This is a genomic window from Paenibacillus sp. 2TAF8 (assembly GCF_052114825.1).
In the GTDB taxonomy this organism is placed as follows: Bacteria; Bacillota; Bacilli; order Paenibacillales; family Paenibacillaceae; genus Paenibacillus.
Map to the genome: position 1 here is coordinate 1 of NZ_JBFRFN010000018.1, position 57,671 is coordinate 57,671.

The window sequence follows — 57,671 nt, forward strand, 5'->3', positions numbered from 1 at the left end:
GATACATACGTTACTACAATAACCACAGATATCAATGGGGACGTAAAAAGATGACTCCTGTGCAATACAGAAATCATCTTTTGTCTGTGGCTTAATATGAACTTCAAGTCCTTTTTTTCAAGTGTCCTTGACAAGGGGTACAGATTAGTTCTCACAGCACCTTTAAACCCACTATTATTTTCCCAGCTGACTTTGCTTAAGCTTTTCGTCCATAAACATGAGTTTCTTGCCCTTTAACACCAGCCTTAACGACAAATAGTGCACCTGCTTGAGGCGTTTCCTGTAAACGCTCTTCCTTAATTCCGATACGTGCGGTAGTGATATATAGGTCTTCAAGGTTTGGTCCGCCAAAACAACATGAAGTGACCTGATCTGCCGGTACCTCGATCTGTAGCAACAGTTCCGCTGTCTCAGGATTCCAACGGGTAATTCTTCCTCCACCCCAGTGGGCAACCCATAACATACCTTCTGCATCCACAGTCATGCCATCTGGAAATCCCATATCTTCCGGCACTGAAATGATACTCGTTCGATTGGAGATCGTGCCCGAAGCCAGATCAAAATCAAAACGATCCACGGAACGTGTTGGCGTATCAATGTAATACATGTACTCACGATTCGGGCTCCAGCCGAGACCGTTGGAAGTGGATACGTGCTGCACCATATTGCGCACAGATTTCCCTTCCTCCAAGCAGTACAATGATCCGGCCTTTTGCTCGTTGTTCAGACTCATCGTGCCAGCCCAAAAACGTCCGTATGCATCACATTTCCCATCGTTGAAACGATTGGTGGATTTGTCTTGCTCGGGGTCTGCAATAGCCTGCTTCTCACCCGAAAGCAGATGATATGTATAGAAACCGCTACGAAGTGCAACGATCACTTCATCACCGCGATAAGGAACCACCGCTCCGACATGTTCACCCACGTCATAAGCCTGATCCTCACCAGTCACTGGATCGTACGCATGCACCTTGAAGCCTTCAATATCTACCCATAACAAACGGTTATTTTCCGCATCCCAACTTGGTCCCTCTCCTAATTGCGCTGGCGTATCTACAACAACAGTTACATTACTCATATCATCGCTCCTCCTTAGGATTTCGTATTCCCTGTCCATTCAAATCCGACTGCATCCAGAAAAGCCCTGCTCAACACCATGTGACCTGTAGCATCCGGGTGTACTCGATCATGTGTGAGAACCGATGTATAGAAATGATCCCACAGCGGCGTAAATGCTGCCTGTGTATCCACAAACAGTGCGTCATACTCTGATGCTACCCTGCGAACCGCATCACCGTAGATATCCATCGTCGCCCGCATCGGATCTTCCGGGTTGGCCTCAAGATAATACGGTGTCATAAGCACAAGCCCTTTCAGATTCGGGCGCACCGATGCAACAAGCTCACGTAATGTCGTCTCGTACTCTTCCAGAAACACCTGTGAGTCAGCCAGCGGATGATCAAACTGACGCCATACATCGTTAATACCGATCATAATGGTTAACCAGTCCGGTTTCAGATCAAGCACATCCTGTTGCCAGCGTTGCTTCAAATCACGAACGGTATTCCCACTATTACCCACATTCTGCACTCTCAGCATCAGCTCGGGATAAATGGACCGCAAAAGTGCATACACTTGTGCCACATATCCATGTCCCAGCCCTGAACTACCTTCGCCTACAGGATGTGTACGTCCACAATCGGTAATAGAATCCCCGATAAAAAGAAGTCTGTCATTCTTTTGCAATTTCATAGCGTGGGTCTCCTTTGCTAGATATTGATCCGTTAGTTCACTGGCAAAATAAAGTGTATGCCAACATCACCAACCTTGATTTTTAAGCCAAGTAAGACATAGATCAGACCATACTCGAACCGTGTCATCATGCTCCGCTAGCCCCAGACCATGTGGACCTTTTTCAAAGATGTGAAGATCATATGGAATCCCATGCGCCCCCAAAGCCAAGGCATATCGCAAACTGTTCTCCACGGGTACAGCCTGGTCATCACTCGTGTGCCAGATAAATGCTTCAGGAGCATCTGCTCGAACCTGTCGCTCTGCACTGAAAGCTTGAATCTGTTCTTCGGTTGCATCCTCGCCTAGCAAGTTGATACGTGAGCCGGCATGTCCATAAGACTCCATTGTAATCACTGGATAACAGAGAATAACACGGTCCGGCCTAGAGCTTACCCGTTCAATCGGATCCGCATGACCCGGTTGTCCACCATCGTACTGTGTACCCAACGTTGCTGTGAGATGGCCACCTGCCGAAGAGCCAAGTACAGCGATTTTGGACGGATTGATCCCGTAGTGTTCCGCATGAGCCCGTACATAACGGATTGCACGCTGCCCATCCGCAAGAGGTGCCGGATGACTGTGGGGTGCTACCCGATATTTTAGGACAAAAGCACTGATGCCAGCCGCGTTTAACATTTCAGCAATAGGTGCTCCCTCGTGATCAGCAAGATGACCGTAACCGCCACCTGGGCAGACAATGATAGCGCTCTCGGAACCCGGTTGAATAAAAGGGATCAAATGTGGYATTTTGTCTTCATGACCTGCAGCTGCGTGCGGGGCCGCTTGCTCCCACAATGGAATAATTGAACTCATGATCGGACTCATCCTCTCTCATGCATATGGAATAGATTCGTATAATCGTTTTCGATTCTAGGATTCGATACCATCATAACGGCAACTGAAAGAAGCATCAATACCCTTCTGCATATCTTTTTGTTCAACCTTGGCGCTATTAGTACAAGTTGCGAAACTGTTCAGGTGTAACCCCTTCAATCCGCCGAAATGTGGCAACAAAATGACTGGCATCCCGAAACCCTGCCCGTGCCGCTGTCTCCTTAATCGTAAGTTCCATACTGCCCGTCAGCATTTCTTTGGCTTTACGTATGCGAAGCAAAATGAAGTAACTGTAAGCTGTTATGCCGAAGGATTGTTTAAACAGCGTGTTCATATGTCTGGATGAGATTCCGATAATGCATGCCATCTGCTCTAGCCCGATGTCCGGGTCGCCGTAATGTTGCTCCATAAAAGCAAGCAGCGGAGCAAGTCTTGTTACAGCTTGCGAGATGGAGGAACGATTGCCGGTCATTCCGTGTTTTTTCAGTAATATTAAAAAGCGGTACATGTCCGCCGAAGCTTCCAGCCCGGATAAATCCTGGTCGCTCCCGATCGAACTTAACACATGCTGACCATAATCGTTAAGCGGACTATCTGTCTCCCACTGGCGAATATCAGCCTCACCCAAGCCGAGTGAATCTACGATGGCAGCACACTGCGAACCGCCAAATGTAATATAGATGGTCTCCCACTCGCTTTGAACACGAGCATATTCATGAGGCAGGTTTGGGGGGAGCAAAATGCCCGATGTTTCGCCCAGAATTGCTGAAGTTCCTGACAGCTTGAATTCTCCTGCTCCCTTGACCGTTTGCAGCCAGTGGTAATACGGATAACCCGCAGGTCTAGAGACTTTTTCCTGATTTCCGTTATAGCCTATACTCTCGATATATAGTGGAAGCGGCCGATCCCGCGGTGTCATAAAAAAGCGTTGATGTCCAGGTGAGATGAGCATGATAACCTCCTCAAATCCAATTAAATAGAGTTCCACATTCTTATATGCCCCATTACTTTTATTATATTTTAAAAGTCATATGTATCATATAGTATAGGATTATTCTTATACAAGAGGTGAGCACGTTGATCAGTAGCAAATTACCCAAAATGTTCTATGGAGGGGATTACAACCCTGAACAATGGGATCATGAAACCCACCTGGACGACCTGCGTATGTTCAAACTGGCCGGTATAGATATGGCCACTATTAACGTTTTTTCCTGGGCACTGATTCAGCCTGATGAAGTGACGTATAACTTTGATTATCTGGACCAATTAATTGAACGGCTATACCAAAACGGGGTATACATCTGCCTTGCCACAAGTACCGCTGCTCATCCAGCCTGGATGGCCAAAAACTACCCCGATGTTCTACGCGTGGACGCAGACGGACGCAAACGAAAATTCGGTGGACGGCATAACTCCTGCCCGAATAGCCCAACCTACCGCAAATACTCCGAGATCATCGCAGACAAACTTGCTGAGCGATACAAGGATCATCCCGCTGTGCTCGTCTGGCATATTTCCAATGAGTATGGGGGCGAATGTTATTGTGATAACTGCGAGAAAGCATTCCGCGTCTACTTGAAGAAACGTTATGAAACTATTGAACAGGTTAACCAAGCCTGGAACACAAACTTCTGGGGTCATACATTCTACGATTGGGACGAGATCGTACTTCCAAGCAACCTGAGCGAACATTGGGGTCACAACAGTTCTTCTTTCCAAGGGATCTCGCTAGACTACTCCCGCTTTAACTCGGACAGCTTGCTCGAATGTTATCTGCTGGAGTATCATGCGATCAAAAAACATATTCCCGATTCCGTCGTCACAACGAATTTAATGGGCTTTTTCAAACAGATTGACTATTTCAAATGGGCTAAGTATATGGATATCGTGTCCTGGGACAGTTATCCCGGTCTTGCGACACCCATTAGCTATACTGCCATGGCTCATGATCTCATGCGCGGTCTCAAAGACGGTCAGCCATTTATGCTGATGGAGCAGACACCCAGCCAGCAGAACTGGCAGCCGTATAACTCACTTAAACGACCTGGTGTCATGCGTCTATGGAGTTATCAGTCCGTCGCGCACGGCGCAGATACCGTGATGTTCTTCCAGCTTCGTCGTTCCATCGGTGCATGCGAGAAGTATCATGGTGCCGTCATTGAACATGCTGGACACGAAAACACCAGGGTGTTCCGGGAGGTCGCACAGCTTGGCAAGGAACTGCAGAACCTCGGCGACATTACACTTGATGCCAGAGTTCAGGCCAGGGTAGCGATCGTATTCGATTGGGATAACTGGTGGGCGATTGAAAAATCAAGCGGGCCAACGGTGGCTCTGAAATACGTCGAGCAAATTCACAAATATTATTCGGCTTTCTTCCACCGCAACATTCAAGTGGACATTGTAAGTGTAGACAGCGATATCAGCTCATATGATCTACTTCTTGCGCCTGTACTTTATATGGTCAAACCAGGTTTTGCTGCAAAATTGGAGCAGTTCGTTGCGGCCGGTGGCACCTTCCTGACCACCTTCTTTAGCGGAATTGTCAACGAGCATGATCTCGTGACCACTGGCGGTTACCCGGGTGAGCTTCGAAACCTGCTAGGCATCTGGGTCGAAGAGATCGATGCCTTGTTACCTGAACAGAAAAACAGCATCGTTCTGAAGGAAACATTGGGCACACTTGAAGGCGTATACGAATGCGGTATGTTATGCGRCCTCCTACACAGTGAAGGTGCCGAAGTGATTGCTGAGTATGGCGAAGATTTCTATCAAGGCATGCCTGCACTTACACGCAATACCTTTAGTCAAGGAGAAGCCTGGTACGTTGCCACCGATCCGGATGACATTTTCCTGGACGGTTTACTTGCAGAGCTTGCCTCGTCCAAAAATATAAAACCGTTGCTGGAAACCCCGCAGGGTGTGGAAGTAAGTGCGCGAACCAAAGACGGGGTGACCTATCTGTTCGTTATGAATCACAATGCTTCCACACAATCTTATTACTTGGGTGATACAGCATTACGTGAGTTGTTAACAGGTCAGGAAGTTACAGGACATATTACGATTGAAGCTCGCGGAGTTCAGATCTTTGCGTGGTGCACCACGTAGCGTGTATCCTCTCCGTAGCGCATATTCTTGCGTAAGGCTTAAAGCCTGAATAAGACAACGATGCTTCTGTCTGCTACAGACAGAAGCATCGTTGTCTAGTTTTACTTTTGCAAATAGATACGTCTGCTTAGAGAATTACTCCGTCTTTGAAAATGGCTATCTCACGGAAACCATGCTGCTCACTAAGTGTTTGCGCCCGTCCTGAAGCAATATCAATAATCTGACTGAATAATTGCTCTTTGACCTGATCCATCGTCTGTCCTTCAAGTAGTTGACCTGCGTTAAAATCAATCCAGTGCTTTTTACGATTCGCCAGATCCGACTGCGTTGCAATTTTGACAGTAGGAACCGGGCCACCAAACGGTGTACCACGCCCTGTTGTAAACAGCACGATATGAGCTCCAGCGGCAGATAAAGCTGTCACGGAAACGAGGTCGTTTCCAGGCGCCTCTACAATGTTCAGACCGGTTTTGGTCACTCGTTTACCGTACCGGAGCACATCGACAACAGACGAGCGTCCTCCCTTTTGCGTACATCCAAGTGATTTTTCTTCGAGAGTTGTAATTCCGCCAGCTTTATTCCCCGGTGAAGGATTTTCATAGATATTCTGACCATGATTCACAAAATATTGCTTGAAGCCATTCACAAGGTCTACCAGATCGTTAAATACATGCTCATCCGTAGCTCGGTTCATCAGAATCGTTTCCGCACCAAACATCTCCGGGACCTCTGTCAGAATTGCTGTTCCACCCGCAGCAACGAGCAGATCGGCTACAGCGCCTACAAGCGGATTCGCTGTAATGCCGGATAAACCGTCTGAACCTCCACACTTTAAGCCAATTTTCAGTTTGCTCAGTGGCAGTGGCTGACGTTTCTCTTGCTCCGCGATTTCAACTAGCTCTTCCATTAAACGTAGCCCTTCTTCAAGCTCGTCATCGGTTTCCTGCGCTTTAAGAAAACGTACCTTATCCCGATATTCTGGTGCGATGCACTCACGGAACTCATCCACCTGGTTATTCTCACAACCCAGACCGATCACAAGTACACCACCAGCGTTGGGATGCTCCACCAGCGAAGCGAGTAGCTGCTGTGTATACTTCAAGTCATCTCCAAGCTGTGAACAACCGAAAGGATGCGGAAAATGATACACGCCGTCAACCCGGCTGCCGAACTGAGACTGTCCCATACGGGCCAGAGCTTCACATACCTTGTTAATACATCCGACTGTATTGACAATCCAGATTTCGTTACGGATCCCCGCTTCCCCATTCGGACGCAGGTAACCATCGAAAGATCGCAAATGTTCAGGAGGCATGTCAACAGTCATGGGTTTTCCCGGCTGATATTCATATTCAAGCAATCCATGCAATCCTGTCTTCAAGTTATGGCTGTGTATCCAGCCCCCCTTGGCAATGGCTTCCTGTGCGATGCCGATAGAAAAGCCATATTTCATGACGTCCGCTCCCGGAGCAATATCCTTTACGGCGATTTTGTGCCCTTTAGGTATATCATCCAGAAGTGCGAACGAGTGCCCCTCCGGCAGATCAATACGCTCTCCCTTGACATAATCTCGAAGTGCTATAATGACATCATCCTGAGGCTGGATCGCAATCCAATCACTCACTGTTTTGGTTGTACTCATTTTCTTTCACCTTCCAGTCTACCGATTTCATGTAAGAGTGCTTCTCGCAATCCTTTTTTTGCATTCAGGTTTTCTCCCCAGATCACTTCATTGGAGAGCACCGAAGCAACTCTTTTATCCAGCTCACCAGCTCCATCGCTCGAATAACTGTAACCATTCCAGTGAGATGCCAGAGCTGCGAGTATATCAGGATCATCTCTTAATGAAATAGATGCCCCGTTTAAAAGTTCTGCCTTATAACCGTCCTGTGTCTGCACTGGACGATATAAATACAGAAATCCTGCAAAACCTTGAATTAACCGCTCAGGCCAGCTTCCCCGACTTTGTTCATAAGCCAGAAGTGTTGGCAGTACACGAACCTTGAATTTCCCAGCTGTATTCAGTGCAATATCCTGTAGCTTATGATCAATATACGGATTCAGGAAACGTTCAAACACTTCTTCCGCATATTGCTCCAGTCCAAGCTCAGGCATATCAAGCGCAGCCACAATCTCTTCAAGCACCGCTTGCCTGATCCATGAACTAAACTGCGGATCCTCCATCGTTTCTCTTACATGTTGTTTACCGCGAAGCAAACCTAGAGAAGACATCAATGTGTGTGAACCGTTCAGGATTCGTACCTTCCGCAATTGATAAGGTTTCAAATCTTTTACCCAGTGCACATTGAGTCCTGCTTGTTTCAATGGAAGACGCTTGTCCAGTGACTCCTCGCCTTGGATCGCCCAGAAATGATAAGGCTCTGCCGTATTGACCAGTTGATCCTCATAACCCCAGCGCTCCGTAAGTGCATCTGCCTCTTCCTGTGTCGGCGCCCCCGTCACAATCCGATCCACCAGATTGTTCAGGAAAAAGTTATGATGTTCGATCCAGGACCGGAAGCCGTCAGAGAATCCGAAATCTTCACTATGACGGAGCACGCATTCTCGCAGCACATCGCCATTGCCCTCCAGCAATTCACATGGCAGATGAATAAGTCCTCTCGATGGATCTCCACCAAAACGTACATACCGTTGGTGCAGGAACACGGTCAGTTTGCCTGGAAAAGATTGAACCGGTTCCCCTGGAATATATTCTGATTGTATATATTTCAAGCCAGATTCTGTCGTATTCGAAATTACAAATTCAAGCGATGGCAGTTCCGCAAGTTCCAGAAACGTCTGCCACTCCTCGTACGGATTAATAAATTGCGAGAATACCGAGACCATTTCTGTACGTTCTACACGTTTCCCTTCAGACAGCCCACGCGTAATCATCGTATATAGTCCGTCCTGATCACGAATCTGCTCAAGCTTGGCCTTACCTCCAGGCCGAGGCTGCGTCACGGCTACTGAGCCATGAAACTTGCCTTGCCGAGCACTCTCATGGAGCATCCAGTCTGCGAATCCTCTTAAAAAATTGCCTTCCCCGATCTGCAAAACTTTGACGGGACGTTCAATCATTTCTTTGCATTTGCGCTGACTATCATTTCCGAGCAGATGCATCTTCAATCTTGGCCGCTTAGTGCTTGCAGACATGGACACTCACCTCACCGATTATTTGCGAATTCAGAATGCGAACATCAAAAGCTGGCATCCTATTATTGTAAACGCTTTAAATTCATTGTATCATCAATAAAAGGAAATAAAATTGCTTATATTGCGTTAAATATACTGTTTTATGATCAGAATTGTCATCTTAACAGAGACATTTGTCTCCAAAGGAGTCCATATGGAACATTTCCCAGTACGCACCACCATCCAGACTGAGTCGGGCATACCGTTTCGTCTTGTCTATAGTGATACGAAATCTCCGCAAAATGAATTACCTGACCATCTGCATGACTGGCATGAAATTATCTATGTCTATCGGGGACAGGGTAGTATTTTTATCGATACAGGTCTCGAAGATATGCAGGAGGGGGATTTATTTCTTATTCCTGGCAGCACCGTGCACCGTGCACTGCCGGATGCGGGCAATCCGGTTACCTCGTCAGCACTATTCTTCAGTCCCGGGCTGCTGGCTTCAACTGCTGGAGGCGTGTCCTCATCCTTGCTACACCCATTCGAGCGCTGCCGCAAACGGCGAGTATACAAAAGACATCTGGACCAGACCGAGCGGGCACAAGTATCAGCCATGATCGACGATATTCATACGGAGTTCCGTTCCGACCATCATCTGGGCTCTCACGCCGCACTGCTCCGACTGCAGCTCTTACTGATATTTCTGGAACGACTGGAATCAGCTGCAGGACCAGCTCATACCACAACGTCACTTCCTGCTCCATCATGGTTATCCCCCATCCTGTCTGACATTGATCATAAACTGCGAAGCGGGTTATCTTTACCTGACCTCGCACAACAAGCTGCGGTGTCTCCTGCACATTTTAGCCGGGCTTTCAAGCGTTACACGGGGATGACTTTAACAGATTATGTCTTGGCTCGCAGAGTTATTATGGCGAAAGAACATCTCGTTCAAGGGGATGAAACGATGGCTGCTGTCGCAGACGCTTGTGGTTTCGATAGTCTTCCCCATTTTTACAGACAGTTCAAGAAACTGACAGGCACTACACCAGCTGCTTACCGTAGAACGATGGTGCGTAATGGTTAAGATGAACATTCAGGGGAGATTCACTCTCCACATCATTATGATTAAACGTATCATCTCTTATAGGTGAATAGGTTCTATTTCCTATGCAGGCACATATTCTTCCAAAGGCTGATATGGTATGATATTCAAGGCGTGCATACGCGATTACAATGTAACTGGAGTTGAATCTGTGATTATTAAATTTCTGATTTTTGGTCTCCTTTGGCAGATCATCGGCAATCCGTTCCTTGCCATTCTGATTTTTCTCGTCATTCTGTACTTTCTGGATCGTCGCTTTGTTGGCGTATTTCCAAGCTTCACCAAACCTTTCAAACGCATGCGTAACATATCCCGGCTGAAACAACAGCTGGCGCTGAATCCTAACGAAGTATCTTCCAAGCTGGAACTGGCCAGACTGCTCATCGAACGTAAACGCTACAGCGAAGCACACGCCTATTTGTTAGAACTGGAACGACCTTACGAACAGTCTGCAGATTACTGGGAAGCTTTAGGCACAACCGAACTATATTTAGGAAATATATCCAAAGGTGAACGTCATATCTTGCAGGCACTTGAGATTAACCCGAGAGTAAAGTACGGGCAGCCATACCTGAATCTTGCTACAGCCTTCAAGGATACAGATCGCGACAAATCCCTTCATTATGTACAGCAGTTCCAAGAGATTCATTCTTCCTCCAGTGAGGCCTTCTATCTGCTTGGCTCGGTGTACCGTTCATTAGGGCGTAATGATGATGCCAAACAGGCTTATGATCAATCCCTGAATGTGTATCGTAGCTTGCCAAAATATAAAAAACGTCAGGAACGACGCTGGGCTGTCCGCAGTTGGTTCCGCAAACGAGCGCTGTAGGCTGGACTGCTTCGTATGTCAGCAAGCATCATTTAGGAAAAATAAAAAGTGCACGGGTTATACTCTCTGTCCGAGAGCAGAACCCGTGCACTTTATATACAATACAAACCTATTATTCCGTTAAAAGCTCGCGTAATTGTTGCTCATTCCTACGCATCCAATCGACTCGCTGCTTCAGCTTCAGGATCTGATCCACAGCGACTTCCGGCTCATCCGTTCCTTCCAGCATTCGGCTGATAAAATGCATCACCACGTCCAGACTGCGGAGCAGAATCAACTGGGGGATCGCTGCGAGTTCGGTAGCACTCAATTCAACATGTTCTCTAAATCCCTGAACCAAATTAGCCTGCGCCCGCCACATCCATTCTTCGCTCTTGTCTATCGTCAGCATGTCAGACATCGGAACGGCCAGCTCCATCACACGCAGATCCCAGGTAGCAAACTCATAATCAAGGATTGCACTCACATTTCCTGCCGGATCTACCAGCACATTGGATGCGTTCACATCGCCATGCACGAGCTGATGCGGAAGCTGCTCCATTCCGCTAAGTGCTTCGAACAAACGTGGCAGTTCATGTTGTAGCTGTCTTAACTCCTCTGTACATGCTGCCAGCGCCACTGGCGGTGAAGCACATAGCTCTAACAAAAAGGCTGGGGTACAGAGTGGATAGGCATTTTCAATACGGTAATATGGAGGATATACCGGTTCAAGTTTCATTTCAAGTCTGGCAAGCGCTGTTGACAACTGTCCTGCTGCCTTGCCCAACAGGAATAACTGATCAGGGTAATCCCATACGGGATTGACACCTTCCAGATAACGAAACAAAGATACTATTTTTGTGGCGCCTGTGTGATAATCCTGAATGACCTGGTAAGTCTTTTTATTTTTTTGAACAATATTATTACTCCCCTTAGATTCCCGCCCCTCATAATCGCTACATAATGAATTGACTGGTTTAGGCGATTCAAGTTCAAAGTCGATATCAGACAGTGCAGTTAGCACGCCATGTTCAAAAGCTATTTTCGCTTGATCATTATGTGTTTCGTATTGTCTCATAACATAAGTTCCATCACCTGTATGCAACACAAAAGTAGAGTTGTTCATGCCACCCTTGCTCCGCTCACCTTGCCACTGTGATGTGAAGCCATATAAGGCTAACACTTCAGAGATCATTTGCTTTTCAGTTGGAAGAAGAGAATTTTGCTGCTTGTTAGACACCGATTTTAACTCCTCTATATACAATAGTTTAAATGAACTCTTTCATCATATCGGAAGTCTTGGGACAGGTCTAGTTTTCTTCAGCTTTCAAGCAAAAGGAAAATACCCCGTTCGATTCAACTGATCAGCGATAACCCGATATCCCCTTGCGTTCGGATGGACTCTGTCCCAAAATAATAATTCCCGTTCCCGTCCTTCAAACTTGTCGTAAACTTGTGCGCATGAATAGTTACCTGATCCGGCACCATTTAAATAAGAATTGTACTGCCGCACCCAGTATGCAGCATCGGTTGATTGTGGATACGGGTTGTACAATCCTATGGAACGGACAAAGTACTTCTGGTCTCCTTTTAACTGCCGAATTTGTCTCATCACCTGAGATACATGTTGACGTGTTTCACCCAGCACCTGTGTCATTTTCCCGGCACTTGGAATACCTCCGCTGGCTTTAAATGTACGGATCAAATCGTTTCCACCAATAGATATCGTAATCATATCCGCTTCACGCAGCGCCTGACGTACCCGAGGATGCCCGTTAATCATCTGCTGCAGTTCTCCCGATGTTAGCCCGTTCACCCCCAGATTGTCCATGGATACAAATGTACGAAGATTCATTTCAGCCATACGGCGATATATTGGAACAAATCCGGTTCCGAGCAATGCTCCTGTACCTACCGTCAAGGAATCCCCTATAGCCACATAACGATATACCATCCCGCCACCCCTCTCGCTGCTGATCTTCCTGATCATTAATGAACTCCCTATATCCTATGAAGATAGGTCTGGCAAAGCGCGGGATAGTGTCCTAAGGCAGACGCCTGTCTTTGTGTCCATTATTTATAATATGAAAAAGAAAAAAAAGAAGCCCCACCGCATCATGCGGCAGAGCCTCCCTTCCATATGAAATATCAATATATCAATAATGTTACATATCAGATGATTACATGCCAATGGTATGATTCGATTCGGAAGATTCCGACTGTTCCTTATTCCGGAACGGCCACCAGTTGGCCCGACCAAATGTCTTCACCATTACAGGCACGAAGAATGGCAGGAATAACAGGGAATACAAAATCAGACCACTAAGCACAACGGTAGCAATTTGCATCATCGAGAGCACCCCTGAAGGGTACATCGCGGCGAAAGTTCCACTGAGAATAACCGCTGCAGACAAAATAACGGTCCCCATGTTTTTCATCGCGTATAACATCGCATCTTGTACTCTCATGCCTTTATTTTCGTTAAAACGATCCATAAGGAAGATGCTGTAATCCACGCCAAGCGCAATCAGCATAACGAATCCAAAGAATGGCGTAACCCAGCTGATCCCGGCATAACCCATAATATTCACAAAGACCACTTCCGTAAGTGCCATTGATGTGAAGTACGCAAGCAGTAGCGAAATAATGAGATATATCGGCATGATGACAGAACGAAGCAGGATTACCAAAATGATAAATGTTCCTGCGAGCATCAGCATAACGGTACGTGTGTAATCTTTGTTCGAAATCGACTGTAAATCTGCAAACGTACTGGTTACACCGCCCACGGCAACGTCTGCTTTTTCAAGCGCACTGCCCTGAACTGCACGATGTACTGCAGCTTCGATATCCGGCACACGGTCAATCGCTTCTGTACCATACGGATTTTCTGCAAAAATAACATCCAGCGTCATTGTTTTGCGATCTTTCGACAGATACGTATCAAACACCTTTTTGAAGTCCTTATTATTCAAGGCTTCTTCAGGTACGTACCAGCCTGCGAGATCCGAATCCGGTGAATTTTGCAGTTGTGTCAGGTAATCCTGAGCGGAATCGAGACCGCCCGCTACCTTCTTGATTCCATCTACACTTTGATTCAAGCCATCTGTCAGTTGCGATAATTGACCACTGAGATCCGAGAAGCCCTTCTGGATCTTCTCCTGTCCTCCCTGAAGTTGACCCAGACCATTCTGGATGGAAGGAATCTCTTTGATGACTTTACCTTGACCATTGGCAGCCTGTTTCAGTCCTGTCTCCAGTTGACCAATACCTGATACAATCTGACCCAGGCCATCAGCCAGCGCCTTCTGTCCCGATGCAGCAGAAGCAAAACCTTCATTGGCCTGATTAATGCCAGCTGCAGCTGTACTCAGATTCGTCTGAATCTGGTTCAGTCCCTGCGCAAGCTGTGCTGTACCTGAACCGGTTTGGCCAATCGTGCCTTTGATGCGTTGATAGTTGGCATCTTGCTGCAACTCCGGGAAACGCTCTTCCAGGGCAGAGAACGATGCGGTCAGACTCGTCAAGGCTGTTGAAATACCTGTCAATTGCTGTTCCAGTTCCTTCGTTCCATCACCCAGCGCAGCAACCCCTGCTCCAGCTTGACGATAGGCCTGCAACAACTGGTTATTCGCTTTGGCAAGCTGGTCTGCACTGGTTTTGGCTTGTTGAAGTCCAGCCTTCAGATCCCCTGCGCCAGATGAACCGTCCCGAATACCTTTTTCAATACGTTTTAGTCCATCGCTGAGCTGTGTAATACCCGATTGCAGCTGAGTTGTGCCCTTAGTCAGCTCTCCAGCACCACTAGCCGCTTGTTTAAGTTGAGGCTCATTTTTACTAAGTTCATTGCTAGCTTTGCTAAGACCATCGCTTATTTTGTCCAGACCTGTCTTGCCCTCGCCCAGACCATCAGATAATGTACCTACTTGTTTGGTTACTTCAAAATCTTTAATCTCATCCCCTGTTGGACGTGTCATACTACGAACGCCTGCAACCCCGGGAACCTTCTCTACTTCGCGGCTGATTTTCTCTGCTACAGCCATATATTTTGCATTATCCATCGTTTCGTCGTTCTGAATGACGATCTGACCCGGCAAAGATTCACCTGGGCCGAAGCTATCCGAAATAATGTTAAACGCTTTAACCGAATCGTATTTGTCACCGATCTCGTCAAGGCTGTTAAATGACAACTTCCCGTCATATGTCATGAGAAGAGGCACAGTGACTGCTGCAACAATCAGCAGCGCTGCCCACGGACGTTTAAGGGAAAACTTCCCTGCTGCCCCGTAGATTTTGCTTTCGGCATGTTCCAGTGAACCTTTGGATGGCCAGAATAATTTTCTGCCCAGCACAGCCATAAAGAATGGCACAATCGTTACAAGTGCCAGCATCATCACGGCGATCCCCACGGCTACGGCTACCGCAGAGCGGTACAGCATAAACTGGGCAAAGCCGATTGCCACGAATCCAACCAATACCGCCAAAGCGGAGAAAAATACCGTTTTACCTGCGGTGCGATATGTAGCAATAATGGCATCCCATGTGTTCTCATGGTGCGCAAGCTCTTCCTTAAACCGGCTGATCAGCAGGATACAGTAGTCCGTTCCAATCCCGAACATGACTGCAACCATAAAGATCTGTGTGAACGTGGAGAGCGGGAAGTTAACCCCATCTACCAGGAACGCAACAATCTGCTGAGATACGATATAACTGATACCCACCGTAAGCAGCGGTACAAATGGAGCTACAAACGAACGGAATACCACGAAAAGAATAAGTAAAATAAAAACAACCGTAATATACTCCGATTTCTTAAGTCCTTCCTGAGAACTCTCAATCGTATCCTCATCAATCAAACCTTTACCTGTAATATAATGTTCAACATTCACTGATTTCAGCGCGCCATTCAGGTCATTTCGCATTTCCTTGACCGTGCGATCACCCATCTCAATCGAGAGCGAGGTCAGAATGGTTTTGCCATCCTTCGAAATCATTTTGTCCGACAGTTCCGGCTGGGAGAAAGGCTCCAGAACAGACAAAATGCCGAGTTTTTGCTTATCGGCTTCGAGTAGTTTGACTGCCTTTTCTGCTTCTTGTTTGCCCGTTGTTCCAAGACCATCCGCATTATAAAACACCAGTGCGATGGAGGTCCCTTTTTGTTCCCCATTTTGGGCCGCCGCTTCATCCAGAATCGCTGCCGCTTTGGTGGAAGAATATCCTTCCGGAACAGAAAACTGTCCCTTTTCACGAATCAACTCGCTCATGTTTGGCGCGGTAAACATCAATACAGCGGCGGCTACAATCCACAGCCCCATGATCCACCAGCGCCCTTTTAATATCGCTCTCATTGCTTCTCCAGCCCTTCTTCTTGTGTTAGCAGTGCTGCCAGCTTCTCAAATGAATCAATAAAGTTTTGAACCGCTTCCGGTGTAAAATGTTTCAGGTAAGGTTCCAGCAGCTTCTGAATCTCCAATTCGGTCTCCTTGTACATCTGCAGGCCAGCATCCGTCAAAGTCAGATAGATAACACGGCGGTCACGCTCATCACCTGTTCGATGCACCAGATTTCGGTCAGCCAGCTTGTTAACCAGAGCCGTAATGCTGCTCTTGCCTACACATAGAAGCTCTGCGAGATCCGATGGGGTGCAGGCAGGTTTCTCGTGAATGAGACGCAGAGCACAGAACTGATCGGTTGTGACCGTCTGGCCCACCTTTTCGCGTATCCGCGTATCAAATCGCTTGGTCACCAAAAACGAAGCGTCCAGATAACGATTCACCAAACTTTTGGCATCTGGCGTGTTCATGTACGTTCCTCCTTCCAAAACTAGTTCATCTAACGAACTATTCATCAGCAAAACTATTCTATAATGAAACTATGTTCGAGAGCAATACTTATTTCCTATTTTTAAAACAAAAAAAACAGGACATCCGGCTCAGCACATATGCCAAGCCAAATATCCTATCTGATTTCTTTATGTCCAATTATATGCTGAATGCATTACGCGAAAACCCTGTTATACGTCGTCCTCATCCTCTTCCTTTTCAAGAACACAACGGAACCTCTCTACTCCTGGATACAACTCTCCAAGACTATAGACGACAAATCCTGTATTTCGATAAAACTCTATTGCCTCCTGATCCGTCTCTGCGATCAAAGTATCTGGATTGTACTCTGCAAGAAGCTGAGAAATCATGCCCCGACCATAGTTCTTGAACCTATTCTCCGGCAGCACGGCAATATGGCGAATGGTAATTTCACTCGCTCCTGTATGTTCATAGCCAATCAGACCGACCAGCTGTTCTTCGTCCTCATATCCAGTCAGAAACAGATTACTTTGTGTCACATACTGCTGTACCGTCTGATTAACCTTTTCCGGGTCAGGAAAGACAGCGTAAGACAACAACTCCTGTACTTCTGGTTCCTGCAGTCGTGGCTTCAAATTTTTCAACAAATCTATTCCTCCAATATACATACTTCTCGGACCAAGCTTATTTAACCCTGCGATAATAAAGGCGTTCTCAACCCGTTATCGTATTGTAGACTGTAATTTTGCAAAGTTCAAGACAAGTCCATTAATCTTTCTGTACCGCAAACCGAAGCAGCTCACAACGGAACTCTGTTGGTTCATCATACTTCTCTTCCTGGATCGTCTGGGTCACATGCTCCTGTAATAGGATGTTCCACCCCTCGTAGGCTTGCTCCAGCAGCACAATGGCCTCGGATGTCGACAGATTCAACTCAATCAACGGCTCGATCTGACGGCCGGTCTCGATTTCCTTTTCCTCGACACTGGTGCTCATCGTAATACAGTGGATGCCTCCGATCCGGGTTCCCGCCTGTAACCGCTCTACTACTTCAAGAAAGGCCTCTTTGCTGGATGTGTGTTCCAGACAGGAACACGCCGCAATAAAATCAAAAGCATTTGGTTGAACCTGATAATGCTCGACGTCTGCTTTTTCAGCCTGTACGATGTGATCCACCTGATACTGCTTCGCATATTTGCGAAGACCCTCTACCGCTTCATCCAGTAGATCGACGCCAATAACCTCGCTGTTTGTATCTACCAGACGTTGTGCAATCGGAATCGTATGTCTGCCGACACCACATCCCAGGTCAAGCACACGTAATTCTTGTTTATGAACAAGCAAACGTTCCAACATCTCCATCACCATAGGCATGGGTCTGGACATCCATGTTCCGTCTTCAAACAATTCATTGTTTTGATAAAAGTTAGAATGATATCCCGCTTCCGCTTGACGAGCAGCCTCAAATTGTTCATCTCGCATTCCGGTACCTCCTGCAATGGATTTAGACCTTTACAGTAACCTTCACACAAAAACGAAGAAAAGAATCAGATAGATAATCATCATTATCATACTTGCAGTGACAAGAATTTTCCCTGCATCCCGTTTACTGGCATGGTCATTAAACAACAGCACTCCACCGACGGTCATGGCAATGGGAGCAAAAAACAATGTCATGATCACAAGTATCCCCATCGAGTACTGATCCAGTGCAGATTGTTCGTACTCCATCATGTGAGGTTGTTCGGGCTTGGACGTTTTGGTCGTGACCATGTTGCCGCATGACTTACACTTGAATTCATCCGCTCCCATAGGTTTATGACAATACGAGCATTCTCTTGAAAAACGTGGCATGTCTTCTACCTCCAAGTGAAATCTAGGTTTGTTAGTTAATCCATAACTGAGAACTCAACAATACCTAGGGAATCAGTGGGCTGATCCCTCTCGGTATGGCATATGTTTCTGCAAAAAAGTGTCAAGCACCGCTTTATATTTCTTACCATCCACCTGAAAGGCAGTGCCATGGCCTGCACGAGGAATCGTCAGCAATTCCTTATCGGTGGGACAAGCTTCGTACAAACGATAGACCATATCCGTTGGTACAAAGGTATCCGCTTCCCCATGAATGAACAGCACCGGAACGCCTACTTTAACAAGTTGTTTCAAAGCCGATGCTTCTTTAAATGAGTATCCGGCTTTCCATCTTGTGATCAAACTGGTAACCGGAATGAATGGAAAGGCAGGCAGTTTGTACAGCTGCTTCAACTGAAACGTCAATTCCTCCTCCACCGAGGTATACGCACAATCCGATATGATGGCTCTAACCTGAGAGGGCAGTTCCTCACCGCCTGTCATCAGTACCGTAGCTCCTCCCATCGATATACCATGTAGAACGATATCCGTATTCATACCTACATGTTCCAGTACCCAACCGACCCATTGAACATAATCCTTCCGGTCTAACCAGCCAAACCCGATGATTTCTCCTTCACTCTGACCATGTCCACGATCATCCGGCATCAATACATGATAACCCAGCGTCTCGGCGTAAAATCTGGCGAATCCCGCCATTTCTCTACCTTTTCCAGAGTAGCCATGGGCCAAAATAACCGTTTGTGCAGATTGGTTCTTGGATGGAAGCCAGATGCCAGAGAGCCTGAGTCCATCCTGAGACTGAATCGTAATAGTCTTGCTATCCTGAGCATCAAGCCAGTGTAGATCCGCAGCACTGCTGATCAGTTCATCGTCTACTTCCGTTTTCAGATTTGGATTATCTACCAAAAATGTTTTCGGTGTACGCCGAATGGCTGTCTTGAAGAAATAGAGTCCCCCGGCCCACAACAGAGCCGTTATGATTATAATGAGAGCCGCCAGGCCGTAAAATATCATGAAATAGATCCTCCCTTGCTGTCGATAAGGTACAGCGACTCGGTATAATAATACAACCGTATTATGGCATATTTCAACTCTTATTAGCCTGCTGGAGCGCACTACACGCAGCCTGATACGCGGGAAGAAGCTTATCAAGCAAAGGCTCAGCCTGATGAGTTTGCTCTTGCTTAGCGAATTCCTCAATCTGACTGAACAAGGTTGCAAGGTAACTGATGCCGAGACTCAAACTCCCGGATTTTAAATCATGTGCTGTCTCGGCTGCGGCCTCATGATCGGCTGAAACCACATGTCTGCGCAAGTCCTCGATTTTCCCCGGCGTTTCTGCACGATACATCTCCAGTAGCATACTGAGCAACGTTTGACTGCCATCCGTGTTTAATTCGGCAATTTCACGAACCACGTTCATATTTAGAATCTGCACGGGTTTCGATGCAGAGTGCCACTTCCGAATGATTGAGCCCAGCACCTCCAATGTAAACGGCTTGCCGATAAAATCATTCATTCCAGCCTCATAACACTTATCTTTTTCACTTTGCATGACATGGCCAGTCATTGCAATTATCGGCGTTGGTTGGCGCATCTCATCCCGCTCAATTGTACGAATCTGAAGAGCAGCTTCGATTCCATCCATGACCGGCATCATACTATCCATCRGAATCAGGCTGTATTTTTTATGACGAAACGCATCTACAGCCTCTTCCCCATTAAATACACATTCAAGCTCTGGAAAACCAAGCTTTTTGAGTTGCAGCTGGACAAGCTGACGGTTAATGGCATTATCATCAGCCAGCAAAATCGGCAAGGTACTAGAATCCTCCGCAGACTTATCTGGATTCACCGAAGGTTCGTCTCCACCCGTTTGTCCGGCAATCTTTCCGCTTTCGGCCATCTGTAGTCCAAGTTCAAGCTCAAACCAGAAAGTGGAACCTTCTCTTTCTTTACTCTCAACGCCAATCTGTCCATTCATTAGAGTAACGAGTGACTTGCAGATCGACAAGCCAAGACCTGTACCTTCATATTCCTTCAAACGTCCCTGTTTTGTCTGCATATAAGGCTGGAATAGACGAGCCTGATCTTCTTCTGAAATGCCAATACCAGTATCATGCACCTCGAACCGAACAAGCTGTTTACTTGCATGTTGGTTCACAAGTTTAACCCGCATCTTAACTGAACCATCGGCAGTAAATTTATTAGCGTTCTGAATCAGGTTGATCAGTATTTGTGTAATTCGGGTGGAATCCCCTTCAAGTACAGCGGCGATTTCCGAATCACAATCAATCACAAACTGGTTTCTTTTCTTATCAATCTGCGGCTTAAGCAAACGGAAGATGTGATCCAGAATTTCCTGAAGATTCACTTCTCCCTGCTCAAGACGCACCTGTCCTGCCTCAAGCTTGGAAAGATCCAGCAGATCCTGAATTAATTTGAGCAGAAGTTTGGCCGCCTCCTGGATAACGGTTACTGATTCCTTCTGCTCCGCCGATAGAGGCGACAATGCTAACAATTCTGCCATTCCCAATATTCCGTTCAGCGGTGTGCGGAAATCGTGACTGATGACCGCCATGAAAGCACTTTTAGATTCGTCAGATGCCACTGCCTGCTGGCGTGCCGTCTCAAGACCAGCATTATTCTTACTCAGCTGCCGCTGAAGCGTGACCAGTTCATTGTTCATATCCGAAAATGCCGACAGTGTTCGCTCCTCTTGTTCTTTGGTTCGAATCAGTTGATCCGATAACTGCTCGATCGTTCTGCGCAGTCTCTGTATCTCTTCATTGTCATTAGGCATCACTTCAGCCCTTTCCTATTCCATTACCTTACTTACGCTGTCAAGCGATACCGGATGAATAAGCATACGCTCAGCAATGGCAACCGCCTCGTCCGCTCCAGGTGCATAACCGTCAGCACCAACTGTTCGCCATAAATCTTTGTCTATATTAAACGGATAACCGCCTACCATCACTTTGACATGGGCTATTTCAGCATGGCTACGTATACGTTCGATTAACTCTTTAGCCAGATGAAGATGAAAAGTCATTGTCACTGAAATCGCTATAACATCACTCTTATGCTGCTTGATTGCTTCCACAATACTTCCATTGGGAACATTAGCGCCGAGGTAATACGTATCCCAGCCTTCCATTTCAAATACATCCGTGAGCATTCGCAGCCCAACCTCGTGCTGTTCACTCCCCACACAGGCTGCGACGAGTTTTTTACCCTGATTCGGCCCGATCATCCATCTGGAATACAACCGTGAAATAAATGATTGCGTTGCTGCTGTGCAGAAATGCTCTTGACCTACACTAATCTGGCCTTGTTGCCACAGCCGACCAATCTCATATTGAACAGGCTGAAAAATGTACCGATACATATCACGGATCGATGCTCCGCCATCCAGTTCCGACTCGATAATTTCAAAAGCTTCCCTCCGCTGATTGTTTAGCAGATATTGCAAATAAACATCAGCTTCCATTCCGTAGGGCATTGATGCATGAATAAAACTGGATTGGGTTTCCACTTTCTTCGTTACATCGATCCCCATCTCCAGATATTCCAATAGAAACTCACGATGCGGTTGTTCGAATTGTTCATTTAATGCCTCTTTGATCAGCTGAAGGTTCATTCCCAGATCCTCTGCCGATACCTGGTAACCTGCAAGCAGCACTTTTAACCATGATATATAGTGAGTGAACAAGCTGGGACTTTTCACAAGCACACTTTCTGCCAGATAGCTCAGACTGTACTGTGAGTCCTGTTTGGTTCTTATTTTCCCAATCGGACCGAAACGCTCCATTAAGTCGGGTTGCAATCGATACTGCATTTCGGTTATTTTCTCAGCCAAGATCCCTGCATTCTGAAGTAAACGTTCTCCAGCCTCCCGATGACTCATCGATGCATTCCTCCTTTTCTACATCCTGCTAACGCACAAATCTATTTCATCTATATGATTCCGTTTATATGATTCTGTTCATATAATTCCATTCAAGGCAACTCTGCTAATCTATTATACATGAAGCTGGTGTATATACTTTCGACGTTATAAAACAATCTTCCTATATTATGCAGCCATACGCAAGCCACATAGCCAGTATCCGAAGCACGTTGAAGACACAAAAAAAAAACGGATCTACGTTATAAACGCAGGTCCGTTTTGCCTTCTGCTGCAAGTCCAAGCTTCTTCAGCAGACGTATCGCATCCACCTTTTCGGTAGGGTCAAGCCCCTCCAAAATGTCGATAATGACTTGATGATGCTGTGGGAATATTTGCGTGAATAACCGTTTTCCTTCTTCCGTTAATTCAGCATATATTACCCGACGATCCTCCTTGGAGGGACGCCGAAACAGTAAATTCTTGTTTTGCAGCTTATCAACAACATACGTAATATTGCCGCTGGACATCAACACTTTTTCACCAATCTTTTGCAAGGCCTGTGGTCCTTTATGATATAACAAGTCAAGTACACCAAATTCTGTGGAATTGAGTCCATGGCCCTGGATGTCCCGATTGGAACGTGATGTCACTGAGTTGTAAGCGCGAATAAGAACCACAAACAACTGCAATGACAGCTCCCGGTTATCCTCCTTGTTCAGCATTTCTATAATCCTCCATCAGTTATATACATTTCCGTCCTTTTCGCCGGATAACTTCTGTTCCCATTCCTCACGCAGCATGCCCATTCGAATTGAATCATAATATTTCCCAAGAACGACCCGGCATTTCCGCATCCGCCCTTCGATCTGCAGTCCTATCTTTGCAGCAGCCCCAATCATTCGCTCATTGCCGGACCAAGTAGTCAGTCCAACTCTCACAATAGGCATGTGTTCAAACAAATGACTTGCCCACATATGTAGTGATCGTGTACCAATCCCCCGCCCCCATCTGGCAGGTTTGTAGATTATAATTCCCATCTCCAGCCACATGGATAGCGGATCTTCGATATAATAGCTAATCATTCCCACGATTTCTCCGTCTGCTTCAATGATCCGGATGGATTCCGGACGTCCTGCTTTTTGATCTGCTTTCAACCGTGCGTGCGTATTGCGCTCGTATTGATCGTAATGAACAGGCTCCAGAGGATAATAAGGTGCATCCCATTTCTTCCATTCAGGATCGTCATCACTGTAGATCAGCTCATAAAGTTTAATAATGTCGTCTTGTTCCACTACGCGAAGAACAAGCTCATCATCTCTAAGGGGCAGTTCTTTCATATTAAATCATGACACCCACTCTCCGATAAATTCATTGCGGACGGTGAAGCTCATCTATAGTGCCATCTTCTTTCGCGATGATCACAACGTCTGCCATATTCACGAATAGTCCATTATCCACGACACCTGGCAGCATATTCAGTTGCACGTTAAGTTCGGTTGCATCAGCAATGGCTCCCATCTGACAGTCTGCAATCAAATTTCCGTTATCCGTTAGGTATTGTTCTTCTCCGTTCATTCGCCACTTCGGCTGACATCCCATTTTTTCAAGCGTCTGAAAGGTCCATTCTGAGGCAAAAGGTACGACCTCAACCGGCAAAGGAAATTTCCCAAGTTTTTGTACAGCCTTGCTACCGTCGGCAACAATAATCAGTTTATTGCTGTTCGCAGCAACTATTTTTTCACGCAGAAGTGCTCCGCCACCGCCCTTGATCAGGTTAAACTCCGGATCAACTTCGTCCGCTCCATCAATCGTCAGATCCAATCGTCCGATCTGGTCAAAAGGAATAATCGGAATCCCCCATTCCCGTGCCAGCTTGTCCGAAGCCTCTGAGGTAGCAACTGCCTGAATATTCAGACCTGCTTGTACCCGCTCCCCAATTTTACATATCGCGAAATATGCAGTTGAGCCTGTACCCAAACCAACCTTCATTCCATCTTCAACGAACGTTGCCGCATGTTCTGCCGCAATCTGCTTCAGATTCATTATTTAACCCCCGCCTGCTCTTAATTTGTATGAAACCATATGTATTTATTATAGATAAAACCTCATCCGATGTATATCCATGCTTCCAAGCCAGATGAGTCCATTTTCTGATGATAAATGGTGTAAATTTTCCCGCTATGTTATAGAATACAGAATGAAACTAAAAAATGGCAATTTTTAATAATAAACAGTACTAATTACCTATAAAAAGAATGCTATGTCCATAAATACGTAAAAAATTAAAAAAGTTTTAACAAAACTATTCAATTTAACGACATTTCACACGACATAATAGTAATAGATGTGTTTTAATAATTAGACACACATGGTTCCAAAAGGTACATAAGTCTTGCATAGCAACCAATAACCAAGACCATTGTCTCATATTCCCCTAGGAGGAGATGACTGAATGAAGTAACTTTTTTACACCGTAAGCACACCTTACAGATTTTTAATTTTATAGAAGATCAGGAGTGGAGTTTAGTGAAATCATTGAGTTGGAAAAACATGTCGTTTTTCTCCAAAAATCTATTGCTATCATTTACCAACATTATCATTATCGGCGTGGCTTTGATTGCAAGCAGTTATTACTTTCAAAGAACGGTTCTCGTCGACCAGCTTCATGGCCAAGTAGCACAGATTACGAAAAAGTGGGCCCAAGATATTAATCCTGCAGATGTACAAACTGCAATCACAGAACGTAGCTACGAAGGTACTGCACAGACGAAACTAAGAGCCTATTTTGATGAAATGCAAAAATATTATCCTAACATCGCACAAGCCTATATCTTTGGTGTGGAGCTTGGCGGCGACAACAAACGGTTAACTTCCCTTGTTGCGATGCCAACGAACCTGAGAGAGGCTTTTCAGAGCGACAACGTAAATATTGGCGATATGTACGAACAACCGGTCGTTGTAGCCAATGCCCTGAAAGAAATGCTGAATACCGATCGTCCAACGTTCACCACCTTTTATTCTGATGACTTCGGAACCTGGACAACCATTGCTTATCCAATCAAAGACAACAACGGCAAGATTTTCGCTTACTTCGCTGTGGATGCGGATGCCAAAGCAGTTCCTGCAGGTCTGAACTCGTTGTTATTAAATGGAATTATTATTCTCGTGGCGTTCTTGCTGCTGTTCCTCATTATTCAATACCTGGTCGTTAAAAATACCCTCTCTCCGATTCGTCATCTGATCAAAGGCATTGATGAAGTCAGCAGAGGTAATTTGGATGTCAACATCCAGACAGGAAAAGATGATCTGGGACTTGTTAACGAGAAATTCAACGTCATGGTACGCCGAATCAACGACACTATCGTAAAAGTGCAAATCACTTCTCAGGAAGTGAATCAATCCGCGAAGGAACTCTATGAAGTCTCTGAACGCAACAGTGACAACGCAGACACCATTAATAGTAACGTCTCTCATATTTCTTCCAATATCCGCACACAGGAGCAAGCTACCCGTGACAGCGCACGCGCAATGTCTGAGATGGCTACCGTAATTCAGACCATTGCGAGCAGTTCCGCAAGTGTTGCGGATGAAGCCTATGAGATGGAGCGTCGTTCACAGCAAGGTAACACTGTGGTTCGTCAAGTATCTGAACAAATGAACCTGATTACTCAATCCGTGAAAAATACGGCTTCTGCAATCGAAGTGCTGGAGAGCCGTTCACAGGAAATCGGAGATATCCTAAACATTATCTCAGGGATATCGAGCCAAACTAACCTGCTCGCTCTTAATGCATCCATTGAAGCTGCTCGTGTAGGTGAAGAAGGAAGAGGTTTTGCGGTGGTTGCTGGCGAAGTACGTAAGCTCGCCGAACAGTCCGAACAGGCAACCAGTCAGGTTGGCGTATTGATTCAAGAAATTCAAGCCGGTATTAAACAAGCCGTGCAAGCCATGGAACAAGGTACTTCTGAAGTAGATACAGGCCTCTCTGTAGCAGATCAGACCGGTCAATTATTCGATGAAATCCTTGAAGCAGCTAAAAAGGTATCCCATCAGATTCAGGAAGTGTCAAGTGCAACTCAGGAAATTTCAGCTGGCACAGAAGAAATGACCGCAACAGCCGACGACTTGTCTGCAAGTGTAAGCAAGACAGCGGATAGCAGCGAGAAGATTTCTGTATCTGTGGACGAGCAAAAGGCATCTCTGATTACACTGGTAGACTCCTCCACTCGACTGAATGATATGTCTCAAGAGCTACAGGAACTAATCTCTCATTTCAATGTAAGCAAGCAAAAATAAAAAATAAACCAACATTCAGTTACAACCAAGGAGGATACCTGAAGTGATTGAAAACCAATCATTATCCCACTCCGTGGAATCTGGCTTACCTGTTCTTCAGATTCCATTGGATTATGGACGTCGCCAGCAAACATTCTCTTATGAGTCTACTCATATCACATTGGAAGCGTCATTGAGTCGTGAACTTAAACAGAAGTTTGAGGAACAGATGGTGTACCCTGCATTCCTTTCAGCTTATGCAGCCTTGTTATTCCGATTGTCTGCTGAACAAGAGCTAGCGATCGGAGTACTTGCTCCGGATCAGGCTGCTTCTTATCTTTCAATACAGGTTCAAGGTAACACAACTTTCAGTGAGCTACTTACACAGATAACGCAGCAGCTTCAGATTCCCTATACACAACAAACCGGAGGATATCCTGAGACATTGTTCATGCTGAACAGCGTACAATTGCCTCAGGCTCCTCAGGTGATGAATTGGAACGTTCGTTATGATCAGGATGAAATGATACTCGATCTATTTTATGACCGTTCGTTATTACAAGAATCAACTCTTTTGCGGTATGCAGAATATTTTCAGACATTGCTTCTCGCTCTCTTGCGGGATGATGGTAGAGCAATTGGCGCAGTAGACATTCTCTCGGCTTCAGACCGTTTGATCTATCGAGAAATGAACGACACGGCAGTTCTTGAACCAGCCCATTCAACGATTCATGGCTGGTTCGAAGCAACTGCCGCAGCGTACCCGGATTCCCCGGCGATCACTTCACTTTCAGCAGCTTATACGTATCGTGAGTTGAATGAACGTGCAAATCAGGTGGCTCGTGTTCTAATCTCAAACGGATTGCAGCAAGGTGAATTCGTCAGCATTTTTATGGATCGCAGCCTGGATACGATTATTTCGTTGCTCGGTGTTCTTAAAGCAGGCGGTGCCTATGTGCCGATTGATCCTGAACATCCGCAAGAACGGAACAGCTACATTGTCGAAGATACAGCCTCTCCGTTTGTACTGACAACCGAGGCCTCGTTTAATCAAGCCAAAGAATTATTCTCCAGCATTTCTACGGTGCGTCAGATTCTTTCCGTAGACGGACGGCTCGCAGGATTTGCTGCCAGCAACCCCAACCTGGATATCAAACCAGATGATCTCGCTTATGTCATCTATACTTCAGGCTCTACTGGCAAACCGAAGGGTGCACTTATCGCCCACCGAGGTGTGACCAATCTGGGCAGTGTTGTACAGCGTGACTGCGACATTCAATCCGGCGATGTATTAACTCAGTTTGCCACATACAGCTTCGATGCATCGGTATGGGACACCATCGGCGCTCTGTTCTATGGCGCTGAGCTTTATCTCTTGTCTGCGGAAGAACGGGTATCTATTGAAGAATTTGCAAGTGCAATTGAGCGAACGGGCACAACGATCATTACGATTTTGCCTACCATTTTCTTCAATCAACTGGCCTCTTATCTTTCAGATGAAGGCTTTCATAAGCTTGCAAAAGTGCGCATCATCACCGTAGCCGGAGAAGCACTGTATGGGGAGCAAGTTCGGGCTTTCCAACGCAAATTTGGCAACCAGATTGACATTGTTAACGTGTACGGTCCGACTGAATGCACAGTGGCTACCACTACACACCGAATTAGTGAGCAAGTTCCAGAACACGTCGTTAACATCCCAATTGGCAGACCTATTCATAACTACAAAATATACATTGTCAACGAAGAGCAGCAACTCTGCCCTGTAGGTGTACCTGGTGAAGTATATATTGCCACTCCTGCTCTTGCCAAAGGATACTTAAATCAGCCAGAGCGGACGGAACAGTCCTTTATTGATAGTCCTTTTGCTATGGGTGAGAAAATCTACAAGTCCGGTGATATTGCCAAATTGCTGGATACAGGATTATTGGAATATGTGGGACGCAGTGACTCTCAGCTCAAAATCCGGGGACACCGGATCGAGATCGGCGAGATCGAAGATCATTTGGCAAGACTGGAGCAGATTCAAGACGTTGCCGTTATTGCGAAAAAGGAAGCGGACGGCCAAAACATGCTCGTAGGCTACTTTACGTCCAAAGATGGGAACACCCTCTCCGTAGCTGATATCAAAGCAGCACTTTCAGAGAAGCTTCCATCATACTTTGTACCGAAGTGGATCTGCCAGCTGGATGAGATGCCGATTGCTCCAACAGGAAAAATCAATCGCAAAGCTATGGTATCCATGCCACATGCTGAACGTCATACCGAGCAGCAAGACCGCGTGATGCCCGAAACAGAAACGGAATCTGTTCTCTTCCATGCATGGAAGGAGATTCTACAGCATGAGGAGTTTGGTGTCGAAGACAGTTTCTTCAGTATTGGTGGTGACTCCTTGCGTGTCATCCACGTATTGGTTCTTCTGAAACCACATTATCCACAGCTGAAAATCGCCGATTTCTTTGCTGAAAAAACAATTCGTGCGCTTGCTCAACGTGTAGCTTTCTTATCAGAACAACGTGAACCAGCTAAACTGACATCCACTGCAGATGGCATCATCACTCAGCTTTCCGAACATCCGGTGGAACTGTCTTCCCAGCTTGGTTACCCGGACATTCTTCAGCCTGAACATGTGCTGTTGACTGGTGCAACCGGTTATCTCGGCTCGCATGTATTGCAGCAGTTAATTGTAACGTCTTCGGCACGCATCTACGCCCTTGTTCGTCGCCCAAGCGATGATATGACAGCAATGGAACGTTTGAGCAAAGTGATGCAGGGTTATTTCGGCAAACAACTTGCTGACCAGCTTGTGAATCGTGTCGTTATTGTTGAGGGAAATTTGGAGGAAAAAAATCTGGGGCTTTCCRGCGACCAGCAACGTTTCCTTGAGACAAAAATCGATCGTATCATTCACTGTGCGGCTGATGTTCGTCATTTCGGGGAGGCGGCACAGTTCGCTAAAACCAATGTCGAAGGTACAGTTGCTTTGTTAAACCTGATACGTCACAAAAAAGGGGCTTCGTTCCATCATGTATCCACGATGGGCATACCTGAAGATCTGGCCCTCAGCGGACAATGGGAATCTACATTGCAATATGACCGTTTCCCGGAAGATCTGCATGTGGACAACGTGTACTCAGACAGTAAACTCGAGGCAGAGAAAGTACTCATGACCGCTGCAGAAGAAGGTGTGCCGATCAGCATCTACCGTGCTGGCAACCTGACATGCAATTCTCATACCGGTCGTTTTCAGACAAATATCGATAGCAACGCCATCTACCGGATGATCAAAGCGATGCTGTTGCTGGGCAAGGCCCCTGCCGCGGACTGGCTGATGGACTTTACTCCGATCAATTATGCCAGTGAAGCGATCGTACATCTTGCCTTGCGTCAGGATACAGCTGGACGTGTGTTCCACATCTGTAATCCGGAGCCGATTCGATATGACACATTAGTAGAAGCCGTGAAGCGTGCTGGTTATGACGTCGAAACGATGCCATTTGAAGACTATAACAGCTGGTTATTTGATGCGAGCATAGCAAAAGAACCGGAAGCTTTGCAGCTGGCAATTGCCCAGTTGGAAGGTGATGGAGCTAAAGATTCAGCATATGCCTACGCATCACCTGTTACGACGGCATATGTCGAACCAGCCGGAATTTTCTGCGCCAAGACCGACGATCGTTTCATTCATACCATGTTGGATTATGCTGTTCAGATCGGTTATTTCCCAGCACCGATTCGACCGAATTATGGAACAACGAAGGTGGCAGAGTAAACGGGTTTTGAACACTGATTAAGAGCAACTGGAACTAAAATAATAAGCCAAGTTCTCGCCAATTACGGCAAGAACTTGGCTTTTTTACTGCCCACCAATGAGAAGGCTATGAATCATGTCATTACATTCGTCCACAGACGGTGCTTCTGACCTTGAGCCACTTCTCAGCTCTATATCCAACGAATCACCGCAATGATCGCCAGATGAGCCGGATAGAAATAACGCCAGATCCATCGTGGCCCTTTCAAGCGAAAACCTGCCTGGTAGTGCTGTGCGATAGCAATACCGGTTGTTGCAAGCACGCTATACATCTGCAGAAAACTATGGTGCAACATCAAGTAAAGGACATTTATTATGACATGTGCCATAACCAGCACAGGCCCTTTGAAATAGCGGAATAACAACACCAATATCAAACCATACATGCCATAGTCCATGTGTGTCCATTCCATAACCAGTCCTGCCCCGATCGCAATCGGGATACTGATCAGCTTCGAAGGAAGTCGATCCAAAGCCAGCAGTACCAACAATGCCGACCAGAGGGTCCAGACGACATTCAGCGAAAAATGATTAAACGCAGCCATAAACGGCACTTGGGAAATCACTGCGATCCAGAATAACCGCCATATGTATTTCTGTACGTTACGTGTATGCTTGTAGCCGATAAATACGGCAAAGGCATAGATTGGAAAAGCAATACGACCGATAATTCGGAGTTCAATCACATGTGGAAAAAAAACAGCTCCTATATGATCAATCAGCATTGTTATCATGGCAAGCCACTGCATCATATCTGGTTACCCTCCATATCCCGTCAACAACAGATGATGTATTGTAGCATTTTTAATCAGGATTCATTTTCACACTAAACGTTACATTCATAATACATGAAGCTTTGATCCTGTGTATATCCTTCGGATTCATATAAGGCTTGTGCCTGCTGATTGCTGATCGCTGTAGAAAGCGAAATTCGAAGAATATGTTGCTCCTTAGCCTGTTCCATAACCGCCTGCATCAGTTTTCTGGCGATCCCTTTCTGTCGATACTTTGAATCCACATACAGGTCGTTCAGAATCCAAATCGGCCCCATCGAAACGGAACTATAACTGGGATAAATCTGTATCAAACCCATGGCGGTATCAGACACCCTTGATTCTTCGATATGTTTTTCCTGAATGGCAACCTCTGTGTTCACATCTATATCTGCGTCAGAGGATGAACCTTCTTCTCTCCCTTCGTTACACTCAGCTATGAAAACAATCGAATCCTGATTACTCATTCGTTCTTGTATAAAGCTGGACGCTCTCTCCAAATCCGAATCCTGACCATAGAACATGCGGTATTCATTAAATAGCCTGGAAACCTCAGCAATATCATCTGGCTTTGCTTGTCTAACTCTAATTTCCATTCCCTTCATTCCCTTCATATTTTCATTCCTTTTCCTTCACTCTTAAATTCATTGTAAAAGAAACCATACCTTTCTCCCATTCATCAACCGGAGTAAAGTTTGCATTTATCTATCAGGTGCAAACATCCTGATCTCAAGATGATTCAATTCAGCATAAGGAAATATACAAAAACTGAAGCTCAGGCAAACGTAAAAAGCGACGAACGCATCGCCAGCTCCGTCGCCATAATGAACTTTTTTAATAGGTTTCTGAATTCATTCGCTCTTGAGCGGGTTCTGGTTCAGGGAAAATAACTCCCTTTTTCAAAATGAGGTTCGCATATTGAGCCCGTTCTCCCGTTGCTACAATGACATAAGCCTTGGCAGCCCGCTCATAAAAATCAAAGCGATTTTCGTAATCCAGGGCATCGCTCATATCCTCGTATTCTTCAATCAACCGCCGGTAATCTTCCCAGATGATCGGAATGACCGGATCTCCCTTAACCACCTGCATTACGGCTGCTGGCCGCTCTACATAAGTGTCCAGCGGAAAGAGCTTTAGTATCGCTTCTAGTAGCTGTGCGGTGCCTATACCATCACAGCGTACTAACCGCTGTGCATGACTGGCCGCCGGGAAGTTCGCATCCGTTAGCACAAGTTCATCCCCATGTCCCATTTCGGACATCAGTTTGAGCAACTCCGGTGGAAGGATGGCAGGAATATTTTTCAACATCGTTAAACGCTCCTTACATAACAAATTTTTTATTACTTTGGAAGCCGTTTCATGCTTATTCTAGCAGGATTTTTCACGCTTTGCATCGTTATGCTCTGCCCCTGTGGCACAACAATTGCCTTTGACAAAAGTACTTGTTCCACATATAGTTGTTATAACAACTATATGAATTTTAGAGATATTTTTACGGAAGCGAGGTTCATCCATTCATGGATTATTCTTTGGATCAATCTGTTGGATTCATGCTCGGACTCACCCATCGTAAAACAGCTGCTCTGCTGGCAACACAATTTAAACCTTACGATATCACCACAGAACAATTTTCTGTGCTTTTTAATGTGGTGCGCAAAGAAGGCGTTAACCAGAAAGAAATGGCTGGATATGTTTTCAAAGACCAGCCTACTACCGCACGAATTATCGATTTGCTGGAGAAAAAAGGCTGGGTTGAACGTCGAACGAGTGACCAGGATCGTAGAGCCTACCTGCTTTATCCTACCAAAGAAGGCAAAGCATTAATCGATGTGCTTGTTCCAATCGAAAGAGAAATGAATAAAAAACTTGCTGAAGGTATACCGGAAGACCAGATGGAAGCATTTAAACATACTCTTTCCCTCATTAATCGTAATCTGTAACTATCACAACTCAGGGGGAATGTTTCACCATGAAAGACCAATCTGCACCTGTCCGATTATGGACGACCGATTTTATTTTACTCATGTTATGTAATTTTCTATTATTCCTGCAACTACATATGATCGTTTCACCATTACCTTCGTATGTACAAGATCGATTCCATGCCAATGCATTTCAAGTCAGCCTATTCACTTGCCTGTTTGCGTTAAGCGCTATTGCGGCACGACTCTATTCTGCGAAAGCGCTGGAAAAGGGTTTCCGTAATGCAATGATCTATATTGGCTTATCTGTAGCCCTGCTTGCTACGCTTGGCTATTATTTTGCTGCGGGTATCGCTGTTCTGCTTTTGCTCCGTATGGTGTTCGGTGTTGGATTCGGGCTCAGCAGCACTGCATTTCCGACCATGGCATCTGATATTGTACCCGTCAAACGAATGGGCGAAGGCATGGGCTACTTTGGCTTGTCCACCAGTCTGGCGATGTCCATGGGTCCGATTATCGGCGTCACTTTGTTACAAGGAGCTGGGTTTGTCACCCTTATGCTCAGCACTGCCGGAGTGATCGCTGTGATCTATCCACTCAGTTACAGCCTTACACGTAAGAAAGCAGCTCAGACAAAGGCCCGCCAGGCTACTAAGGCGCAGCCATCACAACAAGAGCAAGTAGCTCGCGATGTTGTATCCGTTTCAGGAGCCAAACCAGGTTCCAAAGCAAAGGCCCCTTTTAACCGGAAACTGATCCTGCCAAGTGTACTGAACGGTTTGTTATCTATTACCTACGGCGGATTAGTTGGGTTTATCGTTTTGTATGGTAAAGAAGCACATCTCGCTAATCCAGCGCTGTTCTTCCTGTTTAATGCACTGGCTGTACTAATCGTCAGACCGTTTGCCGGTCGCATTTACGACAATAAAGGTCCTAAAGCTTTATTGATTCCTGGGGCAATATGTATCGCACTTGGACTTCTCATGCTTTCCTGGGCAACGACGATGCCCATCCTGTTTGTGGCTGCTTTTATCTATGGTATTGGTTACGGTTCTATGCAATCATCCATACAGACTTGGATGATTCAGGTCGTCTCCCCTGCTCAGAGAGGGATGGCGAACGGGATGTTCTTGAACACACTTGATTTCGGCATTGCTACGGGTGCACTTCTACTCGGCGCTATCGCTTCCCTGACAAGTTATACGGAAATGTATCGTTACTCCGTCTTATTTATGATTATGTTCCTGCTAATTTATCTGATTCAGGGTAAACGTAGCGGCAGCTTCCAGATCGAAAAGCATCCGCTGTTATCACACACCCATATTGCTGCCACGGATAATAATCCATCAACCGGCCCAGTTGATTCACTGTCAGATTCGGAGAAAAGAAACTAATGGAGTTTCGTTTCACTTCACAGTGTTTATCAACATAAATCTTATCCGGAACATAGGTGTTTTTGAAAAGTTTCAAACTAACCTCATCAGCTGTGATGAGGTTAGAACTAAAACGCGTTTACATCTGGCAAGTATCTGTACTGCTTGCCGGGACGTAGACGCGTTTTTAGATTAACCTTTTACGTAAGGCATCATTCAGGTGCCCAAACTAAAAAGGACTTTTTTTACGGCGCAGGGGTGAAGGTCTGTAGCCTTGATCGGTTTCACTTTCTTGCACACGCCTTTTACTGAGCTTATCTTGACCGTCTTGACCACCTTGCTTCTCTTGCTTCTCCTGCTTGTCCTCTTCATCTCGCCTCTCCTGATCCTTCTGCTTTGATCCAGTACTCGAAGACGGTTCTCCACCCTTATTAGGTTTCACTGCGAGCAATGTGAGCAAGCCTCCGACAGCACCTGACGCAGCCAGAATGCCAAAAAGCAAAAAATGATAAGAACCAATCAACAAAGAAACAACGGGTGGACCGAGCGATACGCCGATAAAACGCATACTGCTGAACAAGGCTGTAATCGTACCACGTTGTTCTTTGTCTACACCTTCTGTAATTAGAGTATCGAGACACGGCAACGCAGCACCGATACCCGCACTCCCTAGGGTGAACAATCCCACTACAACGTAAATATTATCGAACATGCCGATGATCCCTAGCGATACCGTTACCAAGGCTAGTCCGGCAAAACCAAGCCATTTCATGCGTGATTTATTTTTACCAATCCACTTGCCTGACAAAAATGAAGCTAGACATAACGATGCCAGAGGGATGGCCAACACTAGCCCTTTGACTACACCTTTGAGCGCAAATTCACTCTCCAGCGTTTCAGATAGATAATAAAGAACACCAAAAATAAGAAACATACAAATTCCACCGATTGCGAACAAAGCGTACAACCAGCGTCCCTTTTCTTTGAGTACGTCACGGATGGAAGCAACAAATTCCGAAAATGTAGGTCGTTTTTCCTTCCTCTTCGGTGTTTTCACCAGGAATATAACAAGGATTAGCGAAATAAGACAAAGCACCGGAATCGCCAAAAACGGCGAATACCATAACCATACTGCCAGCGCCGCACCCAGAATCGGACTAAGCACTTTGCCAAAGGTGTTCGAGGTTTCAATGATGCCCAGACTTTTGCTTACCTCATCTTCATTCTTGAACATGTCCCCCACCAGAGGTATGACAATTGGAAATGCGCCTGCTGCACCCACTCCCTGCAAAAACCTTCCCCCAAGAATCATCCAATAGGCGATATTACCGCTCATCAACCATGCAGCAACCCCTGCAACAGCTCCTCCAACCGCTGCAATGATAAGACTGGGAATAATAACGGCTTTCCTGCCGAATCGATCCGATAAATATCCTGCCAGCGGAATCAGCAGAATGGCCACTACCGCATATACCGTAATCAGCATACTGACCTTGAATGAAGATACCTTCAATTCCCGTTCAATCTGTGGCAAAATCGGTATAAGCATGGAGTTTCCCAACGTCATTATGACAGGGATAGAAGCAAGTGCGACGAGGTCCCACTTTTTATCAGACATACCCTAACCACCTTCGCAGATTCTACACACAACAGCGTTATTGTTGGTTTATCTGGGGGCGATTATTCAGCATATGTCAAAATGGATAGGTTCCGTTAGCGAAATTGTCCACTCTTCCACTTTTCCAACAAATCCAGCGTGCGCTCCTCAAATATCCGTCCATCTTCCGGCTGATCCACCTGATGCTGATGAACGTAGGCATTAAAATAGGATGACAATAGTCGATATGCATGCCGGCGCGCTTGTCCTTCCGGTGATGGATCAAGGGGACGTCCGTAACCTGCGTGAAATGCATCAGAATCTGTATTGAGGATGGCCTCATATTCCCGATCGGCGAACATCGAGCGATCTCCATCAATAACAGCGGCAATGCTCATTTCCCCTTGTTTACCGTGCACGAGAACATTTGCTGCCCATAGATCATTATGGACAAGCACAGGCTGCTTGATTTGATCAAAAAGAGCTTTATTTTGCTCGAAGATAGCCATAATTTCTTCTCCTACACCAGGCATATACCCTATTTGAGCGGCCTTTCTGCTTGTTTCTTCGGCTATAGCCAGCAACACTTCAGACCAGTGCTCCGATCCGCGAATCGTGCCATCCGCCTGAGGCCAACCGAATGATGCTCCTTCGATCCGATGCATTTTGGCTGTATACATGCCTAATTGGGTATACAAATGATTTTTGTCTTTCTCTTCGATAGACGCATGATCAAGCTGCACGCTTGGGATAAACGCCATAAACATATAGGTTCGCGGAACATCCTGAGCGCTGTCATCACAAGCCAGCACCTCTGGTGCGGGAATGCCGGCTACGCGGTAATGCTCATAGATGATAGGTTCCGCGGCCATCATTGTGCGTTCAAACGAAAATAAGGGATCACGCTCGATGTGCTTTCCGCTCTTCTCAGTCATTGGATATTGCACACGTTCTGGAGCAAGTCGCAGAATGATATCTGTGATTGGCGCATGCTCTAGTTGGATGCGATATGTCGTATTAAAAAGACCGCCCTGCAGTAAACCAAACTTTTTTACGACAACGTGATCCCCAAAATGTTTGTGTACTAATGAATTAAGTACTTCCGTTGATATTGGACTGTGTAAGCCCGAATTTTGTTTTTGATCTTTGTGTTGATTTGAGTGTTGATTTGGGTGTTGGTGTGCCATATTGTTTCCCTCTTTCCATTCTCTCCTCGAATGTGTTATCTATGTTCCAGTTTAAATAAACAAACAGACGGCGCCCTAAGGCACCGTCCCTTTATTGTCTATTCTAACATGTTACAGCTCGATGGTAAGCTTGCTTGCACCTGCTGATGCAGTTACGATGATGCCTTGCTCGCCAGCTTCTTTTGATCCGCCATCCACACTGGATACGGAATCAATGCCACGAAGCACGAGATTCCAAGGCTTGCCTGCACCTTCAGCACGAACTTCCAGCTTCGAACCTTTACGTGTGATGTTCACTTGCAATTCACGCTCAGCACCTTGATTGACAACGACCGCTTGCGCAGCCTGCCCATCCGCGAGTTCAAATAAATGCAGGGATACATTGTCCGAAAAATCATAATCCGGCTTGTTATCAACCGCACCTACCGCGATCAAACTGTTCGGTTTGATCATCATTGGCAAGGTTTTGAAGTCATGATTTTCACTGATCCAGCGCCCACCTTGAACTTTTTCCCCTGTCAGATAATTGGTCCATGTCCCTTCAGGCAGGTAATAACGCACGTCGCCTTCTTTGTTGAAAATCGGTGCGACCAAGATCGAATCTCCAAACATATATTGTAAGTCAAGTGTCGCACAGGTTGGATCTTCTGGATACTCCAGCACCATCGCCCGCATCATAGGCAGACCTTGTACAGAGGACTCTACCGCAGAATTGAACAGGTAAGGCATCAGGCTAAGTTTAAGTTTCGTAAAATCGCGCACGACATCGACAGCTTCTTCATCGAACAACCAAGGTACACGATATGATTCATTGCCGTGAAGGCGGCTGTGGGAAGAAAGTAATCCAAACTGTACCCAGCGTTTGTATACATCTGGCTCGGCTGTCGCTTCGAATCCGCTGATGTCATGGCTCCAGAAGCCAAACCCAGAAAGACCGAGAGACAATCCACCGCGCAGTGATTCTGCCATGGACGAGTAGTTGGACGAGCAATCTCCGCCCCAGTGTACAGGGAATTGCTGACCACCCACGGTGGCGGAACGTGCAAACAATGCCGCTCCGTTTTTACCCAGGTTTTCTTCAAGCACATCAAATACTGCTTTGTTGTACAAGAATGTGTAATAGTTGTGCATTTTCACTGGATCGGAACCATCATAGTAGACAACATCGGTCGGAATCCTTTCACCGAAATCTGTTTTGAAGCAGTCCACGCCTTGATCAATCAAGCCTTTCAACTTGTCTTTATACCATGCAGTCGCTTCCGGATTCGTGAAATCCACGAGTCCCATGCCCGCCTGCCATTTATCCCATTGCCATACACTTCCATCCGCTGTCTTGACGAGATAACCTTTTTCCATGCCTTCATCGAACAAAATGGATTTCTCGGCAATATACGGGTTAATCCACGCACAGATTTTGAGTCCTTTTTCCTTCAATCGTCTCAGCATGCCTTCCGGATCAGGGAACATATCTTTGTCCCATTCAAAGTCACACCATTGATACTCTTTCATCCAGAAGCAGTCGAAGTGGAACACGGATAGTGGCAGATCACGCTCTGCCATGCCATCTACAAAATGATTAACGGTCGCTTCATCATAATCTGTAGTAAACGAAGTTGTCAGCCACAGACCAAATGTCCATGCTGGTGGAAGAGCCGGTTTGCCTGTAAGCTTGGTGTAGTTATCCAGAACCTCTTTTGGATTAGCACCGCCAATAATGAAATATTCCAGCGTCTCACCCTGTACACTGAACTGCACTTTCGATACATTCTCGGAAGCGATTTCGTAGGACACCTTCTCCGGATGGTTAACGAATACACCGTATCCTCTGTTCGACAGATAAAACGGAATGTTCTTGTACGCCTGYTCGCTGCTTGTACCGCCATCCTCATTCCAAACATCGACGACCTGACCATTTTTCACAAACGGGGTAAAGCGTTCACCCAGACCATAGACATACTCGCCCACACCCAGTTCCAGTTGTTCCCGGAAGAACGTACCTTCTGTTGCTGATTCAATGTACGCCGGACCTCTCCAGCCGCTGCCAGTCAGACGCTTTTCATTATAATGGAAGCCGATATCCCAGCCTTTTGTTTTGTCCACGGTTACACGAAGATTTCCGCTTTTCAGCTCTGCACCGTTCTCATCCTGGACAATTTGCACATCGGTATTTAGCGTGTTCAATGCGAACTCGGGGCCAGGATTGACCTTTCCCTTATGGTGGTTCAATTGCACACGAATAACATCAGGCATGGGGGAGCTGTAGGTTGCTTTGAGCAACGTTCCGTTCAGCGTATCGCCTTTGCGCTCAATGCGTTTGGTTGCTGCATATACAGTAAAGGAATCACCCTTTTGTACAATATCTCGAATATCCGCCGGATTTTGCACATGATATCCGTCGCGGATCTGCCAGTAGCCATCGGTAAATTTCATCTTGGATTACCTCCTTCGGTTATACTATAATGATATTGATATAAATGGGGAATTTCTTCTTATATTTTGACTGATTATATCAGTATTTTGATATTTATAGCATGTTCAGGGCAGATTTGCAGATTGAATTGCAAACGATTACATCCATTCATATACATAAGGAGGTTCCACGATGGAACGTGAACATTTACGCGAAGATCGAATTCACGGCAACGCCATGTACCCGGTTAGTGTATACCCGGACATTCAGCAATTGAATGGGGACAGCATTCTCGATTGCCACTGGCATGATGAGATGGAGTTCACCATGGTGACGCAAGGCTCCGCCGTGTTTCAAATTGACATGAACCGAGTTCAAGTGAAGGCCGGAGAGGCTGTTTTTATTCATCGGGGTGAGATTCATGCAGGATATCTGATAGGCGATGAGCCTTGTATCTTTTCTTCCGTTGTGTTTCATTCGGATCTTCTTGCTAGTCATACGTTTGATACGGTGCAGGAGAAGTTTATTGGACCTATTTTGCGAAAAAGTATACAGCTCCCCTATCATATCAATACTGATGAAGCTTGGGGTTCAGAAGTTCTAGCCTACCTGAAGTGCATCTTCGCAGATCACGCGAGCGGGACAGAAACCTGTGAGATATCTACGAAAGCCTACCTCTATCTCATGCTCGCCCGTATGTTTGAACAGCGGAAGGCACTTCCGGTCAAAAATGTAGTTAACGGGGGAACACCGGATAAGGTGGAGCGTCTAAAATCAGTTCTCGGTTATATTCACAAGCGATATCCTGAACCGCTCAAATTGAAAGATCTAGCGAGTGAAGCGAATATGAGCGAAGGACATTTCTGTCGTTTTTTCAAACAGATGGTGCAGAAGAGCCCTGTCGATTACATTAATTATTATCGGGTGCAGCAGGCCTGCGCGCAGCTTGAGAATACGGATCATAAGATTGTGGATATCGCCATGGATGTTGGGTTTGAGCATCTGAGTTATTTCATTACCACCTTTAAGAAACACAAGAACACAACCCCGTCTCAGTACCGTAAAGTGTTTTCCAATAACATGACCCTTGCACCTACTGCGTTTACAGAGGTTCAGATGATTTAATGAAGGAAGATCAAAATCAGCTCCATCCGTTAATACTAAGAATCTCTTATGTAGAATGATACTGCATAAAAAAGAGCAATAAAAAGGTGCCTTCAGCAAGTAAGCTGTAAGCACCTTTTATTTACGTTAACCCCTATTAATTAGATGACGCTCTCCAAATGCTCTTTCTATTTCTAATTCTTAATTCCCTAAAACATGCCCTAAGAATACGAATCTTGCTCTACTTTCTTAACGTCTTCCAAGAAGAATACTCATGAACCGAAAAACCATTAAAGGAAGTGTGAGCACTCGCCATTTTCTCGACTAACTTCAACTGTTCCTCCATGTAGGCATCTCCCTCTTCGTAAAAGGTTATAAAATCGCCTTCCTTGCTTTGCTTCGTTTCCACCGCAATCGATATTTTCTTACCTACAGAAGCCGCATCGATAAGTTCATCCTTTGCCACATTATAGATCGCGGCCGCTGTATCCCGATAAGCCATAATCGTAATGGAATCAAATTTGCGGATCATCCAGCTGCTCACTGCCATCGTTGAACCCGGAATTTTGTAATTGTCCAACCAGAACGGCAGATCAGCTGCCACCGGCATGTTCATACGCGCAGCACGGTCTACAATATAATCTACATTTCCCTGCCACTGGATAATCACACTGGCTTGATTGGTCTTCCACTGCGGATGTACATGAGGTTCAATATCCAGATGAATACCTGCAAATTTCTCACTAGCCAGTGCCTGTGCCTGATAAGTTACGATCCAGTCCATAAAGGAGGCAATCTGTTCACGGCTCTCGGTCAGTCCCCAGGCGGAACGCCCGTCCATCACGTCAACAGCAATATTCTGAGCTCGCGCAAGCCGAATAAAATTTTTGTATTCAGGGAATTTCAGATCCCGGTTCATCTGTAAATAGATCGTATTAATGTTGTTCTCCCCAGCAAACTTCAATATATCCTGCGCATTATTTCGAATCTGCATCGTATCCCACACCCATGTAGCCCGTACGGGACGATCCAGTTTGCCATGAATCGTGGCATAACTGTCCACCGGTTCAACGGAACCTACGGCAGCGACTCGGGTAGAACAGGCCGTACTTAAACACAAAACCAGACAACTCATCAGCAGAATAAAACGGAAATCTTTTTTAGTTTTCATATTTGTACACTCCCTTGAAGTTATGGCAGCTTTACGTATACATCCGGAGGAATGAATGTCGTTTATTATTCATTTTTTGCACTTTTGTGGAAGTGCGATGAATCCAAACTTCTTTTATACGCAATATCACCTTTAAGACTCACGACGAAAGAATCATATAACTTATTTCGGGAATTCACAGTTCTGAATACATAGTTCAAAAGTCACAAATTTTAATATCATATGTAAAAATATAAATTCAAGCCACGACTTCAGTCTGTATTTCACTTCTAACACTTCAATTCTGTAGACCTATTTCAACGAATTGAATTTCCCACACGGTGACCCATCTTTGCCAAAAAAAACCGCCCGAAGGCGGTCTGTGATTTCATTTTTCATTTTTCATCTCTTCTTTTAATTCTGTGCTGTCCCAGCTTGATCTGCATTCGGTTCATCAAACAGAGATACCCGTTCAATACCCTCTGCAGAGATACGCACAAGTCCAATGTCAGACAACCGTAGTTCAGGGATAACGACCAGTGCTAACAGAGATAGCGTCATAAAAGCATTGTTTAAGGTGCAACCTGCCGATTGCAACGCTTCGCTAACTGCTGTTGATTGCTCTGCTACCACTTCAAATGGTTCCACCGACATCAGCCCGGCAATGCGAAGCGGAAACTCGGTCACACCTGCATGTGTTACAACGGCTACACCGCCCTGCATGCGGATGACACGATTACCAGCTTCCGCCATAAGTGCATCATCGTTTCCGATGATCAGCAGATTATGACTGTCATGAGCTACCGTCATGGCTATCGCTGCTGGCGAAGTGAACCCGATCCCACCGACCAGCGCCACTGCGCGATTTCCGGTTTGTTTATGGCGTTCCAGCACAGCAATTTTGCATACCTCGCCTGCGGCAGGCAGAACCACCTTGCCACCTTGCACATTCACTTGCACATGCTTCTCCTTCGTTTCCACATGATTTTCCGTCACATGGATAATGCGTGCGCCTATAGTACCCTCGACAATGGGTGCAGACAATTCCAAATCCTGTGGCTGGATGTTTGCTTCCAGCTTCACTGTATTGAGCGCTTCCTCAGGATAATTGAACGTATCCCACACGGCTGTCATTTTACCGTTCTCGGCTACAACTTGCCCTGCAGCAATCGTTGTGCCTACACGGACATCCGCAAGGCGTCCGTCTAACAAAATAATATCGGCCATGTTACCCGGAATCACCGCTCCGATATCACGCGCCACACCAAAACGTTCTGCCGTATTAATCGTAGCCATCTGGAATGCTGTAACGGGCTTCACGCCTTGGGAAATCGCCAGTCGAACGACAAAGTCCATATGGCCCTCTTTCAGCAAAGATTCGGAGCTTCGATCATCTGTCACCAGCATCATTCGCCGGGTATCCAGTCCAAGCTCCGTACATGCTTTGATGGTCTCGGCGACATCATGCCATGCAGAACCCTGGCGCATCTTCGCATACATACCAAGTCGCAAACGCTCCACTACATCTTCTTTCGTAACACACTCATGATCCCCCGTGACTCCACTCGCTGCATAAACAGGCAGACGCCAGTCGTCCGAGGCCCAGGTGAAATGTCCATCTGCTACTTTGCCTGCATGCAGTGTTGCTTGAATCTCCCCGATCATCGTTTCATCTCCATACACAACCCCTGGGAAATTCATTACTTCGCCCAGACCAATCATGTCCGGCCCCCATGATAGTGCCTCTGCTACCTCTTCAGGTCCGATATAAGCTCCTGTCGTTTCCAGTCCCGGATGAGTGGAAGGTACGCATGAAGCTACTTGCATATAGGCTGCCATAGGTGTGGTACGTGCTTCATCCAACATAAGTCGCAGTCCTTTAAGTCCCAGTACATTGGAAATTTCATGCGGATCAAAGAAACCACCTGTCGTACCGGATGGCAGGACAGCTCTTGCGAACTCGGATACTTTCATCTGCGTGCTCTCAATATGACAATGGCCATCTAACAATCCTGGGGCAATATATTTCCCATTTGCCTCAATAATGCGAGTATGTTCTCCGATCGTATGACTTACATCTCTGCCAACATACGCAATTCTCGCCCCTTGTACGGCAACAGACATATTCGGAAGAATTTCACCCGATATCACATTCACCAACGTGCCGCCCCGAATCACCAAAGTTGCCTTCATATCTCCCCGGGCTGTAGCGACCAAATCCGGTACGCAATCGGCCATCAGCGGCCGTTCAAAAGTTGTTATATTCAATTTGTCTGCCTCCTTCATGAAATTACCTGTTCCGTTGCCTGTTCCCCCAAATGAAGTATTTTACCCACACAATGAAGTATTTTACCCATACAATGAAGTATGTGTTACCCCTACAATGCATTATTTTTCCCCATCGTCGTGCAACGCTCAAAAAAATAGATTGTTACGATTATATGAGCCTGAGCTGCATGTGTAAAGAAAAATTACATCTATTGAATACATGCACAAGGAGATTCGCCTTATTTATCAATAAGAACTAAGATATGTATGCCCATGTCACTATTGTTAGCAACTTTCGCTTCATAACATACACAAAAAGAGGTCAACCAGGACATATCTGGCTAACCTCATCTTGTAGAAGAACTCACTGCAACATACCGCTCGGATTAGTCCTCTTTTTACTCCACACGAGTTGCAGAAATATCTTGCATCTCATACCACTCTTCAGACTGTGAGGTGATAAATGGACTTGGCTTTCCTAACGAATAAACATGCAGCAAATGCATCGCCCGGGTACAGGCGGTATAGAACAGCTTGCGCTCTTGTTCACGAGAATAGGCTTCAGCCGATCCGTTATAGATTAACACCGCATCAAACTCCACACCTTTCGCCAAATAAGCCGGAATAACATGGACACCCTGTTCGAACGCCAGTGTTGTTTTTTTGATCAGCTTAGGGGCCGCCTTCAGCTTGTGACTTAGTATTTCATGTACTTCCTTGCTTTCCTCAGCCGTCTTACAGATCACCGCTACAGATTCGTAACCCTCCTGCATCAGATCATTCAGATCTGCTGTGATTTGTTCCACATGCTGTTCTAGATCAGAGGATACGATAACTTTGGGTTTCTCTCCATTCCGGTTAAACGGGATAATCTCCTCCCCGCCGGGAACCATCCCCCGTGTAAATTCCACAATCTCCATCGTGGAGCGATAACTGCGTGTCAGTACAATAACTTCTGTATTCTCTGGTCCGTATAGATCACTTAACGGACCGGTACCGTTAATTACAGAGGAATGTGCATAAATAGCCTGATTGAAGTCACCAAGGGCCGTAATTTTCGCATGAGGAAACAGCCTTTTCATAAATGCCAACTGGAATGCAGAATAATCCTGTGCTTCATCAATAATGACATGGCGAATGTTCGAATTAATATGGAAACCGAGCAGCAATTCGCGCAAATACAAATACGGCGTGATGTCCTCATAGGCCAGTTCCTGCACCTTTAATCTACGCAGCGTCATAGTTGAGATTTCTTCCCAGTGAGGCGGCAAGGGCTCTCTATCCAATAAATGAACCATCTGTGTCTGATCCTGGAACAGGTTCGCATACAACTGACGGATATCGACAAAACGCAGTGATTTAATCCATTTGCGTAAAGGCTTAAGTCGATCACTAACCACCATTCTGGCTAAAATCTCTCTTTCCTGCTGAAAATCATCAAACGTATGTGATTTGCCTTTTTGTTTACGTTTTAACCGTCGGTACGCGCGTTGCAAATCTTCCGGCTCCATCAAATCGAGCTGCTGATCCACCCATGGCGCTTCCAGTTCGCTTTTACCAAATGCCGACAGTTCCTTAAGCAACCAGTCCCGCAACAACTCCAGCCGGCTCACCAGTTTGACAGAAGAGCCGAAGCTGTAGAATTTCTCAGCCATCGCTTCTGCATCGACAATAGCTTTGCCCTGAAAACGTACAGGCTTGAATCTCATTCCGCCTGAAAGCATGCTTTCCTTGTACCGGGTGATCACATTCAGGAATGATGCAGAAGACTTGAAACGTATACTGGACATTCGTGCATCATAACCAGGCTCCTCGGTTTCCGTAAGCAAATATTCGAGCTGGATAAATGGGTCTTCAAGCTGATATTCGCGGCCTAAACGGCGTTCCAGATATTCTTGAAACGTTGTCTGCAACATGTTCTCCTCGCCAAGCTCTGGCAATACCGTAGATACGTAGCTGTTAAACATCGGGTTCGGTGAAAAAAGAACCATCTGATCCGCTTGCAAATGCTCACGGTATTTATAGAGAAGATAAGCGACTCGCTGGAGCGCGGCAGAGGTTTTGCCGCTGCCAGCTGCGCCCTGAACAATCAACATGCGTGTCCGGTCATTACGAATGATCCGGTTTTGTTCCTTCTGAATCGTTGCGACAATACTCTTCATTTGTGCATCAGACGTTCGGCTGAGCACAGCCTGAAGCAGCTGATCTCCTATCGTTACCCCTGTATCAAACATAAAGCGAATCCGGCCATCCCGAATAACAAACTGCCGTTTCATCTCGATCTCTCCACTAATCTCGCCGCTTGGTGTACGGTATGAGATCGGCCCCGGCGCACCATCGTAATACAGGTTGGAAATAGGTGCACGCCAGTCGTAGATCAGGAAGGATTCTTCCTTCTCATCCAGCAAGGACGCAATCCCCAGATAGATACGTTCTGCATCCGGATATCCGTTCTCTTTAAAATCGATCCGACCAAAATAAGGTGAATGATGCAATCGTTTCATTTTATTCAGTGCCGCAGCTGTATTCAGATGACTTCGCTCGCGGTCTGACAGGACCTGTGATTGTTGCCGCATGCTCGTTGACGTCTCCCCGACATCATCGGCTTCACTGAAGTTCATCGTTACTTCATCCCAGAAGTCTTTACGCATCCCAACCACTTCGTCCCGGAAGGAGCCCACCTCTTCTTCCAATGTAGCGATTTTGCGCTCAATCTGATCGGTAACGGTGTTCACCCGCTCCTGTTCTTTGTCCCACTGTTGCTCTGTACTCATAAGTTGTGCGCCTCTCTTTCCCCGGATTGTGTCTTCGAATATCCATTTGACAAGCCCGAAAAGGCAATGGTATAATTATTAGAAAGTAAACATTTTAATTTTATGTTAATTAATTCTAATTCCTGAAAACCATTTTATATTTTACCAGTGACAGCGTCCCGATGCAAGCGGAGACGTTATTTGTTGTTTTAACGCTACCTCTTTAAATCCTCAATGGTTGCCGTCCAGCGAGCCAAAGCCCCGATTTGATCTTTTAATTGAAACGTGATGCCAGACGTAATTTCCGCATAAGGTGCCTGATCTACACGAAGTTGAAGGATAGCACACTCATATCGATCTCGCGGGTGAACAGCTTCCGCTAGTTCAGGCAACAGACGAACTTCAAGTCTTACATGCAATAAACGCTGTCCTTGTACTGCAATTAACGTAGCCTTACCTGTTTCCATCATATTCATACTCGTCTGCGTGCCTTGCCAGAGTGCCAAACGAAGACAGTCTGGGCTTACAGCAACGACTTCCCCCATGCTGATCATAGCCAGATGTGGCCACTGCGCGTCAGTTACGGTCAGCAATTGCAATGCCTCGTGCTGCTTGCTCTCCAGATTGCTTCCGTTAAACCATTCCATAAGTTCTAAGTCCAGCTGCTTTAGCTCCATCTCTTCTACCCCTTAGTTCGTTCATAATCGTTGTCATTCTTCTCATCTTATAGGTTGAATTCACCGATAGACCAAACAACCCGGACGTTACTGTCCGGGTTTGGTTGTTTCTTTATTGTATCTGATTTTTGCAACTAAGGCCATTTCAGCCAGTTCAGCATACTGTCATGTGACTCTTTGTCTTCAGTTGAAGTGTGCACATGGTCTGCGAGCCGGTTCAGCCGTTCCAGCTGATATCCGTAATCATATATCGCCGCGGCCACAATCGACAACCTTAACATTCCGCCCTTATCAACATCGAACTGGGCAATGGCCTGTTCCATAAAATGATCATTTTCCGATATAAACAATGCAGCCTCTTCACCATTTGGTTTTAATTTGTCTTCGAATTTGAGCAAAGCATGTTCATGAAATTTAATGACCCGTTCGAGATGGGTATCAAAAAACAGATCCATTTCGGGTGTTCGCTGTGCCTGAAAGTAGTGACGTTCTACTGAATCCAGTACATCGTATCCCTTTTGCAAACTGAGCAGCATTTGCTTGTATACGACCATCTGACGGGTTTCACTGAATTTGGCACGCTTCATCTTCTTCTGCTCTTCTTCGAACAGGTGATATTTGTCTGATAAAGATTTGATCGACCCGCCAAGATTGCTTTTCTCTTCCCGGAAAATAACCTCTTTAATCTCATCCGAGATCGATGTTCGAAGCAGCAGTGACATCCCGTTAAACACACTTTGGATCTGCTTCACAAACTGCACCTTTGGTTTAGGTGGAAACACCGAGATGTTAATCAGAAAGGCTGATATAATGCCCACAAGCGTTAACAAGAAGCGATTCAGTGCAAAATGCCAATCTCCCGAGGCTTCCATAATGGATACCACCGTAACCAGTGTCAGCCCTACCGTTTCACCCATATTTAATTTAAGACAAATCATAATAACCAGCACAATAATTAACCCTACGGCGATGGGTTCATTGGACAGCACCATGCCCCCTAGCAAAGCTACAATTGCCCCCAGCGTTGTCGTCTGCAACTGATCGAGGAAATACTTCCACGAACGATAGATGGAAGGCTGCATGGCAAATATCGCTGCAATGGCGGCAGGCACAGGAGATTGCGGGTTCAGGAACAAACTGCTCAGAAATAAAGCAAGCGTGACCGCTATACCTGTCTTAAGTACACGTGCTCCAAATGACATGGCATCCCCCTCCTACTACCCGACATGTTTGTTTACATTTGATGATAATCATGTTCATTATTACCCCATATTTCTATTTTGGCCCGAATAACTTTAGGAGAACGATTTATTGTACCATGAGTGCTTGTAGCTTTGCACCTTCATTCTCTGAGGTCCTTACATGATTCCAAATTAAATATAATATTTATACCGCCACTACGAAAACAGAAGAACCTTCCAATCGCTGTTATCCCCAGATTTTTTTGATTCTCTTTCCTAAAGGGAAAATCCGGTGATAAAGGCGAGCGCTTCGCTTTTTCAGGTTTTTTCTGTCTTCTTCGTTTTTGTATAAATGATGAGTTGGACTTATTAAAATAATATTTAAAGTTTCGTATTACGACCCGATATATTATGTATAAATTAACAAGTAGAGACTAAATAATGAATTTAAAAGATTATATTCCACTCGCTTCAGCTTTGGTTATTGTATTAGGATGGGTAGTCACTTATTTTTTTAATTTGAAACTTAAAGCAAAAGAGACTTTTCTTAGCCGAACAGAAAATGACATTAGGAATTTGTTACTACATATGATTTCAGACTTAAGAAGTATACGAGAAGAAAAACATCATCCAACTCACCTTTGAAAGATGAAATCATTCTTTGAAAAATATAGTTCTCCGACATCTCATTTATACCTATCGACTAGTTCATTAATCATTGAGCAATTTAATCATTTTGAGAAACATTATATCCTTTATCAAACCGACCACACTTCTAAGCAACATGATAACTTATACACTTCTTTATCAATACTTGAGGAATCAGTTGAATTAAAATTAAAAGATTACAGAAAAGTTTTATTTAAACAATATGAATGCTTCTATAGAGTTGAACTATATTTCTGGCCAATAAGCTCAAAAGTCCGAGTGGAAATAATCCAACCATATAAAAATAATCTAAGTAACAAGGTCACCACACAGCCTTTAAAGACCCATGGTGACCTTCTATACATTTATCTGTCTGTGCCTGCCCATTCCTGCTTGAACTGCTCCACAAACTGCACCATATACTCATGACGCTGCTTCGCCAGTTCCTTGCCATAGGACGTGTTCATCAGATCTTTAAGCTTGAATAATTTTTCGTAAAAATGATTGATCGTTGTGCTGCGCCCATTGCGATATTCCTCACGGGTCATCTGTTCCCGCGGCGGTAAGGAAGGGTCGTACATTTCACGGCCGCGGGCTCCCGAGAATGCAAACGTACGGGCAATGCCTATCGCTCCAAGTGCATCAAGCCGGTCTGCATCCTGCACGACCTGGGCTTCCAGCGAGTCGACTGCATCCCTTTGACCACCCGCATACGATATCGTACTGATAATGTTTACTACCGACTCACGGGTAGTAGAATCTAGCAGTTGGGTGTCCAGCCAAGCATGCAGCTTCGCCATACCGGCCTCCAGACTGTCATTCAGCTTCTCATCCGGTACATCATGCAACAGTGCAGCCAGTTCGCATACAAACAGGTCTGCACCCATGTGACGAGCCAGCCTGCCCGCTAGAGTAGTCACACGCTCAATATGTGACCAGTCATGCCCATCAGAATGTTTGGACGCCTCTTCTCGTACAAAGGCACGAGCCGCGCACAGGATGGCCTCTTTATTGGGTGAATCGGATGCCATCAGGATTCTCCACCTTCACGGGCTTGTTCACGCGGTACACGTCTTGCCACACCTGTCTTGATTGCCGCTTCAATAACACGACTGCGCATCGATTTGACAATCTTATCATTAAATACACTTGGGATAATGTAATAACGTGTACGCTCTTCATCCGAGATGGACGAGGCAATCGCCTGAGCAGCAGCTAGCTTCATCTCTTCATTAATTTCCGTTGCCCGGCAATCCAGTACAGCTCTGAACATACCCGGGAAACAAAGCACGTTATTAATCTGGTTCGGATAATCCGAACGTCCTGTCGCCATTACGGCAACGATATCTTCGACCAGTGCAGGCATGATCTCAGGTACAGGATTTGCCATCGCAAATACGATTGGATTGTCTGCCATTGTCTGCACATCCTCACGAGTCAACAAATTACCTCGCGATAAACCAATGAATACATCGGCATCCCGAATAACTTCTCGCAAGGAACCTGTCTCCAGTTCAGGATTAGTACGTGCCGCATATTCGGTCCATACCTCATTCTCATACGTATTCGTGCGCACGATTGCTCCGTCACGATCTACACCGATCAGTCGCTTCGCACCTGCGGACAACAAAATGTTGCTGCAAGCTACCCCCGCCGCTCCAATGCCACACACGACAATTTTCACATCTTCGATGGACTTGCCAACCAGTTTGAGTGCATTGATCAGACCCGCATACAATACAACGGCTGTACCATGCTGGTCATCATGAAATACCGGAATATCGAGCTCTTCATTCAACCGTCGTTCGATCTCGAAACAGCGCGGTGAAGAAATATCCTCCAGATTAATGCCGCCAAATGCCGGTGATATCGCTTTCACTGTGCGAATAATCTCTTCGGTATCCTGTGTATCCAGGCAGATCGGGAACGCATCTACACCCGCAAATTGTTTGAACAGCATCGCTTTACCTTCCATCACCGGCATAGCTGCACGTGGACCAATATTACCTAGTCCAAGCACTGCGCTGCCATCGGAAACAACCGCTACGGTATTTCGTTTAATCGTTAATGAAAAAGCTTTGCCGGGTTCTTCTGAAATAGCGGAACATACACGAGCTACGTCCGGTGTGTACACACGGGAAAGGTCTTCCCGGTTATGAATGGGTGTCTTCGGTGTAACTTCAATTTTACCGCCAAGATGCAGCAGAAAAGTACGGTCCGATACGTTAACGATGGACACGCCTTTAAGCTGGCGTACCGCTTCTATAATTTTACTGTTTTGCTGCGAATCGGTGACCGCGACAGTCAAGTCACGCACACTGACATCCTGATTGGTCGAAATGACGTCAATGGCAATGATGTCTCCCCCAGCTTCCGAGATGGCCGAAGCCACTTCGCCAAACTTGATATCTTTCGTTGTCATTTCCAGCCGAATAATAATGCTGTTGCCGTCCAGATTTCTCTGATTCATTTCAATTCCTCCCAGACAATGAAAGTCTTAAGTTGACAAGTTACGTGTTTGTCTTCGCTACGTGGACACGATTATCCTTTATCTTGTCCAAAAAAAGCCCTGAAGTCCCACATAAGGCAAAATAAAAAGGATTGTCCTGGCACCTGTTTAAAGGCCCAAGACAATCCAGTTTGTTGTCTCTCTATGTGTAACATTCGTTTGTTCTTCGGATCATCAGAAGTATTCTAAACAACCTATTTTCAAAGAACGCCAGCGCCCTATTCATATCTCTATTCTGAACCTACTTGCGATTCGCCGCTCTGCGCAATACACGAATATCGTACGGTTGTAAGTCAAGACTTGCTTCAACCGTTTCTCCGCTAAGTACATCTGTATACGACTGACTATCCAACTGAACCTGTTTTTCGTGCTCGGTGTAATTCTGAACGAATACATAATCGGAATCACCGTCAGTACGTACATGTGCAGTAGTTCCTGCAGCCAAGTCTGATTTAAGTCCACGTTCCAGATCCAGATCTGCAATCAACTTCCCATAAAAGTCATCATAGAACGGCGCTTTCATTCGAGCAGCCATGTAATAAGCTTTTCCTTGACCGAGCTCGTTCACGGTCAAAGCCGGACGTCCTGCATAGAAATCAGAACGATACACGGCAAGTGACTTTGCACTCTCCAGATGAATCAGGTCGCACAGTTCAATTGCATCATACTCTGAAGTGAGTCCCAGCTCATTACCCTGCGCCGGAATAATTCCGTTGAGTTCACGATCATGCAATCCGTCGATTTCTTCAGACCAGATGCCGAGCGTTTTCCGCAGTGGGCCAGGGAATCCACCCAGGAAACACAGATCGTTCTCGTTCACAATGCCAGACCAGTAGGTTGCCACAAATGTGCCGCCCTGTTCTACAAACTTCTCGATCCGTTCGCCTACTCCTTCACGAACGAGATAGAGCATCGGCGCCACCAGCACTTTATACTTGGAAAAATCAGCTTCCATGTCGATGACATCCACTGCCACACCCTTTTTCCAGAACGCTTCGTAGTGAGCTTCTACTGTCTGCTCGTATTTCACCCCGATGTTGCGCGGCCCCTGTGAGTCGTTCACGGCCCAGCGGTTCTCCCAATCGAAAATAATCGCAACTTCAGCCGGAACCGTAGTCCCCACAATATCCTCCATGCTTTGCAGTGCAGTACCTACATCGGTCACATCCTGAAACACACGGGTGTGCTCAGTTCCCACATGGTCTACTACCGCACCGTGCAGCTTCTCGCTTGAACCACGGCTTTTTCTCCATTGAAAATACTGTACACTATCTGATCCATGAGCTACCGCCTGCAAAGAAGACAACAGGTGCATGCCAGGACGTTTCAATTTACTTACATCCTGCCAGTTTGTAGAACTTGGTGTGCTCTCCATCAGCAGGAATGGCTGTCCACCTTTGATCGAACGTACAATATCATGCATCATCGCAATCCGGGACGCCTGTTTCGCATCGTCCTCTGCATCATGCCATGTCGGATAGCTGTCCCAGGAGAGGAAATCAAGAATATCCGCGAACTTCCAATAGTTCAAGCCTCCATAAAACTCCATCAGATTTGTCGTTACTGGCAGATTCGGATTTTTGGCCTTGAGTGGTTCTGTCTCATGTACGATGAAATCCGCTGTCTGATCGGTCACGAAACGACGCCAGTCCAGGTTCATCGCATGAACCTGTGTTTCACCATGGGGTGCCGGAGATTCAACTTGACTCCAATCCGTCACCGTATGACTCCAGAACGTTGTCCACCATGAGTGATTCAACTCATCCAGTGTTTTGTACTTGTTTTGAACCCAGCCGCGGAAGGCTTCCTGACAATAATCACAATGACAGTCTCCACCGAACTCATTGGAGATATGCCATCCGATGACAGCTGGATGATCCGAGTAACGCTCTGCCAGCTTGCTGTTCATCGCCGTTACTTTTTCACGGTAAACTGGAGAGGTGTAACAGTGGTTATGGCGGAAACCATGCAGGTTACGAACCCGATTCTCCGATACACGCAACACTTCAGGATATTTCGCCGACATCCAGGCCGGTCTGGCCCCGCTTGGTGTTGCCAAGAATGCATAAATCCCATTCGCCGCAAAGCGATCGAGCACCTGATCCAGCCATTCAAACGTATAGACGCCTTCTTCTGGCTCTAGGGATACCCAAGAAAAAATACCGATAGACATCACATTACATTTCGCCAGTTTCATCAACCGAATATCTTCTTCAAGCACCTCTGGATAACGAAGCCATTGCTCCGGGTTATAATCAGCACCGTGTAGCATGTGTGGGGCTTTGGAACTTACGGGTGGAAATTTGTATGTCATTATGAAAACTCCCTTGCTGTTGAATTACGGTTATTTTGCTTTTGCATGCCTTCTTAAACGAGGGTTGTGGCATTCATTTCTTGCCCTGCAGTTAACGCCTTGAATGATTCGAGCTTGCGACCTTTAAAATCAAACATCGTCAGATTTCCCCAGTTATTCGGGTGTCCTACAGACCACTCTTCTTTGCTAGGAATCCAGGCAGGCTCCCAATAATAGAATCCATGGCCCAGGCCCCCGGGAACTTCACGAATAATCTGTAACATATCCTTCAAATATCGGGTTTGCCCTTCTACCGTTGCAGGATATCCGGGTAGCAGCATGTCTTCCTGATTCATAATCCACTCTATGCCTTCTGGCTGTTCCAACGTCCATGGATATGCCGTTTCAACCACGTTGATCGGTTTCCCATAGCGCTTGGCCAGATCATTCAGGTTATCACGCAAGGCGTCCAGTGTTCCATGCCACCAAGGATAATAGGACAGACCGATAACGTCAAATTCTACACCTAACGCCTCAAAACGATCATAGAATTTACGGCTTTCGGCATTATCTCCACCGCGGTCAATATGAATCATGATTTGGATAGAAGGGTCAACGGATTTAACGGCTGCAATGCCATACTTCACAAGCCCTGCAAAACGTTGCCACTGTTCGTCTGTATCATGTTCTTCACCACCGACACGTCCATCATCCCATAACATGCCTGGTGTAATTTCATTACCAATTTGAACCATATCCGGCAAGGCGTCGTGTTCCTTCAATGTACGGAGCACATCCGCTGTATACGTACACACAGCTAGTTTGAGTTGCTCGTAAGGCAAGTGCTCCCACGCTTTCGGTTTCCACTGATTGGCCGGATCAGCCCAGCGGTCTGAGTAATGGAAATCGAGCAGGAACTGTAAGCCCTGTGCCTTGATTCGTTTCGCTACTTCTACGGTGCGCTCCAGATTACAATATCCGCCGACGGGATCGTTCCAGATGCGAAGTCGTATAGCACTCACATCATTCATTTTGAGAATGGTCAGCAAATCTTCCTCCTTGCCGTGCTCATCCTGATATGTTCCCCCATGCTGTTCAATCTCGTCCATAAATGATACATCCATGCCAAGAATGAATGGTTGATTGGTTGATTGATTCAAAATATCAGCCTCCAGTAATTAGGGATTGTGGTTCAGCCTTTAACTGAGCCCAGTGTCATACCTTTTACAAAGAAACGTTGAAGGAATGGATATACAATAAGGATCGGCGCACTTCCAATAAAGATTTGGGCTGCACGTACGGTCGTTTGAGAGATCGTTTCCATTTCCTTCGGATTCATCGCCATCGTACTCATATCACGTTTGATAATGACCGTCTGCATGAAGGTTGCCAAGGGATAATCTTTCGCATTATTCATGTACAAGAGACCGTCAAACCAGGAATTCCAGTGGAACACCATGCTGAACAATGCAATGGTTGCGATGGAAGGCATGGAGATGGGCAGGAAGATACTGAACAAGGTTCTGAAATGATTCGCACCGTCAATCAGCGCTGCCTCCTCCAATTCTTTCGGAATACCGCGGAAGAAGTTCAGCATCAGGATGACCAAGAACGTGTTGACTGCACCTGGAAGTACCAGCACCCAGAAAGAATCCATCAGGCCAATCTTCTGAATAACCATGTAGAACGGAACCAGACCACCGTTGAAAATCATGCTGAATACGAAAATCCATGAGTATACCGTTCTGCCTTTGAACTCACTATTTTCCTTGGACAGCGGATATGCCGCCAAGAAGGTTATCAGCAGTGTAATGCCTGTACCAATGACAGTACGCAACAGTGAAATCCAGAGCGAGTTCAGGAAGATTGGATTATTCATTGTTTTTTTATAGGCTTCGAGGGAGAATCCTACCGGCCAGAGACTGACCAGATTTGCATCTGCTGCAGCCTTGTTACTAAACGATACTGCCAACACATGGATCATTGGCACAATACACATAATGGCAATCAGAATGAGAAAACTGATATTGATGACATTGAAAATGCGGTATGATGGTGATTTATGATACATCGTAGTCCCTTCCTTCTGTGTTCATTCGATTAGAATATGCGGTATCCGGCGTATTTTTTGGCCAGGCTGTAAGATACGAGGATCAGAACCATACTGATGACGGATTTGAACAATCCAATCGCGGTTGCAAAGCCCATCTCTCCATTTTCCAAAGCCGAGCGATATACGAATGTATCAATGATGTCTCCTGATTGATATACGAGCGGATTGTACAAGTTGAAAATCTGATCGAAACCTGCGTTGAGTACGTTACCCAGAGCCAAGGTTCCAACGACCATCAACATAGGTACAAGAGATGGAATCGTAATGTGAAGCGTTTGCTTCCAGCGGTTTGCTCCATCAATCTCTGCAGCTTCATACAACGCCGGGTTAATGCCAGCAAGAGCTGCTAGGAAAACAATCATGTTATAACCGAATTCCTTCCACACATCCGTCACAATGATTGTTGGTCGGAACAGACTGTTATCTCCAAGGAAGAAGTATGGCCCAAGCCCAAATGTACCAAGTACCCGGTTCACGAGCCCCCCCGTTGACAACAAATCAAGCAGAATCCCGCCCAGGATAACCCAGGACAAGAAGTGAGGTAAATATACCAACGTCTGGATCGTACGCTGAATCGCCATCTTGCGAACCTCATTCAACAGAATGGCGAACACGAACGGAACAAACAAGTTAAAAATCAGCTTGAGTACAGCGATGATCAGCGTATTCCAGATAACTTGCAAGCTGTCCTCTCGTTCAAATAAATATCTAAAATTATCAAGCCCGATCCAATCCGAGCCACTGATACCAAGCCATGGTTTGTAGTCCTGGAATGCCATAACGATTCCGCCCATAGGCACATAACTGAAAATAATCAGAAAGATGATGGCTGGCAGCAGCATTACGTGGAATGGCCAAGTTCGTTTTAAAGTTCTCATGATTGCTCCCCCTGTAATTCTTCCTACTCAAGTACTTCCTGAGTGGCTCTATAAGCAAATTATATCAACCTTCCAGCACCTCCAAACAGCGCATAAAAGCAATATAAATGGCACAAAAGCAACTACTTTGGACATGTACTGGAAAGAAGGACTCTTGGAGCGGTTAAGCCCTTGTTTTACGGGATTTTTCAACAATTACATTACGTCAAAAAACGAAAAAAACGCACAGACCTCTATCGTCTGTGCGTTACTTTTGGCTTTACATTTTCTGCGTAAAGCCGATTATTTTTTCACACCGTCATACCACTCGTTTACTTCTTGAGTGACCTGATCACCGCCACCGGATTTCCACGTTTGAACAAAGGTATCAAACGCATCGACCGGGCTCTTG

The 57,671-nt window shown here is 45.9% G+C and carries 46 protein-coding genes (1 of these 46 running past the window's edge); 9 read left to right on the forward strand and 37 right to left on the reverse strand.

Annotation, left to right across the window (positions count from 1 at the left end):
• Nucleotides 1-95, forward strand: a 95-nt coding sequence (locus AB4Z30_RS22290; protein WP_441929734.1) for an IS3 family transposase, incomplete at its 5' end; no start/stop codon positions are given.
• A 101-nt stretch (nt 96-196) separates the two neighbouring features.
• On the opposite strand, the gene AB4Z30_RS22295 is transcribed toward AB4Z30_RS22290, so the two are convergent.
• The 4 genes from AB4Z30_RS22295 to AB4Z30_RS22310 all read right to left on the reverse strand — a co-directional run bounded on the left by AB4Z30_RS22295 (nt 197) and on the right by AB4Z30_RS22310 (nt 3,580).
• Nucleotides 197-1,078 (reverse strand): SMP-30/gluconolactonase/LRE family protein, encoded by an 882-nt coding sequence (locus tag AB4Z30_RS22295; protein ID WP_441929654.1) that lies wholly within the window; start codon nt 1,076-1,078, stop codon nt 197-199.
• A 14-nt stretch (nt 1,079-1,092) separates the two neighbouring features.
• Nucleotides 1,093-1,752, reverse strand: coding sequence for an SGNH/GDSL hydrolase family protein (locus tag AB4Z30_RS22300; RefSeq protein ID WP_441929655.1), 660 nt, complete (start codon nt 1,750-1,752; stop codon nt 1,093-1,095).
• Between the two features lie 66 nt (nt 1,753-1,818).
• Complete coding sequence (locus tag AB4Z30_RS22305; RefSeq protein ID WP_441929656.1) at nt 1,819-2,607, reverse strand: alpha/beta hydrolase; 789 nt, start codon at nt 2,605-2,607, stop codon at nt 1,819-1,821.
• 139 nt (nt 2,608-2,746) lie between these two features.
• Nucleotides 2,747-3,580, reverse strand: coding sequence for a helix-turn-helix domain-containing protein (locus tag AB4Z30_RS22310; RefSeq protein ID WP_441929657.1), 834 nt, complete (start codon nt 3,578-3,580; stop codon nt 2,747-2,749).
• A 125-nt stretch (nt 3,581-3,705) separates the two neighbouring features.
• On the opposite strand from AB4Z30_RS22310, the gene AB4Z30_RS22315 reads away from it, so the two are divergent.
• Entirely contained in the window at nt 3,706-5,739 is a 2,034-nt protein-coding gene (locus tag AB4Z30_RS22315; protein ID WP_441929658.1) for a beta-galactosidase, read from the forward strand.
• 127 nt (nt 5,740-5,866) lie between these two features.
• On the opposite strand, the gene AB4Z30_RS22320 is transcribed toward AB4Z30_RS22315, so the two are convergent.
• Together AB4Z30_RS22320 and AB4Z30_RS22325 are read right to left on the reverse strand one after the other, a co-directional pair.
• Nucleotides 5,867-7,381, reverse strand: coding sequence for a UxaA family hydrolase (locus AB4Z30_RS22320; protein ID WP_441929659.1), 1,515 nt, complete (start codon nt 7,379-7,381; stop codon nt 5,867-5,869).
• On the reverse strand, nt 7,378-8,895 hold the full coding sequence (locus AB4Z30_RS22325) for a tagaturonate reductase (protein ID WP_441929660.1): 1,518 nt from the start codon (nt 8,893-8,895) through the stop codon (nt 7,378-7,380). Before AB4Z30_RS22325 ends, AB4Z30_RS22320 begins: the two co-directional genes overlap by 4 nt.
• Before the next feature lie 193 nt (nt 8,896-9,088).
• Between AB4Z30_RS22325 and AB4Z30_RS22330 the strand changes: the two genes are divergently transcribed.
• Together AB4Z30_RS22330 and AB4Z30_RS22335 are read left to right on the forward strand one after the other, a co-directional pair.
• Nucleotides 9,089-9,967 carry an AraC family transcriptional regulator gene (locus AB4Z30_RS22330; RefSeq protein WP_441929661.1) on the forward strand — a complete coding sequence of 293 codons (879 nt, stop codon included), beginning with the start codon at nt 9,089-9,091 and terminating at the stop codon, nt 9,965-9,967.
• A gap of 169 nt (nt 9,968-10,136) precedes the next feature.
• Nucleotides 10,137-10,814 (forward strand): tetratricopeptide repeat protein, encoded by a 678-nt coding sequence (locus tag AB4Z30_RS22335; protein ID WP_441929662.1) that lies wholly within the window; start codon nt 10,137-10,139, stop codon nt 10,812-10,814.
• A 112-nt stretch (nt 10,815-10,926) separates the two neighbouring features.
• Here the strand turns inward: AB4Z30_RS22335 and AB4Z30_RS22340 are convergent, their stop codons facing one another.
• The 13 genes from AB4Z30_RS22340 to rpiA all read right to left on the reverse strand — a co-directional run bounded on the left by AB4Z30_RS22340 (nt 10,927) and on the right by rpiA (nt 24,404).
• Nucleotides 10,927-12,033 carry a phosphotransferase gene (locus AB4Z30_RS22340; RefSeq protein WP_441929663.1) on the reverse strand — a complete coding sequence of 369 codons (1,107 nt, stop codon included), beginning with the start codon at nt 12,031-12,033 and terminating at the stop codon, nt 10,927-10,929.
• Between the two features lie 87 nt (nt 12,034-12,120).
• On the reverse strand, nt 12,121-12,783 hold the full coding sequence (locus AB4Z30_RS22345) for a GDSL-type esterase/lipase family protein (RefSeq protein WP_441929664.1): 663 nt from the start codon (nt 12,781-12,783) through the stop codon (nt 12,121-12,123).
• 190 nt (nt 12,784-12,973) lie between these two features.
• Nucleotides 12,974-16,141, reverse strand: a complete 3,168-nt coding sequence (locus AB4Z30_RS22350; protein ID WP_441929665.1) for an MMPL family transporter — start codon at nt 16,139-16,141, stop codon at nt 12,974-12,976.
• Nucleotides 16,138-16,596, reverse strand: coding sequence for a MarR family winged helix-turn-helix transcriptional regulator (locus tag AB4Z30_RS22355; RefSeq protein WP_441929666.1), 459 nt, complete (start codon nt 16,594-16,596; stop codon nt 16,138-16,140). The genes AB4Z30_RS22350 and AB4Z30_RS22355 overlap by 4 nt, the downstream gene beginning before the upstream one ends.
• Before the next feature lie 210 nt (nt 16,597-16,806).
• Complete coding sequence (locus AB4Z30_RS22360; protein WP_441929667.1) at nt 16,807-17,244, reverse strand: GNAT family N-acetyltransferase; 438 nt, start codon at nt 17,242-17,244, stop codon at nt 16,807-16,809.
• A gap of 121 nt (nt 17,245-17,365) precedes the next feature.
• Entirely contained in the window at nt 17,366-18,079 is a 714-nt protein-coding gene (locus AB4Z30_RS22365) for a class I SAM-dependent methyltransferase (RefSeq protein WP_441929668.1), read from the reverse strand.
• A 42-nt stretch (nt 18,080-18,121) separates the two neighbouring features.
• On the reverse strand, nt 18,122-18,451 hold the full coding sequence (locus AB4Z30_RS22370; RefSeq protein WP_441929669.1) for a hypothetical protein: 330 nt from the start codon (nt 18,449-18,451) through the stop codon (nt 18,122-18,124).
• 72 nt (nt 18,452-18,523) lie between these two features.
• Nucleotides 18,524-19,486, reverse strand: a complete 963-nt coding sequence (locus tag AB4Z30_RS22375) for an alpha/beta hydrolase (RefSeq protein WP_441929670.1) — start codon at nt 19,484-19,486, stop codon at nt 18,524-18,526.
• Between the two features lie 73 nt (nt 19,487-19,559).
• Nucleotides 19,560-21,275, reverse strand: a complete 1,716-nt coding sequence (locus tag AB4Z30_RS22380) for an ATP-binding protein (RefSeq protein ID WP_441929671.1) — start codon at nt 21,273-21,275, stop codon at nt 19,560-19,562.
• A gap of 15 nt (nt 21,276-21,290) precedes the next feature.
• Nucleotides 21,291-22,379 (reverse strand): cobalamin B12-binding domain-containing protein, encoded by a 1,089-nt coding sequence (locus tag AB4Z30_RS22385; protein ID WP_441929672.1) that lies wholly within the window; start codon nt 22,377-22,379, stop codon nt 21,291-21,293.
• Between the two features lie 242 nt (nt 22,380-22,621).
• Nucleotides 22,622-23,083: a MarR family winged helix-turn-helix transcriptional regulator gene (locus tag AB4Z30_RS22390; RefSeq protein ID WP_441929673.1), complete on the reverse strand. Its 462-nt coding sequence runs from the start codon at nt 23,081-23,083 to the stop codon at nt 22,622-22,624.
• Between the two features lie 15 nt (nt 23,084-23,098).
• Nucleotides 23,099-23,698 carry a GNAT family N-acetyltransferase gene (locus AB4Z30_RS22395; RefSeq protein ID WP_441929674.1) on the reverse strand — a complete coding sequence of 200 codons (600 nt, stop codon included), beginning with the start codon at nt 23,696-23,698 and terminating at the stop codon, nt 23,099-23,101.
• A gap of 31 nt (nt 23,699-23,729) precedes the next feature.
• Nucleotides 23,730-24,404: a ribose-5-phosphate isomerase RpiA gene (gene rpiA, locus AB4Z30_RS22400; protein WP_441929675.1), complete on the reverse strand. Its 675-nt coding sequence runs from the start codon at nt 24,402-24,404 to the stop codon at nt 23,730-23,732.
• A gap of 507 nt (nt 24,405-24,911) precedes the next feature.
• Here rpiA and AB4Z30_RS22405 point away from each other — a divergent pair.
• Together AB4Z30_RS22405 and AB4Z30_RS22410 are read left to right on the forward strand one after the other, a co-directional pair.
• Nucleotides 24,912-26,657 (forward strand): methyl-accepting chemotaxis protein, encoded by a 1,746-nt coding sequence (locus AB4Z30_RS22405; protein ID WP_441929735.1) that lies wholly within the window; start codon nt 24,912-24,914, stop codon nt 26,655-26,657.
• 43 nt (nt 26,658-26,700) lie between these two features.
• Nucleotides 26,701-30,405 (forward strand): non-ribosomal peptide synthetase family protein, encoded by a 3,705-nt coding sequence (locus AB4Z30_RS22410; protein ID WP_441929676.1) that lies wholly within the window; start codon nt 26,701-26,703, stop codon nt 30,403-30,405.
• 170 nt (nt 30,406-30,575) lie between these two features.
• Here AB4Z30_RS22410 and AB4Z30_RS22415 read toward each other — a convergent pair whose 3' ends face one another.
• From AB4Z30_RS22415 to AB4Z30_RS22425, 3 genes are all read right to left on the reverse strand, one after another.
• Nucleotides 30,576-31,196, reverse strand: coding sequence for a TraX family protein (locus AB4Z30_RS22415; protein WP_441929677.1), 621 nt, complete (start codon nt 31,194-31,196; stop codon nt 30,576-30,578).
• A gap of 74 nt (nt 31,197-31,270) precedes the next feature.
• Nucleotides 31,271-31,813, reverse strand: a complete 543-nt coding sequence (locus AB4Z30_RS22420; protein WP_441929678.1) for a GNAT family N-acetyltransferase — start codon at nt 31,811-31,813, stop codon at nt 31,271-31,273.
• A 238-nt stretch (nt 31,814-32,051) separates the two neighbouring features.
• Nucleotides 32,052-32,525: an RbsD/FucU family protein gene (locus AB4Z30_RS22425; protein ID WP_441929679.1), complete on the reverse strand. Its 474-nt coding sequence runs from the start codon at nt 32,523-32,525 to the stop codon at nt 32,052-32,054.
• A gap of 209 nt (nt 32,526-32,734) precedes the next feature.
• Here AB4Z30_RS22425 and AB4Z30_RS22430 point away from each other — a divergent pair, with 209 nt between their 5' ends.
• Both AB4Z30_RS22430 and AB4Z30_RS22435 read left to right on the forward strand, forming a co-directional pair.
• A complete protein-coding gene (locus AB4Z30_RS22430) occupies nt 32,735-33,157 on the forward strand; it encodes a MarR family winged helix-turn-helix transcriptional regulator (protein ID WP_441929680.1) in 423 nt (140 codons plus the stop codon).
• 29 nt (nt 33,158-33,186) lie between these two features.
• Entirely contained in the window at nt 33,187-34,533 is a 1,347-nt protein-coding gene (locus AB4Z30_RS22435) for an MFS transporter (protein WP_441929681.1), read from the forward strand.
• A 208-nt stretch (nt 34,534-34,741) separates the two neighbouring features.
• Here the strand turns inward: AB4Z30_RS22435 and AB4Z30_RS22440 are convergent, their stop codons facing one another.
• From AB4Z30_RS22440 to yicI, 3 genes are all read right to left on the reverse strand, one after another.
• On the reverse strand, nt 34,742-36,130 hold the full coding sequence (locus AB4Z30_RS22440; protein WP_441929682.1) for an MFS transporter: 1,389 nt from the start codon (nt 36,128-36,130) through the stop codon (nt 34,742-34,744).
• A gap of 95 nt (nt 36,131-36,225) precedes the next feature.
• A complete protein-coding gene (locus AB4Z30_RS22445) occupies nt 36,226-37,296 on the reverse strand; it encodes a phosphotransferase family protein (RefSeq protein WP_441929683.1) in 1,071 nt (356 codons plus the stop codon).
• A 111-nt stretch (nt 37,297-37,407) separates the two neighbouring features.
• Complete coding sequence (gene yicI, locus AB4Z30_RS22450; protein WP_441929684.1) at nt 37,408-39,726, reverse strand: alpha-xylosidase; 2,319 nt, start codon at nt 39,724-39,726, stop codon at nt 37,408-37,410.
• 172 nt (nt 39,727-39,898) lie between these two features.
• Between yicI and AB4Z30_RS22455 the strand changes: the two genes are divergently transcribed.
• Nucleotides 39,899-40,831: an AraC family transcriptional regulator gene (locus AB4Z30_RS22455; protein WP_441929685.1), complete on the forward strand. Its 933-nt coding sequence runs from the start codon at nt 39,899-39,901 to the stop codon at nt 40,829-40,831.
• Between the two features lie 220 nt (nt 40,832-41,051).
• On the opposite strand, the gene AB4Z30_RS22460 is transcribed toward AB4Z30_RS22455, so the two are convergent.
• The 12 genes from AB4Z30_RS22460 to AB4Z30_RS22515 form a co-directional block, all read right to left on the reverse strand.
• Entirely contained in the window at nt 41,052-41,981 is a 930-nt protein-coding gene (locus AB4Z30_RS22460; protein ID WP_441929686.1) for a hypothetical protein, read from the reverse strand.
• A 393-nt stretch (nt 41,982-42,374) separates the two neighbouring features.
• A complete protein-coding gene (locus AB4Z30_RS22465) occupies nt 42,375-44,198 on the reverse strand; it encodes an adenine deaminase (protein ID WP_441929736.1) in 1,824 nt (607 codons plus the stop codon).
• Between the two features lie 428 nt (nt 44,199-44,626).
• Nucleotides 44,627-47,002 carry an RNA polymerase recycling motor HelD gene (gene helD / locus AB4Z30_RS22470; protein ID WP_441929687.1) on the reverse strand — a complete coding sequence of 792 codons (2,376 nt, stop codon included), beginning with the start codon at nt 47,000-47,002 and terminating at the stop codon, nt 44,627-44,629.
• Between the two features lie 194 nt (nt 47,003-47,196).
• Nucleotides 47,197-47,658, reverse strand: coding sequence for a pyridoxamine 5'-phosphate oxidase family protein (locus AB4Z30_RS22475; RefSeq protein ID WP_441929688.1), 462 nt, complete (start codon nt 47,656-47,658; stop codon nt 47,197-47,199).
• Nucleotides 47,659-47,792: 134 nt separating this feature from the next.
• A complete protein-coding gene (locus AB4Z30_RS22480; RefSeq protein ID WP_441929689.1) occupies nt 47,793-48,860 on the reverse strand; it encodes an FUSC family protein in 1,068 nt (355 codons plus the stop codon).
• A 992-nt stretch (nt 48,861-49,852) separates the two neighbouring features.
• A complete protein-coding gene (locus tag AB4Z30_RS22485; RefSeq protein ID WP_441929690.1) occupies nt 49,853-50,518 on the reverse strand; it encodes an HD domain-containing protein in 666 nt (221 codons plus the stop codon).
• On the reverse strand, nt 50,518-51,957 hold the full coding sequence (locus AB4Z30_RS22490; protein WP_441929691.1) for an NAD-dependent malic enzyme: 1,440 nt from the start codon (nt 51,955-51,957) through the stop codon (nt 50,518-50,520). The genes AB4Z30_RS22485 and AB4Z30_RS22490 overlap by 1 nt, the downstream gene beginning before the upstream one ends.
• Before the next feature lie 280 nt (nt 51,958-52,237).
• A complete protein-coding gene (locus tag AB4Z30_RS22495) occupies nt 52,238-54,310 on the reverse strand; it encodes a beta-galactosidase (RefSeq protein WP_441929692.1) in 2,073 nt (690 codons plus the stop codon).
• A 53-nt stretch (nt 54,311-54,363) separates the two neighbouring features.
• The gene (locus tag AB4Z30_RS22500; protein ID WP_441929693.1) at nt 54,364-55,449 is read right to left on the reverse strand and encodes a glycoside hydrolase family 53 protein; all 1,086 of its coding nucleotides are present in this window, start codon (nt 55,447-55,449) and stop codon (nt 54,364-54,366) included.
• A gap of 32 nt (nt 55,450-55,481) precedes the next feature.
• Nucleotides 55,482-56,360: a carbohydrate ABC transporter permease gene (locus AB4Z30_RS22505; protein ID WP_441929694.1), complete on the reverse strand. Its 879-nt coding sequence runs from the start codon at nt 56,358-56,360 to the stop codon at nt 55,482-55,484.
• A gap of 29 nt (nt 56,361-56,389) precedes the next feature.
• On the reverse strand, nt 56,390-57,280 hold the full coding sequence (locus tag AB4Z30_RS22510) for an ABC transporter permease (protein WP_441929695.1): 891 nt from the start codon (nt 57,278-57,280) through the stop codon (nt 56,390-56,392).
• A 282-nt stretch (nt 57,281-57,562) separates the two neighbouring features.
• Nucleotides 57,563-57,671: the 3' end of an extracellular solute-binding protein gene (locus AB4Z30_RS22515; protein WP_441929696.1), read on the reverse strand. The gene runs 1,583 nt beyond the window's last position; 109 of the gene's 1,692 nt are visible here — the last part of the coding sequence; its start codon lies off the right edge, out of view; it ends in the stop codon at nt 57,563-57,565.

What these genes read in the sequence shown, in the direction of transcription:
- AB4Z30_RS22295 (WP_441929654.1), bottom strand. Translation starts at nt 1,078, where the DNA reads ATGAGTAATGTAACTGTTGTTGTAGATACGCCAGCGCAATTAGGAGAG.
- AB4Z30_RS22300 (WP_441929655.1), bottom strand. Translation starts at nt 1,752, where the DNA reads ATGAAATTGCAAAAGAATGACAGACTTCTTTTTATCGGGGATTCTATT.
- AB4Z30_RS22310 (WP_441929657.1), bottom strand. Translation starts at nt 3,580, where the DNA reads ATGCTCATCTCACCTGGACATCAACGCTTTTTTATGACACCGCGGGAT.
- AB4Z30_RS22320 (WP_441929659.1), bottom strand. Translation starts at nt 7,381, where the DNA reads ATGAGTACAACCAAAACAGTGAGTGATTGGATTGCGATCCAGCCTCAG.
- AB4Z30_RS22325 (WP_441929660.1), bottom strand. Translation starts at nt 8,895, where the DNA reads ATGTCTGCAAGCACTAAGCGGCCAAGATTGAAGATGCATCTGCTCGGA.
- AB4Z30_RS22330 (WP_441929661.1), top strand. Translation starts at nt 9,089, where the DNA reads ATGGAACATTTCCCAGTACGCACCACCATCCAGACTGAGTCGGGCATA.
- AB4Z30_RS22345 (WP_441929664.1), bottom strand. Translation starts at nt 12,783, where the DNA reads ATGATCAGGAAGATCAGCAGCGAGAGGGGTGGCGGGATGGTATATCGT.
- AB4Z30_RS22350 (WP_441929665.1), bottom strand. Translation starts at nt 16,141, where the DNA reads ATGAGAGCGATATTAAAAGGGCGCTGGTGGATCATGGGGCTGTGGATT.
- AB4Z30_RS22355 (WP_441929666.1), bottom strand. Translation starts at nt 16,596, where the DNA reads ATGAACACGCCAGATGCCAAAAGTTTGGTGAATCGTTATCTGGACGCT.
- AB4Z30_RS22365 (WP_441929668.1), bottom strand. Translation starts at nt 18,079, where the DNA reads ATGCGAGATGAACAATTTGAGGCTGCTCGTCAAGCGGAAGCGGGATAT.
- AB4Z30_RS22370 (WP_441929669.1), bottom strand. Translation starts at nt 18,451, where the DNA reads ATGCCACGTTTTTCAAGAGAATGCTCGTATTGTCATAAACCTATGGGA.
- AB4Z30_RS22375 (WP_441929670.1), bottom strand. Translation starts at nt 19,486, where the DNA reads ATGATATTTTACGGCCTGGCGGCTCTCATTATAATCATAACGGCTCTG.
- AB4Z30_RS22385 (WP_441929672.1), bottom strand. Translation starts at nt 22,379, where the DNA reads ATGAGTCATCGGGAGGCTGGAGAACGTTTACTTCAGAATGCAGGGATC.
- AB4Z30_RS22390 (WP_441929673.1), bottom strand. Translation starts at nt 23,083, where the DNA reads ATGCTGAACAAGGAGGATAACCGGGAGCTGTCATTGCAGTTGTTTGTG.
- AB4Z30_RS22395 (WP_441929674.1), bottom strand. Translation starts at nt 23,698, where the DNA reads ATGAAAGAACTGCCCCTTAGAGATGATGAGCTTGTTCTTCGCGTAGTG.
- rpiA (WP_441929675.1), bottom strand. Translation starts at nt 24,404, where the DNA reads ATGAATCTGAAGCAGATTGCGGCAGAACATGCGGCAACGTTCGTTGAA.
- AB4Z30_RS22405 (WP_441929735.1), top strand. Translation starts at nt 24,912, where the DNA reads ATGTCGTTTTTCTCCAAAAATCTATTGCTATCATTTACCAACATTATC.
- AB4Z30_RS22415 (WP_441929677.1), bottom strand. Translation starts at nt 31,196, where the DNA reads ATGATGCAGTGGCTTGCCATGATAACAATGCTGATTGATCATATAGGA.
- AB4Z30_RS22420 (WP_441929678.1), bottom strand. Translation starts at nt 31,813, where the DNA reads ATGGAAATTAGAGTTAGACAAGCAAAGCCAGATGATATTGCTGAGGTT.
- AB4Z30_RS22425 (WP_441929679.1), bottom strand. Translation starts at nt 32,525, where the DNA reads ATGTTGAAAAATATTCCTGCCATCCTTCCACCGGAGTTGCTCAAACTG.
- AB4Z30_RS22430 (WP_441929680.1), top strand. Translation starts at nt 32,735, where the DNA reads ATGGATTATTCTTTGGATCAATCTGTTGGATTCATGCTCGGACTCACC.
- AB4Z30_RS22435 (WP_441929681.1), top strand. Translation starts at nt 33,187, where the DNA reads ATGAAAGACCAATCTGCACCTGTCCGATTATGGACGACCGATTTTATT.
- AB4Z30_RS22440 (WP_441929682.1), bottom strand. Translation starts at nt 36,130, where the DNA reads ATGTCTGATAAAAAGTGGGACCTCGTCGCACTTGCTTCTATCCCTGTC.
- AB4Z30_RS22445 (WP_441929683.1), bottom strand. Translation starts at nt 37,296, where the DNA reads ATGGCACACCAACACCCAAATCAACACTCAAATCAACACAAAGATCAA.
- AB4Z30_RS22455 (WP_441929685.1), top strand. Translation starts at nt 39,899, where the DNA reads ATGGAACGTGAACATTTACGCGAAGATCGAATTCACGGCAACGCCATG.
- AB4Z30_RS22460 (WP_441929686.1), bottom strand. Translation starts at nt 41,981, where the DNA reads ATGAAAACTAAAAAAGATTTCCGTTTTATTCTGCTGATGAGTTGTCTG.
- AB4Z30_RS22465 (WP_441929736.1), bottom strand. Translation starts at nt 44,198, where the DNA reads ATGGCCGATTGCGTACCGGATTTGGTCGCTACAGCCCGGGGAGATATG.
- helD (WP_441929687.1), bottom strand. Translation starts at nt 47,002, where the DNA reads ATGAGTACAGAGCAACAGTGGGACAAAGAACAGGAGCGGGTGAACACC.
- AB4Z30_RS22475 (WP_441929688.1), bottom strand. Translation starts at nt 47,658, where the DNA reads ATGGAGCTAAAGCAGCTGGACTTAGAACTTATGGAATGGTTTAACGGA.
- AB4Z30_RS22480 (WP_441929689.1), bottom strand. Translation starts at nt 48,860, where the DNA reads ATGTCATTTGGAGCACGTGTACTTAAGACAGGTATAGCGGTCACGCTT.
- AB4Z30_RS22485 (WP_441929690.1), bottom strand. Translation starts at nt 50,518, where the DNA reads ATGGCATCCGATTCACCCAATAAAGAGGCCATCCTGTGCGCGGCTCGT.
- AB4Z30_RS22490 (WP_441929691.1), bottom strand. Translation starts at nt 51,957, where the DNA reads ATGAATCAGAGAAATCTGGACGGCAACAGCATTATTATTCGGCTGGAA.
- AB4Z30_RS22495 (WP_441929692.1), bottom strand. Translation starts at nt 54,310, where the DNA reads ATGACATACAAATTTCCACCCGTAAGTTCCAAAGCCCCACACATGCTA.
- AB4Z30_RS22505 (WP_441929694.1), bottom strand. Translation starts at nt 56,360, where the DNA reads ATGTATCATAAATCACCATCATACCGCATTTTCAATGTCATCAATATC.
- AB4Z30_RS22510 (WP_441929695.1), bottom strand. Translation starts at nt 57,280, where the DNA reads ATGAGAACTTTAAAACGAACTTGGCCATTCCACGTAATGCTGCTGCCA.